This window comes from Aeromonas bestiarum, assembly GCF_000819745.1.
GTDB lineage: Bacteria > Pseudomonadota > Gammaproteobacteria > Enterobacterales > Aeromonadaceae > Aeromonas > Aeromonas bestiarum.
Window position 1 is genome coordinate 299,653 of the sequence record NZ_CDDA01000015.1, and the last position, 55,094, is coordinate 354,746.

General features: G+C 61.1%; 55 protein-coding genes, 5 tRNA genes and 2 pseudogenes (1 of these 62 running past the window's edge). 21 read left to right on the forward strand and 41 right to left on the reverse strand.

The window, feature by feature from the left end:
* The 7 genes from BN1118_RS08550 to BN1118_RS08580 form a co-directional block, all read right to left on the reverse strand.
* The coding region (locus tag BN1118_RS08550) for a beta strand repeat-containing protein (protein ID WP_043555536.1) at positions 1–1,980 on the reverse strand (1,980 nt) is incomplete at its 3' end.
* A 117-nt stretch (positions 1,981–2,097) separates the two neighbouring features.
* Complete coding sequence (locus tag BN1118_RS08555; protein WP_043555539.1) at positions 2,098–2,634, reverse strand: GNAT family N-acetyltransferase; 537 nt, start codon at positions 2,632–2,634, stop codon at positions 2,098–2,100.
* A complete protein-coding gene (locus tag BN1118_RS08560; protein WP_043555540.1) occupies positions 2,631–3,182 on the reverse strand; it encodes a phage tail protein in 552 nt (183 codons plus the stop codon). Before BN1118_RS08560 ends, BN1118_RS08555 begins: the two co-directional genes overlap by 4 nt.
* A 29-nt stretch (positions 3,183–3,211) precedes the next feature.
* Positions 3,212–3,787, reverse strand: a complete 576-nt coding sequence (locus tag BN1118_RS08565; protein WP_043555541.1) for a phage tail protein — start codon at positions 3,785–3,787, stop codon at positions 3,212–3,214.
* A 35-nt stretch (positions 3,788–3,822) separates the two neighbouring features.
* Positions 3,823–4,368, reverse strand: a complete 546-nt coding sequence (locus BN1118_RS08570; RefSeq protein WP_043555853.1) for a phage tail protein — start codon at positions 4,366–4,368, stop codon at positions 3,823–3,825.
* Positions 4,369–5,720: 1,352 nt separating this feature from the next.
* Complete coding sequence (locus tag BN1118_RS08575; protein WP_043555854.1) at positions 5,721–7,358, reverse strand: sensor domain-containing diguanylate cyclase; 1,638 nt, start codon at positions 7,356–7,358, stop codon at positions 5,721–5,723.
* Between the two features lie 251 nt (positions 7,359–7,609).
* Entirely contained in the window at positions 7,610–8,488 is an 879-nt protein-coding gene (locus BN1118_RS08580; RefSeq protein WP_043555542.1) for a LysR family transcriptional regulator, read from the reverse strand.
* Between the two features lie 165 nt (positions 8,489–8,653).
* On the opposite strand from BN1118_RS08580, the gene BN1118_RS08585 reads away from it, so the two are divergent.
* Complete coding sequence (locus tag BN1118_RS08585; protein ID WP_043555544.1) at positions 8,654–10,087, forward strand: glycoside hydrolase family 1 protein; 1,434 nt, start codon at positions 8,654–8,656, stop codon at positions 10,085–10,087.
* 123 nt (positions 10,088–10,210) lie between these two features.
* Here BN1118_RS08585 and BN1118_RS08590 read toward each other — a convergent pair whose 3' ends face one another.
* Positions 10,211–10,969, reverse strand: coding sequence for an SDR family NAD(P)-dependent oxidoreductase (locus BN1118_RS08590; protein ID WP_043555545.1), 759 nt, complete (start codon positions 10,967–10,969; stop codon positions 10,211–10,213).
* A 130-nt stretch (positions 10,970–11,099) separates the two neighbouring features.
* On the opposite strand from BN1118_RS08590, the gene BN1118_RS08595 reads away from it, so the two are divergent.
* The 3 genes from BN1118_RS08595 (at position 11,100) to BN1118_RS08605 (ending at position 14,019) form a co-directional block, all read left to right on the forward strand.
* Positions 11,100–12,020: a LysR substrate-binding domain-containing protein gene (locus tag BN1118_RS08595; RefSeq protein WP_043555546.1), complete on the forward strand. Its 921-nt coding sequence runs from the start codon at positions 11,100–11,102 to the stop codon at positions 12,018–12,020.
* A 142-nt stretch (positions 12,021–12,162) separates the two neighbouring features.
* A complete protein-coding gene (gene nfo / locus BN1118_RS08600) occupies positions 12,163–13,008 on the forward strand; it encodes a deoxyribonuclease IV (protein WP_043555548.1) in 846 nt (281 codons plus the stop codon).
* Positions 13,009–13,029: 21 nt separating this feature from the next.
* The gene (locus tag BN1118_RS08605) at positions 13,030–14,019 is read left to right on the forward strand and encodes a Gfo/Idh/MocA family protein (protein WP_043555549.1); all 990 of its coding nucleotides are present in this window, start codon (positions 13,030–13,032) and stop codon (positions 14,017–14,019) included.
* Positions 14,020–14,120: 101 nt separating this feature from the next.
* Here BN1118_RS08605 and BN1118_RS08610 read toward each other — a convergent pair whose 3' ends face one another.
* Positions 14,121–15,050, reverse strand: coding sequence for a LysR substrate-binding domain-containing protein (locus BN1118_RS08610; protein ID WP_043555550.1), 930 nt, complete (start codon positions 15,048–15,050; stop codon positions 14,121–14,123).
* Positions 15,051–15,149: 99 nt separating this feature from the next.
* Here BN1118_RS08610 and BN1118_RS08615 point away from each other — a divergent pair, with 99 nt between their 5' ends.
* The 4 genes from BN1118_RS08615 to BN1118_RS08630 all read left to right on the forward strand — a co-directional run bounded on the left by BN1118_RS08615 (position 15,150) and on the right by BN1118_RS08630 (position 19,582).
* Positions 15,150–16,142: a TDT family transporter gene (locus BN1118_RS08615; RefSeq protein ID WP_043555552.1), complete on the forward strand. Its 993-nt coding sequence runs from the start codon at positions 15,150–15,152 to the stop codon at positions 16,140–16,142.
* 276 nt (positions 16,143–16,418) lie between these two features.
* Complete coding sequence (lpxM, locus tag BN1118_RS08620; protein WP_043555855.1) at positions 16,419–17,408, forward strand: lauroyl-Kdo(2)-lipid IV(A) myristoyltransferase; 990 nt, start codon at positions 16,419–16,421, stop codon at positions 17,406–17,408.
* A gap of 139 nt (positions 17,409–17,547) precedes the next feature.
* Positions 17,548–18,543, forward strand: coding sequence for an LpxL/LpxP family acyltransferase (locus BN1118_RS08625; RefSeq protein ID WP_043555554.1), 996 nt, complete (start codon positions 17,548–17,550; stop codon positions 18,541–18,543).
* Positions 18,544–18,721: 178 nt separating this feature from the next.
* Positions 18,722–19,582, forward strand: coding sequence for a PA4780 family RIO1-like protein kinase (locus BN1118_RS08630; protein WP_043555556.1), 861 nt, complete (start codon positions 18,722–18,724; stop codon positions 19,580–19,582).
* A 96-nt stretch (positions 19,583–19,678) separates the two neighbouring features.
* Here BN1118_RS08630 and BN1118_RS08635 read toward each other — a convergent pair whose 3' ends face one another.
* From BN1118_RS08635 to BN1118_RS08645, 3 genes are all read right to left on the reverse strand, one after another.
* Positions 19,679–20,188, reverse strand: a complete 510-nt coding sequence (locus BN1118_RS08635) for a GNAT family N-acetyltransferase (RefSeq protein WP_043555558.1) — start codon at positions 20,186–20,188, stop codon at positions 19,679–19,681.
* Positions 20,185–21,423, reverse strand: coding sequence for a GGDEF domain-containing protein (locus tag BN1118_RS08640; protein WP_043555560.1), 1,239 nt, complete (start codon positions 21,421–21,423; stop codon positions 20,185–20,187). The genes BN1118_RS08635 and BN1118_RS08640 overlap by 4 nt, the downstream gene beginning before the upstream one ends.
* 216 nt (positions 21,424–21,639) lie before the next feature.
* Positions 21,640–22,131: a prolyl-tRNA synthetase associated domain-containing protein gene (locus BN1118_RS08645; protein ID WP_043555562.1), complete on the reverse strand. Its 492-nt coding sequence runs from the start codon at positions 22,129–22,131 to the stop codon at positions 21,640–21,642.
* A gap of 184 nt (positions 22,132–22,315) precedes the next feature.
* On the opposite strand from BN1118_RS08645, the gene BN1118_RS08650 reads away from it, so the two are divergent.
* On the forward strand, positions 22,316–24,763 hold the full coding sequence (locus tag BN1118_RS08650; protein WP_043555563.1) for a DNA polymerase II: 2,448 nt from the start codon (positions 22,316–22,318) through the stop codon (positions 24,761–24,763).
* Positions 24,764–24,896: 133 nt separating this feature from the next.
* Here the strand turns inward: BN1118_RS08650 and BN1118_RS08655 are convergent.
* The 7 genes from BN1118_RS08655 to BN1118_RS08685 all read right to left on the reverse strand — a co-directional run bounded on the left by BN1118_RS08655 (position 24,897) and on the right by BN1118_RS08685 (position 27,283).
* Positions 24,897–24,973, reverse strand: a tRNA-Val gene (locus BN1118_RS08655).
* 34 nt (positions 24,974–25,007) lie between these two features.
* Positions 25,008–25,084: transfer RNA gene (locus tag BN1118_RS08660), tRNA-Val, on the reverse strand.
* A gap of 33 nt (positions 25,085–25,117) precedes the next feature.
* Positions 25,118–25,194: transfer RNA gene (locus BN1118_RS08665), tRNA-Val, on the reverse strand.
* A gap of 15 nt (positions 25,195–25,209) precedes the next feature.
* A tRNA-Val gene (locus tag BN1118_RS08670) sits at positions 25,210–25,286 on the reverse strand.
* Positions 25,287–25,297: 11 nt separating this feature from the next.
* Positions 25,298–25,374 (reverse strand) — tRNA-Val (locus tag BN1118_RS08675).
* A gap of 172 nt (positions 25,375–25,546) precedes the next feature.
* Complete coding sequence (locus BN1118_RS08680) at positions 25,547–26,926, reverse strand: MATE family efflux transporter (protein ID WP_043555856.1); 1,380 nt, start codon at positions 26,924–26,926, stop codon at positions 25,547–25,549.
* 150 nt (positions 26,927–27,076) lie between these two features.
* Positions 27,077–27,283, reverse strand: a complete 207-nt coding sequence (locus BN1118_RS08685; RefSeq protein WP_042037351.1) for a YaeP family protein — start codon at positions 27,281–27,283, stop codon at positions 27,077–27,079.
* A 130-nt stretch (positions 27,284–27,413) separates the two neighbouring features.
* Between BN1118_RS08685 and BN1118_RS08690 the strand changes: the two genes are divergently transcribed.
* Positions 27,414–28,025 carry a riboflavin synthase gene (locus BN1118_RS08690; RefSeq protein WP_043555565.1) on the forward strand — a complete coding sequence of 204 codons (612 nt, stop codon included), beginning with the start codon at positions 27,414–27,416 and terminating at the stop codon, positions 28,023–28,025.
* Between the two features lie 141 nt (positions 28,026–28,166).
* Here BN1118_RS08690 and BN1118_RS08695 read toward each other — a convergent pair whose 3' ends face one another.
* From BN1118_RS08695 to BN1118_RS08705, 3 genes are all read right to left on the reverse strand, one after another.
* A complete protein-coding gene (locus BN1118_RS08695; RefSeq protein WP_043555566.1) occupies positions 28,167–31,223 on the reverse strand; it encodes an efflux RND transporter permease subunit in 3,057 nt (1,018 codons plus the stop codon).
* The gene (locus tag BN1118_RS08700; RefSeq protein ID WP_043138835.1) at positions 31,220–32,329 is read right to left on the reverse strand and encodes an efflux RND transporter periplasmic adaptor subunit; all 1,110 of its coding nucleotides are present in this window, start codon (positions 32,327–32,329) and stop codon (positions 31,220–31,222) included. Before BN1118_RS08700 ends, BN1118_RS08695 begins: the two co-directional genes overlap by 4 nt.
* Positions 32,330–32,403: 74 nt before the next feature.
* Positions 32,404–33,021 carry a TetR/AcrR family transcriptional regulator gene (locus BN1118_RS08705; RefSeq protein ID WP_043138833.1) on the reverse strand — a complete coding sequence of 206 codons (618 nt, stop codon included), beginning with the start codon at positions 33,019–33,021 and terminating at the stop codon, positions 32,404–32,406.
* A 77-nt stretch (positions 33,022–33,098) separates the two neighbouring features.
* Between BN1118_RS08705 and BN1118_RS21115 the strand changes: the two genes are divergently transcribed.
* Both BN1118_RS21115 and BN1118_RS22255 read left to right on the forward strand, forming a co-directional pair.
* On the forward strand, positions 33,099–33,371 hold the full coding sequence (locus tag BN1118_RS21115) for a hypothetical protein (protein WP_156994860.1): 273 nt from the start codon (positions 33,099–33,101) through the stop codon (positions 33,369–33,371).
* Between the two features lie 34 nt (positions 33,372–33,405).
* Positions 33,406–33,757, forward strand: a pseudogene (locus tag BN1118_RS22255) (IS4 family transposase); the annotation flags it as partial.
* 50 nt (positions 33,758–33,807) lie between these two features.
* Here the strand turns inward: BN1118_RS22255 and BN1118_RS08715 are convergent.
* From BN1118_RS08715 to BN1118_RS08730, 4 genes are all read right to left on the reverse strand, one after another.
* On the reverse strand, positions 33,808–34,011 hold the full coding sequence (locus BN1118_RS08715; protein WP_005301298.1) for a CPXCG motif-containing cysteine-rich protein: 204 nt from the start codon (positions 34,009–34,011) through the stop codon (positions 33,808–33,810).
* Positions 34,012–34,165: 154 nt separating this feature from the next.
* Positions 34,166–34,825, reverse strand: a complete 660-nt coding sequence (gene hxpB / locus BN1118_RS08720; RefSeq protein WP_043555571.1) for a hexitol phosphatase HxpB — start codon at positions 34,823–34,825, stop codon at positions 34,166–34,168.
* A 127-nt stretch (positions 34,826–34,952) separates the two neighbouring features.
* Positions 34,953–36,131: a formate-dependent phosphoribosylglycinamide formyltransferase gene (purT, locus tag BN1118_RS08725; RefSeq protein ID WP_043138825.1), complete on the reverse strand. Its 1,179-nt coding sequence runs from the start codon at positions 36,129–36,131 to the stop codon at positions 34,953–34,955.
* An 85-nt stretch (positions 36,132–36,216) separates the two neighbouring features.
* The gene (locus BN1118_RS08730; protein WP_052449182.1) at positions 36,217–37,107 is read right to left on the reverse strand and encodes a DMT family transporter; all 891 of its coding nucleotides are present in this window, start codon (positions 37,105–37,107) and stop codon (positions 36,217–36,219) included.
* Positions 37,108–37,331: 224 nt separating this feature from the next.
* Here BN1118_RS08730 and BN1118_RS08735 point away from each other — a divergent pair, with 224 nt between their 5' ends.
* The gene (locus BN1118_RS08735; protein ID WP_043555573.1) at positions 37,332–37,919 is read left to right on the forward strand and encodes an FMN-dependent NADH-azoreductase; all 588 of its coding nucleotides are present in this window, start codon (positions 37,332–37,334) and stop codon (positions 37,917–37,919) included.
* Positions 37,920–38,051: 132 nt separating this feature from the next.
* On the opposite strand, the gene BN1118_RS08740 is transcribed toward BN1118_RS08735, so the two are convergent.
* The 4 genes from BN1118_RS08740 to BN1118_RS08755 all read right to left on the reverse strand — a co-directional run bounded on the left by BN1118_RS08740 (position 38,052) and on the right by BN1118_RS08755 (position 40,435).
* Entirely contained in the window at positions 38,052–38,231 is a 180-nt protein-coding gene (locus tag BN1118_RS08740) for a hypothetical protein (RefSeq protein ID WP_043138817.1), read from the reverse strand.
* A gap of 163 nt (positions 38,232–38,394) precedes the next feature.
* Complete coding sequence (locus BN1118_RS08745) at positions 38,395–38,583, reverse strand: DUF4250 domain-containing protein (RefSeq protein ID WP_043555575.1); 189 nt, start codon at positions 38,581–38,583, stop codon at positions 38,395–38,397.
* Positions 38,580–39,050, reverse strand: coding sequence for a MarR family winged helix-turn-helix transcriptional regulator (locus tag BN1118_RS08750; RefSeq protein WP_043138813.1), 471 nt, complete (start codon positions 39,048–39,050; stop codon positions 38,580–38,582). The genes BN1118_RS08745 and BN1118_RS08750 overlap by 4 nt, the downstream gene beginning before the upstream one ends.
* Before the next feature lie 170 nt (positions 39,051–39,220).
* Positions 39,221–40,435 (reverse strand): UPF0149 family protein, encoded by a 1,215-nt coding sequence (locus BN1118_RS08755; RefSeq protein WP_043555576.1) that lies wholly within the window; start codon positions 40,433–40,435, stop codon positions 39,221–39,223.
* Positions 40,436–40,647: 212 nt separating this feature from the next.
* On the opposite strand from BN1118_RS08755, the gene BN1118_RS08760 reads away from it, so the two are divergent.
* On the forward strand, positions 40,648–41,520 hold the full coding sequence (locus BN1118_RS08760) for a CvfB family protein (protein WP_043555577.1): 873 nt from the start codon (positions 40,648–40,650) through the stop codon (positions 41,518–41,520).
* Positions 41,521–41,832, forward strand: coding sequence for a DUF1289 domain-containing protein (locus BN1118_RS08765; protein ID WP_043555578.1), 312 nt, complete (start codon positions 41,521–41,523; stop codon positions 41,830–41,832). It abuts the gene before it with no gap.
* A gap of 39 nt (positions 41,833–41,871) precedes the next feature.
* Here the strand turns inward: BN1118_RS08765 and BN1118_RS08770 are convergent, their stop codons facing one another.
* Positions 41,872–42,195, reverse strand: coding sequence for an HI1450 family dsDNA-mimic protein (locus BN1118_RS08770; protein ID WP_043138804.1), 324 nt, complete (start codon positions 42,193–42,195; stop codon positions 41,872–41,874).
* Positions 42,196–42,368: 173 nt separating this feature from the next.
* Between BN1118_RS08770 and BN1118_RS22015 the strand changes: the two genes are divergently transcribed.
* Complete coding sequence (locus BN1118_RS22015) at positions 42,369–42,506, forward strand: hypothetical protein (protein WP_167336104.1); 138 nt, start codon at positions 42,369–42,371, stop codon at positions 42,504–42,506.
* 117 nt (positions 42,507–42,623) lie between these two features.
* Here the strand turns inward: BN1118_RS22015 and mtgA are convergent, their stop codons facing one another.
* From mtgA to minC, 5 genes are all read right to left on the reverse strand, one after another.
* The gene (gene mtgA / locus BN1118_RS08775; protein WP_156994885.1) at positions 42,624–43,331 is read right to left on the reverse strand and encodes a monofunctional biosynthetic peptidoglycan transglycosylase; all 708 of its coding nucleotides are present in this window, start codon (positions 43,329–43,331) and stop codon (positions 42,624–42,626) included.
* A gap of 53 nt (positions 43,332–43,384) precedes the next feature.
* Positions 43,385–43,711, reverse strand: a complete 327-nt coding sequence (locus BN1118_RS08780; protein WP_041205707.1) for an HI1450 family dsDNA-mimic protein — start codon at positions 43,709–43,711, stop codon at positions 43,385–43,387.
* A 194-nt stretch (positions 43,712–43,905) separates the two neighbouring features.
* Complete coding sequence (minE, locus tag BN1118_RS08785; RefSeq protein WP_005311265.1) at positions 43,906–44,172, reverse strand: cell division topological specificity factor MinE; 267 nt, start codon at positions 44,170–44,172, stop codon at positions 43,906–43,908.
* Between the two features lie 2 nt (positions 44,173–44,174).
* A complete protein-coding gene (gene minD / locus BN1118_RS08790; RefSeq protein WP_043555585.1) occupies positions 44,175–44,987 on the reverse strand; it encodes a septum site-determining protein MinD in 813 nt (270 codons plus the stop codon).
* 18 nt (positions 44,988–45,005) lie between these two features.
* Positions 45,006–45,722: a septum site-determining protein MinC gene (minC, locus tag BN1118_RS08795; RefSeq protein ID WP_043138799.1), complete on the reverse strand. Its 717-nt coding sequence runs from the start codon at positions 45,720–45,722 to the stop codon at positions 45,006–45,008.
* 107 nt (positions 45,723–45,829) lie between these two features.
* Between minC and BN1118_RS08800 the strand changes: the two genes are divergently transcribed.
* Entirely contained in the window at positions 45,830–46,108 is a 279-nt protein-coding gene (locus BN1118_RS08800; protein ID WP_043138797.1) for a YcgL domain-containing protein, read from the forward strand.
* The gene (locus tag BN1118_RS08805; protein ID WP_043555590.1) at positions 46,108–47,067 is read left to right on the forward strand and encodes a lytic murein transglycosylase; all 960 of its coding nucleotides are present in this window, start codon (positions 46,108–46,110) and stop codon (positions 47,065–47,067) included. The genes BN1118_RS08800 and BN1118_RS08805 overlap by 1 nt, the downstream gene beginning before the upstream one ends.
* Positions 47,068–47,242: 175 nt before the next feature.
* On the opposite strand, the gene BN1118_RS08810 is transcribed toward BN1118_RS08805, so the two are convergent.
* The 3 genes from BN1118_RS08810 to ppnP form a co-directional block, all read right to left on the reverse strand.
* Positions 47,243–48,613: an L-serine ammonia-lyase gene (locus tag BN1118_RS08810; RefSeq protein WP_043138795.1), complete on the reverse strand. Its 1,371-nt coding sequence runs from the start codon at positions 48,611–48,613 to the stop codon at positions 47,243–47,245.
* 276 nt (positions 48,614–48,889) lie between these two features.
* Positions 48,890–50,272, reverse strand: a complete 1,383-nt coding sequence (locus BN1118_RS08815; RefSeq protein ID WP_042871793.1) for an L-serine ammonia-lyase — start codon at positions 50,270–50,272, stop codon at positions 48,890–48,892.
* A 210-nt stretch (positions 50,273–50,482) separates the two neighbouring features.
* On the reverse strand, positions 50,483–50,767 hold the full coding sequence (ppnP, locus tag BN1118_RS08820; RefSeq protein WP_042871795.1) for a pyrimidine/purine nucleoside phosphorylase: 285 nt from the start codon (positions 50,765–50,767) through the stop codon (positions 50,483–50,485).
* Between the two features lie 269 nt (positions 50,768–51,036).
* Here ppnP and BN1118_RS08825 point away from each other — a divergent pair, with 269 nt between their 5' ends.
* Positions 51,037–52,281 (forward strand): dicarboxylate/amino acid:cation symporter, encoded by a 1,245-nt coding sequence (locus BN1118_RS08825; protein WP_043555592.1) that lies wholly within the window; start codon positions 51,037–51,039, stop codon positions 52,279–52,281.
* A gap of 199 nt (positions 52,282–52,480) precedes the next feature.
* Here BN1118_RS08825 and BN1118_RS08830 read toward each other — a convergent pair whose 3' ends face one another.
* Entirely contained in the window at positions 52,481–52,873 is a 393-nt protein-coding gene (locus BN1118_RS08830) for a MerR family transcriptional regulator (RefSeq protein ID WP_043555857.1), read from the reverse strand.
* Positions 52,874–53,006: 133 nt separating this feature from the next.
* Between BN1118_RS08830 and BN1118_RS08835 the strand changes: the two genes are divergently transcribed.
* Both BN1118_RS08835 and BN1118_RS22475 read left to right on the forward strand, forming a co-directional pair.
* On the forward strand, positions 53,007–54,170 hold the full coding sequence (locus BN1118_RS08835; RefSeq protein WP_043555858.1) for a thiolase family protein: 1,164 nt from the start codon (positions 53,007–53,009) through the stop codon (positions 54,168–54,170).
* The gene (locus BN1118_RS22475; protein ID WP_378039905.1) at positions 54,122–54,436 is read left to right on the forward strand and encodes a DUF6484 domain-containing protein; all 315 of its coding nucleotides are present in this window, start codon (positions 54,122–54,124) and stop codon (positions 54,434–54,436) included. The genes BN1118_RS08835 and BN1118_RS22475 overlap by 49 nt, the downstream gene beginning before the upstream one ends.
* A gap of 12 nt (positions 54,437–54,448) precedes the next feature.
* Here the strand turns inward: BN1118_RS22475 and BN1118_RS08840 are convergent.
* A pseudogene (locus BN1118_RS08840) lies at positions 54,449–55,094 on the reverse strand (EAL and HDOD domain-containing protein) (its annotated part continues 296 nt past the right edge of the window); the annotation flags it as partial.

Here is a 55,094-nt window from a genome sequence, read left to right on the forward strand (position 1 = left end):
GATGGTCACCGTAGCCGGGCCGGAGGTGCCGCTGGCATTGGTGGCTGTGTAGGTGAAGCTGTCGGCACCGGAGAACCCGGCGGTCGGGGTGTAGGTGATGCTGGTGCCGCTGGCGGTGGCAGTGCCATTGCTGGCGGCGCTGGCCACGGCGACGCTGGTGGCAGCGCCGCCACTGAGGGCCAGGGTGATCGGGTTGGCACTGCTGTTGGCGGCGACAGTGGCGCTGACGGCACCGGCGACTGGGGCCTGGGCATCGATGGTGAGGGTGTAGGCCTGGGAGCCGCTAGCGCTGTTGGTATCGGTGGCGGTCACGGTCAGGTTGCTTGCGCCGCTGGCGCTTGGCGTGCCACTGATTGCACCTGTGCTGTTATTCAGGCTGAGGCCGGCCGGCAGACTACCGGCGGTGATCGCATAGGTGTAGGGCGCGGTGCCGCCGGAGGCGGTGAGCGTCGCACTGTAGCTGATGCCGACAGTGCCGTTGCTCAACGTGGTGGGGCTCAGGCTGATGCTCGGCGGGCTGACGGTGATGGTCACCGTGGCCGGGCTGGAGGTGCCGCTGGCGTTGGTGGCTGTGTAGGTGAAGCTGTCGGACCCGGAGAATCCGGCGGTCGGGGTGTAGATGATGCTGGTGCCGCTGGCGGTGGCAGTGCCATGGCTGGCAGCGCTGGCCACGGCGACACTGGTGGCAGCGCCGCCACTGAGGGCCAGGGTGATCGGGTTGGCACTGCTGTTGGCGGCGACGGTGGCACTGACGGCACTGGCGACTGGGGCCTGGGCATCGATGGTGAGGGTGTAGGCCCGGGAGCCGGTCGCGCTGTTGGCATCGGTGGCGGTGACGGTCGGGTTGCTTGCGCCGCTGGCGCTCGGCGTGCCACTGATGTCACCTGTACTGGTATTCAGGCTCAGGCCGGCCGGCAGACTACCGGCGGTGATCGCATAGGTGTAGGGCGCGGTGCCGCCGGAGGCGGTGAGCGTCGCGCTGTAGCTGATGCCGACAGTGCCGTTGCTCAACGTGGTGGGGCTCAGGCTGATGCTCGGCGGGCTGACGGTGATGGTCACCGTAGCCGGGCTGGAGGTGCCGCTGGCGTTGGTGGCTGTGTAGGTGAAGCTGTCTGAACCGGAGAATCCGGCGGTTGGGGTGTAGGTGATGCTGGTGCCGCTGGCGGTGGCAGTGCCATGGCTGGCGGCGCCGGCCACGGCGACACTGGTGGCAGTGCCGCCACTGAGGGCCAGGGTGATCGGGTTGGCACTGCTGTTGGCGGCAACCGTAGCGCTGACCGGGCCGGCGATCGGTGCCGGTACTGTGTATGTATAGCCGTTGGTCAGGGTCGCGCTGCCCCCAGGCGTGGTGACCACCACGTTCACCGCGCCGGCGGCGTGGGCCGGGGTGGTCGCGGTGATGGTGGTTGCATTGTTGACGGTGTAGCCGGTGGCCGCTGTTCCGCCAAAGCTCACGGCGGTAGCGCCAGTCAGATTGGTGCCGGTCAGGGTGACTGAGGTGGCGCCAGCGGTGGAACCACTGTTCGGTGCAGCGGAAGTCAGGGTCGGTACTGCGGAGCTGGTGACCAGCAGGTTGTAGGTGGCGACCCCGCCATCGTTGTTGCCGTCATTGAGGGTGATGCTGAAGGTGTAGTTACCGGCGGCGGTCGGGGTGCCGTGCAACACTGTGGTCGCACTGCCGGGGGACGCATCGAGGATCAGGCCCGGTGGCAGGCAGGGGGTCACACCATCGTAGTCCGGATCGTTGGCGTCGCACTCCACCCAGCGGTCCAGGGGCATGGTGCCGCCGACAGAGCTGATGGTGATGCTCATGCTCTGACCCACCGCGATGGTGGGCAAGGTGCTGCCGGAGGCCGGATTGGTGATCACGGGGGCAACCGCCATGGCCTGGCTGCTCATGGTCAGCATGACCAGCAACAGAAACAGTGAAATCAGCGGGCGTGTCAGCCAGTTACCTGGCGCGGTCAGCGGTGTTCTCATGAGGGCTTCCTGCCTTGCGAACGGTTTTGGGTCGTGTCCAGCGTGATTGTTGATAAAGGTCCAGCGCTTACAGCACGGCTACAGCCGGCCCCTTGGGGGGCAGGTATTACTCGATGCTCAGGGACTGTCGATCTCTTCCCGGGCGGCCATCCGCGCGGGACGCTGCATTTGGGTGTATAGGCCACTGTCGGCACCGGCCCGGAAGCCCAGCCGCTCATACAGCCGGCGGGCACGGCTGCCCTGTTCGACGCTCAGGCTGCAGGTCTGACGCTGGGCGTCGGCCTTGGCCAGTACCGTGCGCAACAACTCGGTGCCGATGCCCCGGCCATGCCAGTCCGGTAGCAGGGCAATATCGACAATGCGCACATCGTCGGCCGCGTACTGCACGCACAGGCGCCCGATCGGGCTGCCGGCCTGCTCGACGATCAGAAAGTCCGCGGCGGGAAAGTGCTTTTCATAATGCTGGCGTTGCAGCTCGGCCTGGGAGTGCAGGAAAGCCCGGCGCTGGGCGTCTTTCCAGCCAGGCACTGCACTGACTTCGGCCCAGCGGCGTGAGGCGTACAGCGCCTGGAGAAATCCCAGGTCGTGGCTGTTCTGCTTGCGCAGTACGGCCACGTTGCCTGTCGGCAAATGGAGAGCGGTGATGTGAGTCATGAGCTTCTGATCGGGTACTCGCCATCCAGGCAGATGCAGTAGGACAGTGTCTGGAAGGGTTGCATGGTGTTGCGCAAGGCCGTCGACGTTGCGCCGCTACCGGCGTTGCCCACAGTGGTGGCCGCCAGTGTCTGGTTTGTCGCCGTTGGTGCGGTGTTGTTGTACAGGCGGACGTTGCGGGGTTGTGCCAGGTAGGCGGTGTTGTTGGGAATATCCAGAGCGGCCGCCGATTCGCTGCCGTCCTTGGCCAACACCTGATGGGTATGCGGGGCGAAGTTGCTGGCCACCATGGTTATCCGGTCGGCTCCCATGGCCGTGCCAACTGGCCTGTCGGTCAGCCCGGGGCCGGGCCCGGCCCCCATGGCCACGCGCCCGTTGAGATTGGGCAGATTGAAGTTCTGTCCGGGGGTGCCGCCATACAGGTTGCCAATCACCGAATAGAGGGCTGGATTCTGCTGGACGGTGATGAGCGAGCCATCGCAGTACGCCCAGTTTTGCGGGACGAAGTTGTAGGGGAACAGTCTGATTTCACCGGTAAAAGCGTCCATGATCGGTCATTCCAGATTGAGTGAGGGGGTCACTGCTGTCGGGTCGGATAGAGGCCGACCAGGCAAATGATGTAGTTGATCGCCAACGAACCCATCAGGTTGCTGTGGGGGGTTGCAGCGCCACCGCTCGGGGTCAGTGCCGAGTCGAGAAACTGTGGGTTCATCGCAACGGTGACGGAGGTTCCGGTTCCTGCGCTGTACAGTCCGGTGATGATCCCCGCGCCCGGGAATTTGCCAAAGGTCATGCTATTGGGCGTTGCGGCTGGGGATGGGATCGGCGACGTGGCATCTTGGGCGCTCACCATAAAGCCATGGGTGTGGGAGGCAGTGTTTTCCGGCCTCATGGTCACGGTTTCCACGCCAAACTTCTGCGTTAGCGTCCTTGGGGTCAGTCCGGTGCCGGTGCCCTGGCCCACGGGGAGCCGGCCACGGTAGTCCGGGAGACCGAAGTTGGTGCTGCCGTTGCCGCCGTACAGGGTGCCCAGTAACGAGTAGAGCACCTGGAAGTTGCTGATGGGCATCAGCGAACCGTCACAGAACGCCCAATTCTCTGGCGCATAGTTGCCGGCGAACATGCGGATTTCTCCGACGAAAGCTTCAGACATGTCAGTTTCCTTGCTTGAGGGTCTGTAGACAGCCGTTACTGGCGCGGCGGGTAGATGCCCGTCGTAGCGATGCAGAAATAGCCCACGATGGAGGGCTGCACATTCGGCATGGGCATGCCTGGCGTTGGGGTGACGGTCGCGCTGTTGAGGGCGATCAGAGTGCCGGTTGCCGAGGTATAGGTCGGTTTTGCCGGGACCCCTTTGGTGTTCGAGCTGACAGCAGGAATGTTGCCGCCCGGGTCATCGTTGCCCGGGTCGTTGGAGACATGCGTGGCGTGGTTATGCTGTGCCACCGAGTTTTGCGGCATCGTCACGGTTTCGCTACCGCCTTTGGTGCCCAAAAGGTGTTGATCCATGACCGGATCGACAGTGGAGGCTCTGAAGTTCTGCCCCAGAGCGACCCGGCCACGCAGATCCGGCAGGCCGAAGGTGGTGGTGCCGTCACCGCCAAAGTTTTTGCCCAGCAGGGAGGCCAGCGCGACATTGCTGTTGAATGGTAGAACCTGGCCCTCGCAAGGGAGCCACCCATCAGGTGCCCAACCCCAGGGGAACAGGCGAATTTCACCGAGAAAGGGATCCATGTTTTTCTCCTTGAACAAGATAATGGCGCCGAAATCCATTTACTGCAGGAGAGTAGCAAGCGCTTGTAGACAATAGACAAGTTTGGATTCATTTGGCAAGTGCATTTTTTAATGTTTAATTGCGCTTGCTACGAACCACGAATAGTTGATGTATTTACTCAACATCTATTTTCATAAAAAGCACTGAAGTGACTTAGCATAGAATTGTAGAAAAATACCGTGTTGTAACCAGCATCTATCCCTCAACCTGTATCCCATTCGCACGCTATACCGTCGAATGTAGGCGTTGAATGCAGCGTGCACGCTGCACTATCAAAGTGAACTGGCCAACTGAAAGGATGGGTGCTTGCGTCACTTTGCTTCTATATCTACTGCAATGATTGACATCGATGCTATCTGACTCGATATCGAACAATGGATAGTTATGCCGGCATCACAGGCCAGGAGCGTATTAAGCTGATTTATCATGCCTAATCAAAATATGTGGCTGATCGTAGTAAAATTCCTAGCAGGCTAGCTAAGGTATAAACTCGAATATGAGATACGTGAGATGTCGTTGTCGAGTCCTCCCGGTCATCTTTTTAGGTGATACAGTCGTTACCATGTCCAGAGGTGCTCAATAATAAGATTGCGTTGTTTATTGGCTGCTGAGTTAAAACTGGAAGACATGCTCGCTAAATAGCAAATCACTAATAGTGTGCTACACCTTGACTGTTCCATAACCACTCTTGGGAAAGGGATGTACTGTTGTAACCAACTATGCGGCAGCCTGGTAAAGGCGACCAATCCAATTAATCAGTCTCTAATACTCTTTCCGTCCTCTTGGTCATCCACTTTATGTGTATGACCAAGACCTCTTTCAAGTAAATAAATAACCTTCTTCGCACGTTTTCCGATCCTGCTGCAGGTGGCCCACCGTTTTCTCTATTCTGGTATGACATCCTTGATGCCCCGGCGGTGGGCAAGGTGCGGCTGCCGTAATAGATAACCGGCTGTGCATGCCCTCATGTGTTCGGGTAGCAGGGGAACCAGACGACTGGCCCGGATGTGCGCCGCCGTCTGGTCATTGGTGGAGATGGTGGGGCTGACAATATGCCCCTACAAACTGTTCCCGACTTTGACATGTCAGGGGATCAGGCGACCGAAACCTGCTGCTCTCACCGTGGCCCCGCCATGGTGGAGTGGCTGACCCAGCGCAGGCTCGACGTCTGACGAGGGCAATGAGCCATAGAATTGAGCCATGCTCCGGCTGACGGTGAATGGCGTATCGCATCAAGCCGCTTGCCGCAGCCTGACTCCCATGGTCGGGTCTGTGCACCTTGCTCCAATCTGGCTGCCCAGATGACACCTGCTTAGTCGGGGTGTCCGCGCTTTTGGGGAGCCTCTGGCGGTGGCAGGGCACCGTCATGGACGGGTTGCTGATCGCGACCGGCCAGCACGGTGCGATTGCGGCCTCGTCGCTTGGCTTCATAAAGTGCCTTGTCGGCCTGTTTCAACACGGCGTTGAGATCGTCATCGCTGCCGGGCCAATGGGCAACCCCGAGCGAGATGGTGATGTGGCCGGCGCCGGGCATGGGATGTGCGGCGACCCGCTGGCGCAACCGCTCGGCGATTTCGAAGGCGAGGGGGAGCGGCAGGCCGGGCAGCAAGACCAGAAACTCTTCGCCACCGCTGCGGCACAAGGCATCCGCCTGTCTGGCGCCTTGCTGCATCAAGGCCGCGAGGGCGGCCAGTACCTGGTCCCCGACATCATGACCGAAGCCGTCATTGATCTGCTTGAAGTGATCTATATCCAGCGCTATCACGGCGAGGGGCTGGCCCAGCGCCTGATAGCTGTCGAGCACCTGCTGCATGCCCCGGCGGTTGAACAGGCCCGTCATGGCATCGGTATGGCTGTCATTGTGCAGCTGGGTGATCCTGGTATTGAGCAGCCCCAGCCCTTTGAGCATGGCCTGCTTGAGCTGGGCGGCCTCGAAGTACCAGACCCGGATCCTGGCGATGTTCTTCAGCGACTCTTGCTGATCCATCAGCTTGGCCTTGTGGGCCAACTGCCACAGTGGCCTGGAGATGAAGATGGCGGAAATCCAGATGAACAGCAGGATCAGCAGGTTGATGGGAATGATCTTGAGCAGCACATGCATCATCTGCTGATCCAGTCCGGCCAGGGTGGCGGCGCGGGGACGCTGTGCCACCACCCCCCAGTGGGTCTGCGGGATGGGGGCGAAGCCGGCCAGCATCTCTGTGCCCGTTTCGTCAGTCAGTGCGAGCGCCCCTTCTTCGCCATTCAACACCCGATCGACCACCCCGTTGTCACGGATTTTTTCACCAACCCTGGCACTGTCCGGGTGATAGATGCGGGTTCTGTTGCGATCCACCACATAGAGGGAGGAGCCATCCTGATAGTAGTGCTGGCCCAGTATGCCGGAGAGCATGTTGTGTGACTGGAGGTAGATGGTGCCCGCCACATAGCCGAGATAGCGCTTCTCCTTGTCGAAGATGGGGTAGGAGATGCTGATGAGATAGTTGCCCGAGAGCGAAACGAACGGATCCGTGATCACCGGCTGGCGGGTCGTGATGGAGCGCTTGGCGCTCTGGGAAGTGAGTCTGGCCCCCTTTACTTGCAGCGTATCGGGATAGACGGCCACGACCACGGCATCGGCATTCACGACGGCCACCGAGTTGAAGGTCGCCGTCTGCTGTTGCAGTCGCTGCATTTCACTCAAGAGGGTGCTGTCATCCTTCATGGCGGGGGCTAGCAGGGCGGCGCTGTAGGCCAGCTGGCTCTGACTGGACTGGAGCATGGTGTTGGTCATCTCGGCCAGCTTGGCCGCGTAGACGCGATTGGCATCCAGAGTGTTGCTGATCAGCAGTGCCCGCTGCGCCTCGTAAGTGGCATAAAAACTGTTGCTCAGGGTCGCCATGACGCTGATGACGGCCAGTGCGAGTATGAGGCTGCGCAGGTCAATTTTCAGGAACCGAGGAAGTAGCATGAGCAGGAAGGCGTCCGGTATCAAGGTGCGGTAGTGGAAATGAGCCAGCTGATTCTAATGGAGCCAACTGCCGAAAAGCTACTACTATCCGGCCTGGCCCACCCATCTCAATGCCTTGATCGAAAAGGTGATCTTCTCTGTTCCCCATCCTTGGCCGGCACGGATCACGCAATAAAGGCAGTCGTGGGGCCGTCACCCCTGACAGGGACCTCTCCCTGGGCAGGCGAGGCGGCGAGTGCGCGTGGCAAAGGTCAACCCGGCTCGCCCGCTGGTGCGACCATGGCCGCGACAATCTGCCAGAAGGCATCGATGAGCGGGCCCTTGCTGTGGGGCGGGCGAATGAGGCCTATGGTCCAGCTTGCCTCGGCTTCGCGCAGGGGCAGGGTAAGCACATCCGGGTGCTCTATGGTGGTGGAGGAGGGCACCAGGGTCCAGGCGATATCCGCCGCCGCGGTGGCGACCCCGGCGGCGAAGTCGTTGACGTACTGGATATCGCGAAAGCGCATGCCGCTCTGGGCCAGGTAGTGCATCAGGTTGTCGTAAAACGAGGGTGCCTTGTCCCGGCGCAAAATGGCCAGCGGCTTGTCCACCAGATCCGCGAGTTCATTTATGCCGCTGTAGCTGGCTGGCAGTACGGCGACAAAGTGCGCCTGCACCACGGGCAGCACCTCCCAGCCCTTGGGGGCGGGCAGGCGGCAGAAGCCGAGATCCAGCCTGCCCTCGCTCAGGGCCAGCAATTGATGATGGGTGGAGAGGTCGTTGAGCTCTATGGTCACCTGCGGCCGCTCGGCGCGAAAGCGGGCGATGGCAGCGGGTACCAGTATCTTGGTGGCCACGCCGAAGCCGATGCGCAGGGTGCCGCTGTTGCCTGCCAGCACGTCGCGGGCGGTGCGCCCTAGCTGTTCGCTCTGGGCCACCAGGGCGCTGGCATCCGCATAGAGCGCCCGCCCCAGCACGGTCAGGCGGGTGCTGCTGGCGTTGCGCTCAAACAGTTCGCCGCCAAATTCCTCCTCCAGCCGCCTTATCTGCTTGCTCAGGGCCGACTGGGTGACATGCTGGCGCACCGCCGCCTGACCGAAGTGCAGCACCTCCCCCAGGGTCACGAAGGCTTTCAGATCCCGTAGCTCCACCACAGCTCCTTTCATTCCTGTTGGGAATGTTGAATGGCCACATTTATCATTGGACGGAATTTTAGAACTGTTCGATGCTTATGCCAATTTATTTGGGACCCCTTGAATGGGGCGCCGACTTATCAGAGATGGCTGACACCATACGCGCAGAAGGAGCAACACCAGATGCATCACCATATGTTCAACGATTTCCCGAAAGATTTTCTGTGGGGCGCCGCCTCCGCCGCCTATCAGGTGGAAGGGGCCTGGAATGCCGACGGCAAGGGCCCCTCTGTGTGGGATCTGTTCACCAAGCTGCCGGGCAAGACCTTTGAGGGCAGCAACGGCGATGTGGCGGTCGATCACTATCACCGCATGGAAGAGGACGTGGCGTTGATGGCCGAGATGGGGCTCAAGGCCTACCGTTTCTCGGTGAGCTGGCCGCGTATCTACCCGACCGGCCGGGGCGAGGTGAACGAGGCGGGTCTCGCCTTCTACGAAAAACTCATCGACACCCTGCTGGCGCACAAGATCGAGCCCGTGCTGACCCTCTATCACTGGGACTTGCCCCAGGCGCTGCAGGATGAGTACGGCGGCTGGGAAGACAGACGCATCATCGACGACTTCGAGCGCTACTGCGTGACCCTGTATCAGCGCTTCGCCGGCAAGGTGAAGTACTGGGTATCGCTCAACGAGCAGAACTACAACCTGACCAACGCCTATCAGCTCGGCACCCATCCCCCCGCAGTGCAGGACCGCAAGCGCTTCTTCGCCGCCAACCACATCGCCTTCCTGGCCAACGCCCGGGTGATCAAGGCGTTCCGCCAGCATGTGCCGAACGGCCTGATAGGCCCGAGCTTTGCCTATTCGCCCGCCTATCCGGCGTCATGTGACCCCAAAGACATGCTGGCGTTCGAAAATGCCGAGGAGTTCACCAACTACTGGTGGCTGGACGCTTACTGCTTCGGCCGCTACCCCCAGGCGGCGCTCGCCTACCTGAAAGAAAATGGCGAGGCTCCGGAAATACTGCCGGGAGATCTTGAGCTGCTGCGCGAAGGCACGCCGGATTACATAGGCGTCAACTACTACTACACCCTGACCTTCACCGACAACCCTCTCGGCGGCCAGACACTGCAGCGCATCAACACCACGGGACAAAAGGGCACCACCCCCTCGAGCGGCATTCCGGGCCTCTACAAGACGGCGCCCAACCCCCATCTGGAAACCAGCAACTGGGACTGGGCCATAGACCCGACCGGGATGCGCATCGCCCTGCGCCGCCTCTCCTCCCGCTACGGCTTGCCGCTGATGATCACCGAGAATGGCCTCGGCGAGTTTGACCAGCTGGGGGCAGATGACAAGGTGCACGATGATTACCGCATCGCCTACCTGCGCAGCCACTTGGTCGCCTGTCAGCAGGCGCTGCAGGACGGGGTGGCGCTGATTGGTTATTGCGCCTGGTCCTTCACCGATATCCTGAGCTGGCTCAACGGCTACCAGAAGCGTTACGGCTTCGTCTATGTGGATCGCGATGAGCAGGGCGGCTCCTTGCGTCGGATCAAGAAAGAGAGCTTCCACTGGTATCAATCGGTGATCGCAAGCGGCGGCAAGACGCTGTAAATCACTCGGTTCGGATTGCGTTGGTACAACAGGCTCTGCTACGGAAAAGGCCCCCTCGTGTGAGGGGGCCTTTCGTTTTGCCGCCGACCTCTTGTGCGATGCAGGGGCATGCTGCGATGGGCGCTAGATAAACATGCCGCCCGAGGCCTCGATGCGCTGGGCATTGACCCAGCGACTGTCATCCGAGAGCAGGGCCGCTATCACGCCGCCTATGTCGTCCGGCTGGCCGACTCGCCCGAGCGCGGTCTGGCTGGCGATGAAGTCGTTGACGGCCTGGTTGTCCCGCACCACACCCCCGCCAAAATCAGTCTCGATGGCACCGGGCGCCACCACGTTGACGGCGATCCCGCGCGGGCCCAGCTCCTTGGCCAGATAGCGGGTCAACACCTCTATTCCCCCCTTCATGGCGGCGTAGGCAGCGTAACCGGGCAGCGCGAAACGGGTGAGGCCGGTCGAGAGATTGATGATGCGCCCGCCATCGCGGATCAGGGGCAGCAACTGCTGGGTCAGAAAGAAGGTCCCCTTGAGGTGAATGTTCATGAGGGTATCGAACTGCTGCTCAGTGGTCTGCTCGAAGCTGGCGTGGATACCGATGCCGGCATTGTTGACCAGAAAGTCGAACCGCTCGCGTTGCCACTCCCGCTGCAGCAACTGGCGCACCTCAGCCGCGAAGGTGGCGAAGGAGGCGCTGTCGGCCACATCGAGTGGCAAGGCGTGGGCCTTGATGCCGAGCGCATTGGCCTGCGCCACCACGGTGGCCGCCTCTTCGGCCTGGCTGCGATAGGTGATGATGAGATCGACGCCTTTGGCGGCAAGGGCCAGGGCCGAGTGTTTGCCGAGGCCGCGGCTGGCGCCTGTGATGAGGGCGATGGAACGGGTCATGGTACGACTCCTGTCAATGGGGTGGATGCGGGCTCGGGACGAGCCGCTAGTGCCACTCTATTGGTGCGTGCACCATGGATAAAGATGGTAATAATAGATGCACTGTTCCGTTCAAAGTGACAATGATGCCATGGATCAACTGGATGCGATGAGAATGTTCATGCGGGTGGCCGAACTTGAGAGCTTCACCCGCAGCGCCGAGCAGCTGGGCATGCCCAAGGCAACGCTCTCCGCGGCCATCCGCCGGCTGGAAGAACAGCTGGGCACCCGCTTGCTCCATCGCACCACCAGGCGGGTGCAGCTGACCACGGATGGTCAGCTCTGCTATGCCCGCAGCCAGGAGCTGCTGGCCGACATGGAGGAGTTCAACGGGCTGTTCCGGCAGGGGGGACAACTCAGCGGCCAGCTGCGGGTGGACATGCCAAGCCGGATGGCGCGCCATCTGGTCATCCCGGCGCTGCCCGCCTTTCTGGCGGCCCATCCAGATCTGCAGCTGATGCTGAGCAGCACGGATCGACGGGTCGATCTGGTGCGTGAGGGCTTCGACTGCGTGGTGCGGGTGGGGGCGCTGGAGTCCTCCAGCCTGGTGGCGCGCCCCCTGGGTCACTACCGCCAGATCAACTGCGCCAGCGCCACCTATCTGGCTCGCCACGGCACACCGCAGACGCTGGCGGATCTGGCGCAGCACAGGCTGGTGCACTATGGGGCCGGGCCCGGGAGTCGCGAGGCCGGTTTCGAGTATGTGCAGGCCGATGGCACTCGCACCGTGCTGGCGATGGCGGGGACCCTCACGGTGAGCGACAGCGAAGCCTATCTGGCGGCGGCGCAGGCGGGGCTGGGGATCATCCAGCTGCCAGGAGTCGGGGTCGAGCCGCTGCTCGCCAGTGGGGAGCTGGTGGCCATACTGCCCCAGTGGCAGGCGCCGCCCTTGCCGATCCATGCCCTCTATGCCCATCGTCGCCAGCTCTCGCCCCGGGTGCGGGCCTTCATCCACTGGCTGAGCGAGGTGCTGGATGAGGCGCTGGCTGCTGACTCGGCGGTCGTCACCTGATGCGGGGTCGGTAACGGATGACCTCCATTCGTCATGCGGGGCACCTGTGATCAGAACCTCTATGACGGCCATCGAGGATCCCGGTTTGGCGTAGGCGGGGGAGATCGGCATAATGGCGCTCTTACAGAGCAGAGGAGATCTCATGAAATATATCGGAGCCCACGTCAGTGCCGCCGGCGGGGTGGAGAACACCATAGCCCGCGCAGAAGCCATCGGCGCCAACGCCTTCGCCCTGTTTACCAAGAATCAGCGCCAGTGGCAGGCGGCGCCGCTCTCCGAGGCCAGCATCCGCGCCTTCAAGCAGGCCTGCGAGAAAGCCGGTTTTCGCCCCGAACAGATCCTGCCTCACGACAGCTACCTCATCAATCTGGGGCATCCGGATCCCGACGGCCTCGCCAAATCCCGCGATGCCTTCCTCGATGAGCTCAAGCGCTGCGAGCAGCTGGGGCTTTGCTACCTCAATTTCCACCCCGGCAGCCACCTGAAACAGATCCCGGAAGCGGCCAGCCTGAAACTGGTGAGTGAATCCATCAACTGGGCGCTGGAGCGCAGCCAGGGGGTGACGGCGGTGATCGAGAACACAGCCGGGCAGGGCAGCAACCTCGGCTGGTCGTTCGAACATCTGGCCACCCTCATCGACGGCGTGGAAGACAAGAGCCGGGTCGGCGTCTGTTTCGATACCTGCCACGCCTTCGCCGCCGGTTACGATCTGCGCACGCCCGAGTCCTGTGCCCAGGTGTTCGCCGACTTCGACCGCATCGTCGGTTTCCAGTATCTCAAGGGGATGCACATCAACGGTGCCAAGTGCACCTTCGGCAGCCGGGTCGATCGCCACCACAGCCTGCAGCAGGGCAATCTGGGGGAGGCGGTATTCCACCACATCATGAATGACGAGCGTTTCGACGGCATTCCGCTGATCCTGGAGACCATAGATGAGTCCATCTGGGGCGACGAGATCCGCTGGCTGCGCAGTCTGGCCAAGGCATAACCCGTGCAGGAGAAAGAACGGATGCAAACAGAGGAACTGAGCGCGGCGCCACTGCGCTGGGGCATTGCCGGGGCGGGGGCCATCGCCCGTCGTTTCTGCCGGGACGTGAATGATCACGCCAGTGGCAGCCGGGTGGTGGCGATCGCCGCCCGTGATCAGACGCGGGCCCGGGCCTTTGCCGATGAACAGGGACTGCCCCTTGCCTATGACAGCTATCAGGCGCTGGCGGCCAGCGCCGAGGTGGAGGCCGTCTACGTGGCGGTGATCCACCCTGAGCACGCCGGCCTGATCAGGCAGATGTTGCTGGCGGGCAAGCACGTGCTGGTGGAAAAGCCGGCGGTGACTCAGGTAGCAGACTGGGATGCGCTGGTGCAGCTCGCCCGGACGCGCGGCCTGCTGCTGATGGAGGCGATGAAGGTGATGTGCTTCCCCGCCATGCGCGAATTGATGCGGCGGCTCGACGCCCTGCCTGCCCCCAACCGGTTGCGGGCGGCCTTCGGCTCGGTGCAGGAGCGAGACGGCAAGCTGTTTGATCCCGCATTGGCCGGCGGCGCCGCCTGGGATGTGGGTGTCTATCCGCTCTGGCTCTACGCCGCCATCTGTCACCAGCTGGGGCTGGCTGCGGGTGAGCCGCAGGTCGCTCTTTCCCGCCAGACTGGCGAGGTGGACGAGGCCGCCAGCTTCCGCTTTGCCGGCCCCCTCGTGGCCGAGCTGGATGCCTCCATCGTCCAGGATCTCGACAAGGCGGCGTATCTTGGCGGCGAGGGCTGGGCCCTGCAACTGGTCGGCAAGTGGTGGAACCCCCAGCAGGTATGCTGGCTCACGGGCGATCCCTTGCCTGCCTGGCCGGGAGACATTGCAGAGCCGGTGGCGGGCGGCGGCATGCAGTACGAGGCGGATCATTTCGCCGCCAGTGTCAGGCAGGGGTTGAGCGATTCACCCTGGGTGCCGCAGGCCCTGACCAGACAAGTGCTGGGCTGGGTCGAGCGTGGCTTGCAAGCCGGCTTGTGATCATGATGTGCAGGGAGGGCGCCGGGGCGCCCTCTCTTTTTGTCTGATCTCTTGCTGGTTTGAGCGGCAAGCGGCGAGCCATCATGCCTCAGACGCTCACCCTATCTGCTCGTTGGCGACCCGGCTGTGGTCACCTGAGGCTGAGGCAGGGCTCCCTCCTGTGCGCGGCAAAACTGCAGGAAGCGGCGCAGGGTGGCCGAGTGGTATTTCTGCCGATGCCAGATGAGGGAGAGCTGGCGGGGGAAGCGCCGGGCAAGGGAGAAGGCCACCAGCCGACCGGCCTGCAACCGATCCGACACCGCCAGGCGGGAGATGAAGGAGATCCCCAGCCCTTTTTCAACCGCCAGCATCACGGCCTCCAGGGTGTTGAGCTCGAGCCCCGCCTGCCAGCGGGGCAACTCGGGCTGGATCTGCAGCTCGAACTGCTCGCGACTGCCCGACTGGGGTTCGCGCAGCACCCAGGTCTCATCGCTCAGCTGGCTGAGCGACAGGCGATTGCGCCGGGCGAGGGGGTGGTCGGGGTGCGCCACGATCAGCATCTCGTCATTGAGCCAGGGCTCGCTGACGAGATCCGGGTGGTGGTTCTGCCCCTCTATCAATGCCAGATCCAGCTCGAAGTTGGCCAGAAGATGGCAGAGCTTGTGGGTGTTGGTGATGGTGACCCTGGGGGGCAGACCCAGCTCCTGCTTGCTGCTGGCCAGCAGGGTAGGGAGCAGGTAGTTGCCTATGGTCTGGCTGGCACCGAGGCGCAGCTGGCCGCTCGGCTCCGCATCCGGGCTGAACAGGGTCTCGATATCCTGCATCCGGGTCAGCAACTCTTCGGCGGCCGGTTGCAGCAGGCGCCCCTCGTTGTTGAGCTGCAATCTGGGGTGGATGCGGTCGAACAAGGGGGTGGCGAGCTGGCGCTCCAGCTCCTGCAATGACTGGGAGACGGCGCCCTTGCTGAGGCAGAGCTCGTTGGCGGCCAGTCCCAGATTGCCATAGCGGGCTATGGTGGCGAACACCTTGAGTTGTTGCAGGGTCAGTTTCATGTTTGGTTAACCTGAACGATTGATTCAATTCATTTAGATATCGTAAACGATAGCCGCTCTTTATCCTATGCACATCGTCTCTCACAAGAGGTTTCAGACATGATCGCAAGAACCCGTCAATCCTTGGGCAAAGCCCCGACCCCCATGGCGGGCCTGGCACTCGGGATCGCCAGTCTGGGTTGGTGCTGGGAAAATGCCGGTCAGTTCGATGGCCGCCTGCAACTGCTGGGCGCCGCCGTCGCCGCCGTGCTGCTGGTGATCCTCACCTTCAAGTTTCTGCTCCATCCGCGCCTGCTGTGGCAGGATCTGGCTCACCCCGTGGTGGGCAGCGTGGTCCCCACCTATGCCATGGGCACCATGGTGGTCTCCAAGGCGATCGGCATGCTGAGCCCGGGCCTTGGCGAGGGGCTCTGGTTGTTTGCCGTGGTGCTGCACCTTCTCTTCCTGGCGACCTTCCTCTGGCACAGGGCCAGACAGTTCGAGATCCATCACATGGTACCGAGCTGGTTCGTACCGCCTGTGGGCATTATCGTGGCTGACGTCGCCTTTCCCGGCGGCCAGTTTGCCGCGCTGGCCGACGGTCTGCTCTGGTTCGGCATGCTCTGCTACGCTCTGATGCTGCCGCTGATGCTCTACCGTCTCATCTTCAGCCATGAGGTGCCGGATGCTGCCAAGCCGACCATCGCCATTCTGGCGGCCCCTGCCAGCCTGTCACTGGCCGGCTACCTGACGGTGACCGAGGATCCTTCCCTGCTGCTGGTGGCCGTGCTGCTGGGGATCGCCATCCTGATGACCGGCATCATCTACCTGGCCTTCATCAAGCTGCTGCGTCTGCCGTTCTCACCGGGCTATGCCGCTTTTACCTTCCCGTTGGTGATAGGCGCCACCGCCCTGTTCAAGGTGGGGCACCTGCTGGAGCAGTGGCCGCAAGCGACTCACTATGTGGAACAGATCAACCTGCTTGCCCACTTCGAGCTGGGCGCCGCCACCCTGATTGTCGGCTACGTGGCCCTGCGTTATCTGATGTTCTTCCTGCCGCTGGGTGACAGCGGCATGGCGTCCGGCATGGCCCGGCACGGTGCCCGCCGCTAGGCAAAGACTCTGCTGGAGAGCAAGGGGATAAGGGGTCGGTCAACGAGAAGGGCATGCGTGATGACATGCTCCGCTGACCAGACAGCAGCGACAGCGCTCCACCATGGGTGGAGCGCTTTTTTGTCTCTTCTTGCGGGTCGAAAGCGGGGATGTCAGTCCCTGGCGGATCCATTTTTTGAACCAGCGCTCACCGTGGGGGGCTCACGATGAATTTCACTGGTATTACCTGTCAGGACGAATACAATGCAACCCCATTTTCTTCGTTTGACCTCATTCATGTCTGCCCAAGATCCTGTGTTTGACTCCTCTTTTCAGACCCGTTTTCTGCGCCCGCGTTACTGGCCGAGCTGGCTGGCGCTCGGTGCGCTTTGTCTGCTCGCCTTCGTGCCGCCCCGCTGGCGTGACAAGCTGGCAGAATGGCTGGCGCCGCTGATCGTCAAGCTGTCCAAGAAGCAGATTTATATCGCCAGGACCAACCTGGATATCTGCTTTGCCGACAAGAGCGACGCCGAGCGCGATGCCATCCTGATGACCTCCATTCGCATCGGTCTCAAGACCCTGCTCGGCTTCGGTGAGTTCACGGTGCGCAGCCCCGCCTACCTGATGAGCCGCATCCAGGTGAGCGGCTGGGAACATATCGAGGCCGAACAGGCCGCCGGCCGCCCCGTGATCCTGGTGGTGCCCCACAGCTGGCCGGTCGATGCCGCCGGCTACTACTTCACCCAGCGTGGTGTGCCCATGTGCACCATGATGAAGAGCTCCCGCAATCCGGTCTTTGACTGGCACCTCAACCGGGCCCGGGCCAAGAACGGTTGCCGCGTCTACGAGCGCAGCGCCGGCATCAAGGCGGTGATCCGGACCATCAAGGGGGGACACAGCTTCTTTTATCTGCCGGATCAGGATCATGGCCGCGAGAAGAGCATCTTTGCCCCCTTCTTCGGCTACCCCAAGGCGACCCTGCCGGCCCTGCCACGTCTGGTGCAGGTCAGCGGCGCACGGGCCGTGCCCTTGCTGGCCTGCTATGACGAGGCGCACTACTGCTACCGTCTGGAGATAGAGGCGCCGTTTACGGATTATCCCAGCGCCGATCTGATGGCGGACACCTGCCGCATGAATGACATGGTGCAGCAGCAGCTGACCCGTCATCCCGGCCAGTACATGTGGTTCCTCAAGATCTTCGATACCCGCGAGGATCAGGAGGGGCCGGATGGCCTCTACGAAGAGGGCATTAAACGGATCCGGGGAGATCTTCCCCCTCGCCCCTGAGGGGGGGTCACTGCTGTTTGTCATGGCCCTTCGGGGCCATTTTTGTGGGCGCTGCACCCGGGATGGTGCACTCCCTTGCACCCCAAAGTGGAAAAAAATATCAGGATAATTAAAATAACCGTTTCTTTTCTATGACTTGATGGCGGCCATGTCCTCACACGATCCGGTTTTTGACACCTCATTTCATGCCCACCTGCTTCACCCGCGCTGGTGGGGCAGCTGGCTGGCGCTCGGCCTGTTGTGCCTGCTGGCGCTGGTTCCCCACGGGCTGCGCGATCGTTTTGCCAATGTCATAGCACCTGCCTTGCTGCGTTTTTCCAGGAAACAGGCCTATATCGCCGAGACCAACCTCAAGATCTGCTTTCCCGAGCTGGATGCGGCCGGGCGCCGCACCCTGCTGCTCAAGGCGATCCGCACCGGCCTCAAGACCTTCATGGGCTTTGGCGAGCTGACCCTGCGCAGTGCCGCCCACCTCAAGCGCCGCATCAAGGTGCGGGGCTGGGAACATATAGCGGCGGAGCAGGCCGCCGGGCGTCCCATGATACTGGTGGTGCCCCACACCTGGGCGGTGGACATGATAGGCCGCTACCTGACCGACGAGGGGCTTGTGCTCTGCACCATGATGAAGAGCCCGAAAGACCAGGTATTTGACTGGTACATCAACCGCGAGCGGGCCAAGGGGGGCAAGGTGTACGAGCGCAGCGTCGGCATCAAGCCGGCCATCAAGGCCATTCGCAGCGGCGCCAGCTTCTTCTACCTGCCGGATCAGGATCATGGCCGCGAGGCCAGCCTGTTCATCCCCTTCTTCGGCCACCCCAAGGCGACCCTGCCGGCGCTGCCCAAGCTGGTGAAGCTGACCGGTGCCAGGGCCGTGCCCATCCTCGCCTGCTACGACGAGGAGGAGGGCTGCTACCGGCTGGAGATTGAACCGCCGTTCGATCCTTATCCCAGCGGGGACCTGAATGCCGATGTCAACGCCATGAACCGCATGGTGGAGCGGCAGCTGCGCCGTCATCCCGAGCAGTACATGTGGTTTCTCAAGATCTTCGAAACCCAGGAGCATCAGACGGGGCCGGATGGTCTCTACGAAGAGGGCATTAAGCGGATCCGCAGCGGTCTGCCCCCCGAACCCTGAAGGGAAATACACCGGCTGGCGTGTTGAGCAGAGGAGGGTGACAACTGCTTGTCCTTCAGGCAGTTTGGTGGGCAAAAAGTCGGCAATCAGGGCGCCGCGGGGCGCCAGATAACAGGGATATGCAAGCTGGCCCCGCAGGGGCTATCTTCTGATGCGCAAATAGGGTAAAAGGGCGGCCATGAAAATTCCAAATCGAATCCAACCTCTGGTTGATGACGGCCTGGTCGATGACGTCATCAGCCGGCTGATGAGCGGCAAAGAGGCCGACGTCTATGTGGTGCGCTGCGGTGACGAGATCCGCTGCGCCAAGGTCTATAAAGAGGCGTCCAAGCGCAGCTTCAAGCAGGCCGTGGTCTATCAGGAAGGGCGCAAGGTACGCAACAGCCGCAGCGCCCGCGCCATGGAGAAGGGCTCCAAGTACGGTCGCAAGCAGCACGAAGAGGTGTGGCAGAACACAGAAGTCGACGCCCTGTTCAAGCTGGCGGCGGCCGGGGTGCGGGTGCCGCAGCCCTATGTCTGCCTCGACGGCGTCCTGCTGATGGAGCTCATCACCGACGAGGAGGGCAACGTGGCCCCCCGTCTCAACGACGTGGCGCTCTCGCCCGAGCAGGCCATCGACGATCACGCCAAGGTGATCCGCTACGTGGTGCGTATGCTCTGTGCAGGCCTCATCCACGGCGACCTTTCCGAATTCAACGTGCTGGTGGATGCCGAGGGGCCCGTCATCATAGACCTGCCCCAGGTGGTGGATGCCGCCGCCAACAACCAGGCCAAGGCCATGCTGGAGCGGGACGTCAACAACATGCGCAACTACTACGGCATGTATGCCCCCGAGCTGCTCAAGACCCGCTACGCCAAGGAGATGTGGGCGCTGTTCGAAGATGGCAAGCTCACCCCCGAGAGCGAGCTGACCGGCCTGTTCGAGGAGAGCACCGAGGCCATCGACATCGATGCCGTGCTGCACGAGATCGAGAGCGCCGAAGAGGAGGCGCTGGCCCGTCAGGCGCGGATGAAGGCCGAGCAGGAAGACAGCTACTGATCCCCGCCATCATCACCTCATCAGTCACACCATGAGCGCCCTGGAGGCGCTCTTTTTATGGCTGCGACCTGCATCTGTGCCGAGTCAGGCAGGTGGTCATAGTGCGGGAGAGAGCCGGTAAAACCGCACCCAGCAGTCATCCCCTGCATGGTAGCGGCGATCCAGACATTGTCCGTTGGCGGCCGCTATGACCCTGAGGGAGGCGCCGTTGGCTTCGTCGCAGCTGATGAGCAGGGGCTCGGTCAGCACAGCTTGCTGCAACCAGCGCAGCAGGGTGCGGGCCACCCCTTCACCCCGGCGGGAGGGGCGGGTCTCGTAGCCTATGTGGCCAAGCCAGGCCCGGATGGCCGGATTGTCGCCGTGGCGCAGGCGCAAGGTGGCAAGGATCTCCCCCCTCTCAAGGGCAAAGTAGGTGGTGGTGGGCGGGTAGTCCGGCGGCAGATGCCGTCCATCGGCATGGGCGAGCAGATCCTGCAGCCACTGATCCGGGTCAAATTGCGCCACCTGATAGAGCGGCAACCCGGCGGCGCCACATTCGGCCACATAACGGCGATAGGCGGGCGCATCACAAAGCTGTGCGGCCCGGCACTCTATGGCGGCCGTCATGAGCGCTGCTCTGCCGTCTGCAGTGGCTGGGGCGCGCTGTGGTGGGGCTCCTGCACGCAGGCCCGCTGCCGTCCCGTCTGCTTGGCTGCGTAGAGCGCCTGATCCGCCCGCAGATAGGCCTGCTCGAAGCTCTCTCCCGGCTGCAGCGAGGTGAGGCCCATGCTGAGGCTGATGGGGCCGCCCGCCAGCCAGCGGGTCGCCTCCGTGACCTCTTGCTGCAGGGCGTGGCAGTAACCGGGCAACGTCTGCGGCGTCTCCATCACCAGCAAGGCCAGTTCGTCGCCACCGAGGCGCCCGGCCAGCCCCGCCGGCGGCAGGTTCTCCCGGATCACCCGGCCCACCACCCGCAGCATGGCATCACCTGCGGGATGACCGTGCCGGTCGTTGATCAGCTTGAAGTTGTCCAGATCGATCAGCAGCAGCTGGCATGGACGGGCGTGTCGACATGCACGCGCCGCCAGCTGCAGCTCGAAATGGTGGCGGCTGTCCAGTCCGGTCAGGGCGTCCAGATTGGCGCGCCGCTCCAGCTCGCGCTGAGTTGCCAGCAGCGCCTGCTGCTGGCGGGTGTGCACCAGGCTGAGCAACAGATAGCTGCGGGCTATGGTGAAGAGCAGGCTGAGCAGGATCACGGGCCCGAGCAGGGGATCGGTAAAGGTGGTGGCCGCGAACTCGGGCAGCCAGAGGTGCTTGGCGATCCGCAGCAGTTGCAACAGCAGCTGCAGGCCGAGCAGCAGTATGGCAAAGCGCAGCACCCGATAGCCGGGGGCCAGCCGTTGATAACGCCAGAGCTGCCAGATCAGCACGGCCATCTGCAGCGAGAGCACGGCGGAGAGCACTATGATCCGGCTGTGCACATCGGACAGCGGCCGCAGGCTGGCAGTCAGGGCAAACAGCGCGAAGCCGGTGAGGGCGATGGCGGGACAGAGCCAGCCCAGCCGGTCCGCCTCGCGCCGAAAGAAATGACGCAGGCCCCGCTCATAGAGCAAGGGGGTGGCGATCAGCAGCAGGTTGGTCAGCAGAATATTGGCGAGGGAGGTCTCCCCCGCGAGCGGGCGGATCAGCAGGCAGCCGAAGGCGGCGGCGATGGCCAGCTCGCTGGCCGACCAGTAGAGCAGGGCCCGGATGCGGCGCTGGGTATGCCACACATAGGCGAAAATGACCGCGACCCCGACGTGCGACAGCGTGACGAACAGCACCAGGCTCAACAATTGCGCTGAGGAAAACAGATTTTGCATCTAGGGGTCTCTCTGGGCTCGTCCTGCCGGTCACTGTGTCTCGACCCTAAGGGTCTCCATGACAATGCCGGATCACAACATGAATCCGACCCATTATCAATGGCTTGAGCGGCTGGATCCCGATCCTGGCCACAACCGGATCGATGGCGGCAGCTGACGCGATTCATCAAGGACACGAGACGGGGTTTGTCGATCGCGCCACCCGTCTGGGGAGTGTCAGGTTGGCTGCACCGGCAGCGCCATGACGGTGGCCTCCCGGCCGAGATGGGCCAGCAGGCGGCGCACATCGTCCAGCGTGATGATGAGGGTGGCTGTGTTGACCAGCGGGTGGCACTGCACCCGCTCGGCTTGCCAGATGGTGTGGTCCACCACCAGGGTCACCGCCCGCTCTGTGTCGCGCACCATGGCGAGCAGGGTCACGGCGCCCGGGGTGAGGCCGAGCACGGCAGCCAGCCGTTCGGGGGAGCCAAAGCTCAGCCGCTTGACCCCGAGCACCCTGGCCAGCGCCTTGAGATCGACCCGGCTTTCTTCAGGTGTCACTACCAGAAACAGCCGCTCGCTTTTGGGGTCGCGCAAAAACAGGTTCTTGGTCCTGGCGGCGGGCAGGTCGGGCAGCAGCCTGCTCGCCTCCTCACAGGTGAAGACGGGGGCATGGTCGATGCGCTGATAGGAAATGGCCAGCCGGTCCAGCAGGGAATAGAGTGTCACCAGGGCTCCTCGTGTCGGGTGAACAGGCGCAGGGAATGGGCGGCGATGACTGGGCTCCCGGCGCATGGGCAGAGGGTCGAGCTTAGCAGCTTGGTCCCGGCCGCGCAGCCTGGCGTGGCAATTGCGGCCAGGCACTGTATGAACGTACAATAGTCTCATCCCAAGGCCGACCCCTTTATCCTGAATGACTGCGACCCAGCCCACAGTGACGACCACTTCTCCTGCCACGCCGCCTCGCGACGGTTTCATCCTGACCCGTCATGGCCGGGATGTGCGTGGCCGGGCGGGGGAAGGGGGACGCACCGAGATAGTGATGTGGCTCTGGAGCGAGCAGGGGCCGGTGCGGCTGGTGGTGCCGGGGCAGGAGCCGGTGTTCTTCCTGCCGCAAAGCCACATGCAGGAGGCGGCCGAGCTGTTCAAGGGGGCCGGCGTGAGCGGGCGATTTCGCCGTCTGCCCATGCACACCTTCGACGGGCGTGCCGTGGTGGGCTGCTATTTCTCCACCCTGAGCGCCTTTCACCGCGCCATCGAGCTGCTGCTGATCCGCGGACTGGAGCACTTCGAGGCGGATATCCGGCTGCCGGAGCGTTTCCTGATGGAGCGCTTCATCACGGCCGGGGTCCGTTTCGGCGGCCATGCACGGCAGAAGGGGGGCAAGCGTGGCTACTGGGAGGTGAACGAGGCGCGCTGCGCCCCGCAGGCGGTGATGCCGAGCCTCTCCTGGGTGTCGCTGGACGTGGAGTGTGCCATGGACGGGGCCCTCTTCTCGGTGGGGCTCTACAGCCGTGAGGATGCGCGCGTCATCATGATAGGTGCCCCCGAAGCCGGTGCCGAGGCGTGGGAGACCCGCATCGAGTGGGTGGCGGATGAAAATGCCCTGCTGAGCGCACTGGAAACCTGGTTCAGCCAGCACGATCCCGATCTGGTGATCGGCTGGAACGTGGTCAATTTCGATTTTCGCCTGCTGCTGCGCCGCGCCGAACTCAACAAGCGGCGGCTGCGCCTCGGGCGGGGGCGCGAACTCTGCTTCTGGCGCTCGTCACGCAACGATCCCCAGACCGGCAACGTCATCATCCCGGGCCGCATGGTGCTCGACGGCATCGACACCCTGAAAAGCGCCACCTGGCAGTTTGCCAGCTACAGCCTGGATGCGGTGGCAAGCGAGCTGCTCGGTCGCGGCAAGGATATCGAGGATGTGGCGAACCGGGGGGAGAAGATCACCGAGCTGTTCCACTCCGACAAGGAGGCGCTCGCCCGCTACAACCTGGAAGATTGCAGGCTGGTGTGGGAGATCTTCGACTATTGCCACCTCATTCCCTTTGCCATCGAGCGCGCCTCCCTCACCGGCCTCGAACTCGATCGGGTGGGGGGCTCGGTGGCGGCCTTCACCAACCTCTACCTGCCGCGGCTCCATCGCGGTGGCTATGTGGCGCCCAATCTGCCTGCCGATGGCGGTCTGGCGAGCCCGGGCGGCTATGTGATGGACTCCAAACCCGGCCTCTATCGCCACGTGCTGGTGCTCGATTTCAAGAGCCTCTATCCCAGCATCATCCGCACCTTCTGCATCGATCCCATGGGGCTGGTGGAGGGGTTGCAGCACCCAGAACAGGCCATTCCCGGCTTTCGCGGCGCCCTGTTCTCCCGTACTCGCCACTTTTTGCCGGATCTCATCGCCACCCTGTGGGCGGCGCGAGACAGGGCCAAGGCGGCCAGCAACAAGGCGCTCTCCCAGGCCATCAAGATCATCATGAACTCCTTCTACGGCGTGCTGGGCTCGGGGGGCTGTCGCTTCTACGATCCCAGGCTTGCCTCTTCCATCACCTTGCGTGGCCACAGCATCATGCAGCAGACCCGGGAGTGGATAGAGGCGCAGGGGTTCGAGGTGATCTACGGCGACACCGACTCCACCTTCGTCCACCTTAATCGGGACACCAGCCCCGAGGCGGCGGACGAGATTGGCCATGAGCTGGCCCGAATGATCAACGACAACTGGAGCGCGCTGATCAAGCGCGAGTTCGACCTGCCGAGCCATCTGGAGATCCAGTACGAGATCCATTACCGCCGTTTCTTGATGCCCACCATCCGCGGGCTGGAGAAGGGCAGCAAGAAGCGTTACGCCGGCCTGGTTGGAAAACAGGAAGAGGGGCGAGGGGAGGAAGGGCATCTGGTGTTCAAGGGGCTGGAATCGGTGCGCACCGACTGGACCATGCTGGCCAAGCAGTTCCAGACCCGTCTCTACGAGCTGGTGTTTCACGACCAGGACCCCAGCGGCTACGTGCGCACCATAGTGGATGAGACCCGGGCCGGCCTGCACGATGACTTGCTCATCTACCGCAAGCGGCTGCGCCAGAAACTGGAGGAGTACCAGAAGAACGTGCCACCCCACGTGCGGGCGGCGCGTCTGGCCGATGAGGAGAATCTGCGCCGCGGTCAACCCCAGCGCTATCAGCACAGGGGCACCATCGCCTATCTGATGACGCTGGGCGGCCCGGAACCGCTGGAATACAGGCGCAGCGCCATCGATTACGAGCACTACATCGACAAGCAGCTGAGGCCCATCGCCGACGCCATACTGCCCTTCATCGGCGAGTCATTCGACCGGATCTGCGGTCAGCAGCTGGATCTCTTCTAATCCGAAGGCGTGCAAGACGTGGAGGGAAAGGACGCGGGGAGGTGAGCTCAGGCGGGGGCAAGCTGACCTCTGTTCCCGATTGGCAAGAAGCCAAAATGCAAAAAGCCCGCTCAATGAGCGGGCTTCTTTAATCTGGTGCGTCCTAGTGGATTCGAACCACCGACCCCCACCATGTCAAGGTGATGCTCTAACCAGCTGAGCTAAGGACGCAGGGTGCGCAAGGCGACTTTGTGTTGCAGGGGAGTGGTGGGTTTAATTGGATTCGAACCAACGACCCCTACCATGTCAAGGTAGTGCTCTAACCAACTGAGCTATAAACCCACATCTGCAATTTCATCAAACTATTAACTGTTATGGTGCGTCCTAGTGGATTCGAACCACCGACCCCCACCATGTCAAGGTGATGCTCTAACCAGCTGAGCTAAGGACGCATAACAGTGTCGTGATGGTGCGTCCTAGTGGATTCGAACCACCGACCCCCACCATGTCAAGGTGGTGCTCTAACCAGCTGAGCTAAGGACGCATCACGAAAAGTGGTGGGTTTAATTGGATTCGAACCAACGACCCCTACCATGTCAAGGTAGTGCTCTAACCAACTGAGCTATAAACCCGCTTTTCAGCACGCAAGCGAACACGACGTCGCTGGCGTGGTCGGCATACTACCCATGCCCCCCAAGGCTGTCAACAGGCCGCACACACAAAGGAGACTGTTTGCCCAGTTCTTGCGCAGCCTGTTGATTTTGCAGGCGAGCCACTCTCGTGAGCGGCTCGCCGAGCACACATTTACTGGGCCCGGGAGAGGGCGGTACAGGCCTCTGGACTGGCGAAGCGGCCATAGATGAGGCGCAGACGGGCGCCCAGCATCAGGGCGGCGCCGGTCAGGCCGACGATGAAGCCGACCCAGAAGCCCTGCGGCCCCATCCGTGGCACCAGCCAGTCGGTCAGCCCCAGGATCATGCCGGTGGGCAGCCCGAGACCCCAGTAGGCGACTATGGTGACGTAGAAGATAGCCTTGGTGTCCTTGTAACCACGCAGCGCGGCGGCCGCCACCACCTGTACCGAATCGGAGATCTGGTAGATGGCGGCAAAGAACAGCAGGGTGGCGGCCAGCGTGATCACCTGCATGTCGTCGGTGTAGATCCCCGCGATATGCTCGCGCAGCAGCACAGTCAGGGCGGCGGTGCCGGCGGCGACCGCCATGCCCAGCATCAGGCCGGTACGGGCGGCGACCCTGGCGTGAGCAGGCTGGCCTTCGCCTATGCTGTGGCCGACCCGGATGGTCACGCCCACCCCGATGGAGAGCGGCAGCATGAACACCAGGCTGGAGAAATTCAGGGCTATCTGGTGGCTCGCCACCGTTTCGGCGCCGAAGGGGGCCAGCATCAGGGCCACCACGGTAAACAGGGTCACCTCGCAGAAGATGGCCATGGCGATGGGGAAGCCCAGCCGGAACAGGCGCCAGATCCGGCTGCCATTGGGACGGGCGAGTTGAGCGAACAGGTCAATCTTCTTGAAGTGGGAGGATAACTTCACGTAGAGGATCATCGCCAGCAGCATGGCCCAGAGCACTATCGCGGTGGCGACGCCGCAGCCGACACCGCCGAGCTTGGGCATGCCGAAGTGACCGTGGATGAAGACGTAGTTCGCGGGAATATTGACCGCCAGCCCCACGAAACCTATCACCATGGTCGGCATGGTATGGGAGAGTCCCTCACTGAAGTTGCGCAGCACCTGGAACAGCACGAAGGCGGGCAGGCCCCACATGATGGCGTGCAGGAAGCCGGTGGTCTTGTCCGCCATGACAGGATCCACGTCCATCAGATGCAGTGCCAGCGGGCTGAAATAGAGCGCCAGCATGGCGAAGGGGATCACCATGAGCGCCAGCCAGAAGCCCTGGTGCACGGCCGGGCGTACTTCATCCCGTTTGCGGGCGCCATTGAGCTGGGAGACGATGGGGGTGAGCGCCATTATGATGCCCTGGGTCAGCAAGATGATCGGCAGCCAGAAGCTGGAGGCGACCGACACTGCCGCGAGATCCACGGCGCTGACCTGGCCCGCCATCACGGTATCGACGAAGCTCATGGCGACCTGGGCGACCTGGGCCACCAGAATGGGGCTGGCTAAACGAACGAGCTGCCTCGCCTCGGACCAATAACGTTGCACTGACACCTCCGAGTGGATCAGATAAATGAGAAAGAACAGATAACGGATGGGCTTTTGTCTCCCCACTGTGGGGAGACAACATGCGGGGGTGTCATTCTAGCCTGAAAATCAACCATCATGAAACGGTTGAGGGGCGGCTTTGTGGCGGGATCAGGCGTCTTCGTGATCGCTGATCAGCAGATTGGCGGCGGCATAGGCGGCCTGCTCGCGCAGATCGGCCGGCACCCGCTCGTCAGAGGCCACGGCGTTGAGCGCCCGTATGGTCGCGGCTATGGCCTGCGGCACATAGCCCTGATCACCTGAGCCTATCTGGTTATAGGCGATGCGAATGGCCTCACAACATTGATATACCTGCATTTCTTTTTCCTCGTTAACCCGAATGTGAACGCCGTCACTATAGCGATCGAGGGCTGGCTTGTCAGCTGGCGCGCTTGTCAGTGCCGCGGCGCGGGGTTAACCTGCCTTTTTTCGTAGCAGGAGACGAGACATGTTCACCGGCATAGTGCAGGGGACCGCCGAACTGGTGGCCATCGAAGAGCAGCCCAACTTTCGCACCCACCTGATCCGCATGCCCAGCCAGGCCTGGGGTCAGCGTCTGGCGCTCGGCGCCTCCGTGGCCCACAACGGCTGCTGCCTGACCGTCACCCGGGTGGAAGGAGATCTGGTCAGCTTCGATCTGATGCAGGAGACACTGCGTCTGACCAACCTGGGCCAGCTGCAGCCGGGGGACAAGGTCAACGTGGAGCGGGCGGCCCGCTTTGGCGACGAGATCGGCGGTCATGCCATGTCCGGTCACATCATGGGCACGGCTGAGGTGATCTCCGTCATCGACACCCCCAACAATCGCCAGGTGTGGTATCGCCTCGCCCCCGAGTTGATGAAATATGTGCTGACCAAGGGCTACATCGGCATCGACGGCATCAGCCTGACCGTGGGTGAGGTGCGTGAGAACACCTTTTGCGTCAACCTGATCCCGGAGACCCTGGCCCGCACCAACCTGGGCTGGGTCAAAGCCGGCTGGCACACCAATATCGAGATAGATCCCCAGACCCAGGCCATCGTCGACACAGTGGAGCGGGTGCTGGCGGCGCGCCAATAGTGGTATCACCGCCCTGGCACTGTGCCGTGTCAGGGCGGTGATCGCGCATCTCATTTGTTCTCTGCCTGCTCGAAGAGGCATCGATAACCTTCAGCACCAGGACGGGGTTTATCTCATTCCAACGTTTTTCTGATCCCTGTTTCAACCAGGCTGGATCCTGGACCAGATGGAATACATGGCGGGCAGGAACACGAGCGTCAGGATCGTACCCGCCAACGTGCCGCCGATCAGGGTGTAAGCCAGTGTTCCCCAAAACACCGAATGGGTTAGCGGAATAAAGGCGAGGATCGCGGCTAACGCAGTCAGAATGACCGGACGAGCACGCTGCACTGTCGCTTCAACAAGCGCATGGAAAGGAGCCAGTCCAGCCTGCTCGTTTTCACGGATCTGCCCGATCAATATCAGCGTGTTGCGCATCAGAATGCCCGATAGCGCAATCAAGCCAACCAGCGCATTGATGCCGAAGGGCTGCTGGAACAGCAACAGTATCGGCACTACGCCAATCAGACCCAGCGGACTGGTCAGGAAAACCATGACCATGCCCGCTATCGAGCGCACCTGCAGGATGATGATCAGCAATGTGATGGCCAGCATGATGGGGAAGACAGGCAACATGGCGGCCATTGCCTTGCCTGACTCCTCAATGGAGCCGGCCTCTACGATGCTGTAGCCGCTTGGCAGGACTGTGATGAGGGGCTGCAACTGCTGGGTGATCGCGGTCGATACGTCTGGCGGCTGCAAATTGTCGGCGATGTCGCCCCGCACCGTGATCGTCGGTACCCGGTCGCGTCGGCGCATGACCGGCTCTTCCATGCGAACATCGACCTTGCCCACTTGCGACAACGGGATACGCTGTCCATTGGCTCCGGCCAGTGTGAAATCGCCAATCTTGGCCGGATCGAGCCGGTTGTTGCCCGCAGAGCGCGCAACAACCTGTACCGTGCGAATGTCTTCCCGCACGGCAGTGATCGGAATGCCGCTGAGCAGGAATTGCAGTTGCTGCGCCACCGAGCTTGAGTTCAGTCCCAGGGCTTGCAGTCGGTCCTGCTGCAAGGTGAAGTGCAGCGTTGGCACGCGTGCTCCCCAGTCGGTGTTGACCGTGCGCATCAGTGGACTTGAGCGCATGACCTGCTGTACGTCAGCCGCGATGTTGTGCAGCACCGCCGGATCAGGTCCGGTCACCCTGTAGGCCACAGGAAAGGGCGAGTAGGGGCCGAACACCAGTTGGGTGACGCGCACACGTGCCTCGGGGGCCAGCCCTTCGGCAATGGCTTGCCGCAGACGGTGTTTCAGGGCTTCGCGTTCGTTCTGGTTGTCCGTACGCACCACTATCTTGGCAAACGAGGGGTCGGGCAGCTCTGGTCCCATCGAGAAAAAGAAGCGGGGAGCACCCTGGCCGACGTAGGCAGTGACTATCCTGGCCTCCTCCTGCTTGGCCAGCCAGGCTTCCACCTTATCCGCCGCCGCGCTGGTCTGGATAATCGAGGTGCCATAGGGCATCTGCACTTCAACCAGGACTTCAGGGCGGTCCGAGATCGGGAAGAACTGCTTCTTCACCATGCCCATGCCCAGCACCGATGCCACGAACAGCGCGATCACCGAGCCTGCCACGAGCCACTTGCGGGCAATGACATTACCCAGCAATGTGCGAAAGCGGTGATAGCGCGGCGTGTTGTAGATCCCATGGTGACCACCTTCGACTTTCTTGATATCGGGTAACAGCTTGACCCCGAGGTATGGCGTGAAAACCACGGCCACTACCCAGGAGGCGATGAGCGCTATGCCCACGATCCAGAACATGTTGCTGGTGTACTCACCCGCCGTGGAGCGCGCAAAACCATTGGGCATGAATCCGACGGCTGTGACCAATGTGCCCGATAGCATGGGCGCTGCGGTGTGACTCCAGGCGTAAGCCGACGCAGCGATACGGTCATAGCCCTCCTCCATCTTCACCACCATCATTTCGATGGCGATGATGGCGTCGTCTACCAGCAACCCCAGGGCCAGGATCAACGACCCCAAGGTGATGCGGTCGAAATTCTTGCCGGTCGCGAGCATCACGGCAAAGACGACGGCCAGTGTTAATGGCACGGCTGCGGCGACCACGACACCGACACGCCAGCCCATGCTGACAAAACTCACCAGCATGACTACAAGCACCGCAGCGAAAAACTTGATCATGAACTCATCGACAGCCGAGCTGATGTTGACGGCTTGGTCGGTGACCTTGCTCAGGCTCATGCCCAGCGGTTGCTCGGCGTTTATCGCGGTGATCTCGTTATCCAGGGCCTTGCCCAGGTCGAGCCCGTTCCAGCCGTCACGCATCACGACCCCCAGCAACAGCGCAGGTTCGCCGCCGTTACGGATGATCAATGTCGCCGGATCTTCATAACCCCGTTTCACCGTCGCGATATCAGATAACATCAGGGTGCGTCCATGCGCCACAACGGGGGTGTCGCGTATTTTTTGCAGCTCGTTAAAGGCGCCGTCCAGGCGAATGAACACCTCTGGCCCCCTGGTCTCGATGGAGCCGGCAGGCGTCAACGCATTCTGGTCATTGAGAGCAGAAAATACCTCTTGTGGGCTGACGCCTAACGTCGCCAGGCGCTCATGAGAAAACTCGACATAGATACGCTCCGGCCGTTCACCAACGATATTTACTTTCTTTACACCGGGCACGTGCAGCAAGCGTTGGCGTAGCATTTCCGCATCCCGGACCAGCTCACGCTGTGGCACGCCCCTCGCCTTGAGTGCGAACAGGGCAAAGGTCACATCGGAATATTCATCGTTGAGAAATGGCCCCATCACGCCGGGTGGCAGATTGCGCACTTCGTCGCCGACCTTTTTACGGGCTTGATAGAACTCATCCTGCACTGCCGATGGCGGGGTGCTATCCAGCAAGGTCAGCGTGGTGAAGGCCAGGCCCGGACGGGTGTAGGTTTCGCTGCGGTCATACCAGCGCAGCTCCTGCAGCCGCTTTTCGATCTTCTCGGCGACCTGATCTTGCATCTCCTGTGCGGTGGCACCGGGCCAGGCTGTGATGATGGTCATGACTTTGATCGTGAATGAGGGATCTTCGGCCCGCCCCAGCTTGAAGAAGGCAGTGACCCCGCCCAGCGAGATCAGGATGATCAGAAACAGCGTGATGGCTCGCTCGCGTACCGCAAGCGCCGACAGGTTGAAGCGACTTTCGCTCATGGGTGTGTTTCCTCCGTTGCCACATGGATAGAAGGCACGGAGGTGCGTACCAATTCCCCTTCATGGAGCAAGTGAGCGCCAATAGAAACCACCAGATCACCTTGCTGGAGCTGGCCTCCAACGCGGGCAGCGTCACTGTCAAGGTTCAACACTGTGACAGGGCTCCAGGAGACTTTTGTCGGTGTGCCGTGAACACGCCACACACCAGGGCCTTGACCCGCATCGAACACTGCGCTGATCGGGATCTGAAAGCCAGGTTTTGCCGCAACCTGGTCTCTTTTCAGATGGATGGTCACCGTAGCACCCAAAGGCGCCTCCTGAAGCTCCCCTGTCAGCACATATCGTGCTTCAAAGGTGCGAGTGCTCGGGTCTGCGGCATCTGAGAGTTGTCGTAACGTTGCTGGAGAGACTTGATCAAGTCTTCCGAAGAGTGTTGCTTGCCCCTGAGAGCCTAGTGAGGGGCGCAAGGTTTCTGGCAATTGAATGATCGCTTCACGGGCTCCTGCGTGGGCAACGCGCACGACGGTTTGTCCAGCGTTAACCACTTGCCCTGGCTCCACCAGGGTTGCCACAACGGTACCATCAACATCGGCGATCAGATCCGTATAACGCGTGGCATTACGGGCCACTTCCGCTTGAGCTTCAGCGGCTCGAAGTTCGGCTTGGGCAGTATCCGCCGCCGCCTTGGCCTGCTCGTAAGTTGAAACGGAGATCGCACCCGTGCCACGTAAATTTCGGTAACGGGCTTCATCTGCTGTGGTTTGTTTCGCTTTTGCCCTGGCCGCCACAACGGACTCCTGTTGCGTGTGCGCTGCGAGTCTCAGATCTACAGGGTCAATACGCATCAGCAGTTGACCCCGTTTAACTGTGTGCCCCGTATCCACGAGGCGCTGCAGCACCTTGCCAGAGACACGAAAACCTAAGTCACTCTCCACTCGAGCCGCCACCACACCCGTAAAAGAGCGCGACTCAACCCCGATATCATTGACAGTGACAGTGCGCACCAGGGGGGCCTGCGTACGTGGGTCAGATGGTTGTTGCTCACCACAAGCCGTCAGGGCCAGCGGTAAAGCAGTGATAATTGCCAGTATGCTGTGATGAGACATACACAAGCCTCCATGAGGAACGGTTCAGGAGGCAATCTAATTCAAGTGACTAAATCAGTCAATGGTCACTCTCTTTATGGCGCTAGGCTGCGTAGCACCAAGTTAGACAATTGGGTTGGCGCCTTGTCAATGCAGTCGAAGTTGTGTTGCAACATGAGGGGGTTTAAATAGGGCCTCATGACAAGATAAATTGCCGTAGTTATTTCATCCAACGGGGTTTTACGCTCAAAGTCACCAGTTTTACGCCCTTCTTGAAGGATATCTTGAAGTAACGTCTTGATGTTTTGCTCATAGACGATTGTGGCCTGCCAGCGTTCGGCTGCGGCTGACGCCGCTATTTCGTATAGATTTCGGTCAGCGGAGAACAACCGGCAACTTGCCTGAATGATTTCTTGAAACATGCGGCGCAGCTTCTCGGGGGGCTGATCAACTTCTTCAATCGCTCTTCGAACATCCTCCTGGATATCACCCAGGCAGTTTGCACAAATACTCTCGCCAATCGCCTGCTTGGACGAGAAGAACTTGTAGATGTAGGCCTTTGAAAAACCTATTGATTTTGCCAGGTCAGATACTGTGGTTTTCCCATAGCCGTAGCGGCTGAAATGCTCGGTGGCGGCAATTACAATCTGATCCCGCACATCGTGATCAACGGGGCCTCGATTCAGCGCAGGAGTGCTGCTTTCTTCACTCATCATCTTCCTCTCTGACTTCCACACAGGAAATCTGGAATGTTAACGCGCCATAGTCAGATTGACAACGAGTAACCAATTTGAGATTTGGTTTTGTGCTGTCATCTGCAGTTGGAATATATTTCCAACATATTCTCTTCATCATGTTTGGCATGTTTGGCATGTTTGGCATGTTTGGCATGTTTGGCATGTTTGGCATGTTTGGCATGTTTGGCATGTTTGGCATGTTTGGCATGTTTGGCATGTTTGGCATGTTTCGCTTGCTGGCCGGCTGCGTTGTCGGGCCTGACGATACTCCTTCGGCACTCTCTGTTCTGGGGCACTTTGTATGGACATTTCTCCTGAGCAACTAGGCAACGCGTGACTATGACAAACTCTGCTTGCAACAGACATCGGCTGAACTTGTGCCCCAGGAAGGCAGAAGGAATACGGCAAGATCTGTGGTGTGTGTGGCTGGCATACAACCTGCTGCGCTGGCAGATGATATGGATGGCGGTGAGCCTGAATAGCGATACGGCGAGCTCACTCTTCATATGACATCGGTGTACCTCATTCCCGAAGTCAGCCCAATGTCATCTGTTTCAACGGGGGATAAACCAGAGCGGGTAGCAGACCTTGAGCAGTACGAGGGAAAGTGCATCTTGTCGATACGACGAGGGCGCAGTGACCCCCTTGTGTGAAGGCGCTGCCGCAGCAGCACAGTGTTAAAAAAGCTAATAAAAACAATGCCAGTCAGGCTTGGCTGACTGGCATTTTACCCACGGGGCAATCTTTGTTCAGAACATGGGTTCAAAACATCTGCTCGTCGTCTGCATCCACAAACAGCTGCAGGCAGTCGCGGGCTTCATCCCGGTGCAGCCGCAGGTGGATGGGGTTGCAGCAGGCCATGCAATCCTCGTAGAACTCCTGATCCCCCTGGCTGGCATCCAGCTCGACCCGGGTGTGATGGCCACAGTGGGGGCAGACGATACGCTTGCTGGTGTACTCGATCATGGTGACCTCCTCGGGCCCGTGGGCCGCCTATCTTCCCTGATTCTAGTCGGCCGGGAGGGGGTTGACCGCGAGCAAGCGCACGTTTATGACAGAGATCAAGGGCGCCGCCATTTCAGGTTTTCTGGCCCTATGCACCCCTGGCTCCTGCGCGCGTTCACGCCACCCAGCTGGCCAGCATGTCGGCATCCAGTTCGGCCAGCGAGCCGAGCTGGTGATCGGCGATGGCCAGACGCGGATCGCCCACCAGGGCGGGATCCGGCACTATGAGTGCCTTCATGGAGGCCGCCTTGGCCGCCAGCAGCCCGGTGAAACTGTCCTCTATGGCCAGACAATGCACCGGCAGGATGCCGAGCTTCTCGGCGGCGTGGATATAGACATCCGGGTGCGGCTTGCCGAAGCGCTCCACCTCGGCGGAGTGCACCGCCAGGAAGCGATCGCGGATACCGAGCTTGCCGAGCACCGCCTCCACCATGGCGAAGGGGGAGGAGGTTGCCAGACCCACTTTAAGCCCCTGTGCTTCCATCAGGGTCAGCGCGTCCAGTACACCGGCCTTGGCCTCGCCTTCGCTCAGGATGAGGGCGTTGACCCGATCCAGAATACGCTGCACCACCTCTTCCTGACTGGGGCCCACCCAGGGGCGCAGCCGATACCAGTGTGCCACCAGCTGATCGATGCGCACGCCTATGGTGGAGTTGCAATCCTCCTCGCTGTGGGGGTGACCCAGCTCGGAGAAGATAGCCATCTGGGCCCGCTGCCAAAAGGGTTCCGAGTCGATCAGAACACCATCCATATCGAAGATCACGGCAGCTAACATCTTGTACTCCTGACAAATTTGAAGGGGGATTATAAGCCCGACGGGCAAATGCAAAAGGGGCATTGCCATGCCCCTTGCGCCCGATCACATCGGCAAACGTTTGTTTTGCTGTGGCAAAAAATGAGGGTTAGAAAATCACATCTACCTTGGCGGCGACCGCCTTGGCCTTTTCCACCGCATCCGGGCAATTCTGGGCGCGGGCGAGCGCCACGCCGAGACGGCGACGTCCGGCTATCTCCGGTTTGCCAAACAGCCGCAGCTGGGCACCCGGCACCAGGGCCAGCGCCTCGCCAATCCCCTGATAGCGGATGTCCTGACTGTGCCCCTCGCGCAGCACCACGGCGGAGGCGCTCGGCCCGTACTGGGTGATGGTGCCGACCGGCAGCCCCAGGATGGCGCGCACGTGCAGCGCGAACTCGGAGAGATCCTGAGAGATCAGGGTCACCATGCCGGTGTCGTGCGGGCGGGGCGAGACTTCGCTGAACCACACCTCGTCGCCCTTGATGAAGAGCTCGACCCCGAACAGGCCGTAACCGCCCAGCGCCTCGACCACCTTGGCCGCCACGGCTTTGGAGCGGGCCAGTGCCAGCTCGCTCATGGCTTGCGGCTGCCAGGATTCGCGGTAGTCACCTTCTTCCTGACGGTGGCCTATGGGCTCGCAGAAGTGGATGCCATCCACGGCGCGTACCGTGAGCAGGGTGATCTCGTATTCAAAGGGGACCAAGCCTTCGACGATCACCTTGCCGCGACCGGCGCGGCCACCTTCCTGGGCATAGGTCCAGCTGTCGTCCAGTTTGGCGAGATCGCGCAGCACGCTCTGCCCCTTGCCTGACGAGCTCATCACGGGTTTCACCACGCAGGGCAGGCCGATCGCCTCGACGGCAGCGATGAACTCCTCCTTGCTCTGGGCAAAGCGGTAGGGGGAGGTGGGCAGACCCAACTCTTCGGCGGCGAGGCGGCGGATCCCCTCCCGGTTCATGGTGAGCTGGGTGGCGCGGGCGTTCGGCACCACCTTGACCCCCTCCTGCTCAAGCAAGGCCAGGGTATCGGTGGCGATGGCCTCGATCTCGGGGATGATGAGGTCCGGCTTGACCTCGGCTACCAGGGCACGCAGGGCGTTACCGTCGAGCATGTCCAGCACGTGGGCTTTGTGCGCCACCTGCATGGCGGGAGCATTGGGGTAGCGGTCGGCGGCGATCACCTCGATCCCGAGCCGTTGCAACTCGATGGCGACTTCCTTGCCGAGTTCCCCCGAGCCAAGCAGCAGGGCGCGGGTGGCGCCGGGGCGGGTGGCGGTTCCAAACATGTGATCTCTCCTGATGTCGTTGGTCACAGTTGATGGCCGCTATTGCGGGAATAGCGGGCAAAAAAAGAGGCACGCATGGCGTACCTCAGGAAACGGATTTGTGGGCGCGCTGCTCCAGATGGGTGAGCAGCGTGATGGCGCCAATGATGATGGCAGCGCCGAGCCACAATCGGCCGGGCGGTGCCCAGCCAAACACCAGCCAGCCTGCCAGCACGTTCATGGGCAGCTTGGCAAAATCAAAGGGTTGCACGAACGAAGCCTCGGCCACGCTATAGGCGCGGGCGATGGACATCTGGGCCAGCGCAGACAGCACCCCTGACATGGCTACCAGCAGCCACTGGGTTTCGCTCGGCCACTGCCACTCAGGCAGGGCCAGCATGGCGTTGAACGGGGTGCTGAAGATGAGCAGGTAGACCACTATGGTGTGGGACGACTCGCTCGCCGCCTGATAGCGCACCAGCAGGGAGTAACCGGCCCAGAACAGGGCGGCCGCCACTGGCAGCAGGGAGGCCCAGCTGAAATCATCGGTCCAGGGGGCCAGGATCACCATGGCGCCGACAAAGCCCGCCAGGGTTGCCAGGATGCGCGCCCGGCTCACCTGCTCCTTGAGCAGCAGGGCCGATCCCAGAGTAGCAAACAGCGGGGAGGTCATCAGCAGGGCTATCCCCTGCCAGATGGGCACAGGCACCGCCAGCGCCCACAGCCAGAACTGGATGCCGATCACGGCCAGCAGCACCCGCAGCAGGTGCAGCCTCAGTTGGTTGGTCATCAGTGACTGGCGCAAGCCGTGGCGGACCAGCCAGGGCAGCAGACAGATCAGGGCAATCAGGTATTGATGAAAGGCGACCTGGGTCGAGGGGAGGCCAAGTTTGAAGCTGACGTACTGGCTCAGGCTGTTGACGGCGGCGAAGCAGAGGCCTGCCACCATCATCCAGACTGCACCGGCAAAAGGAGAGTGCCTGCGCGAGTGTGCCATGGGATCCGGGTCACTGAAAAAAGTGCGGCGGATCATAACGGCAATCGTTTGTTCTGCCAAGCCTTGGGCGGCTGGCTGCGGTCCGTTGGCGAGAGAATGAACTAAGGTCAAAATTTTTGAACAAGTTGAGCATCTATTTTCGCTATCCGCATATAAGCTCAGCGTTTAGAGTGACCTCCATCGACAGCACTGCTGTTCAACCGACCACCTAATGGAGTTTCACCATGGCTAACATCCTAGTTCTCAAGTCCAGCATCCTGGGCCAGTATTCCCAATCCAACGCCCTGATCGACGGTTTCCTGGCCGATCACCTGGATGACAACATCCAGGTGCGTGATCTGGCGGCCCTCAACCTGCCGGTGCTGGACGGTGAACTGGCCTCGGGTCTGCGCGGTGGTGACAACCTGAACGAACGTCAGCTGGCCGTCATGGCCCAATCCGATGAGCTGATTGCCGAACTCAAGGCGAGCGATCTGGTGGTGATTGCCGCCCCCATGTACAACTTCAGTATTCCGACCCAGCTGAAAAACTGGATTGACCTGATTGCCCGTGCCGGCGTGACTTTCCGTTACACCGAAACCGGTCCGGTCGGTCTGGTGGAAAACACCCGCGCCCTGGTGATCAGCCCCCGTGGCGGCATGCACGTCGGCAGCGCCACCGATCTGGTGACCCCCTACATGCGTACCGTGCTGGGTTTCATCGGCATCAAGGACGTGGACTTCATCTACGCCGAAGGCATGGGTATGGGTCCGGATGCGCAAGCCAAAGGCATTGAGCAGGCCAAAGGCCAGCTGGAAACCCTGGCACTCTGATCAAGAGACTGACCATGGCGGGTGCGGCATAACGCAGAGCCGTGTCGTACCAAACAAAACAACGCAGCCCAAGGGCTGCGTTGTTGTTTCTGTGCGGGCGAAGACGGGATCAACAGGGGCAGAGGGCGCGAGTCAATCCCGAATGAAGCGGCGACAGCCGCTGCCCACCATCAGGCACACGGCGACCAGAGAGCCCAGCAACAGGGTGCTGAGCCACTGTTCGGCACTGTCGGGCAGGCGGGGGGAAAACAGGCTGATCATGAGAAGGGCACAGAGGGTGATCAGGCTGGTCTGTCGGGTCAGGAACATCATGGGTCATCCTTGGCTGCGGCTGGTGAGTGGAAGGCTAACCGCGGTCTGTGACAGCAAGATGTATCCATACTTCTTGCCGAAGGTCAGTCGACCGGGGTAGCCATCACCATAGCAGCTTTTACGGCCGGAGCCAGCGACATGGGTCGGGTTGTGATCCGGATCCCTATCTGAACTGTTTCTGATCCGGTCGGTAGTGGAAGTCGCCGCTGGCAAGCTTGGCGATCAGGGCCGCCTGGTCGAGATCCTGCGCCTTGCAGAGATCATCCAGATCATCGTAACGATCACGCAGTTGCATGTTGATCAGGCTCAGCAGCATGTTGACGTCCATGGTGGCGAAGTTGTTCAGGTTCATGAGGTGTGCTCGTTATCCAGCAGATGCAACTGTTCGATGGCGTCGCTGACGCTTTGCAGGTGCAGGCGAATGGTCTGGCGCGCCTCGCTGGGCAGATAGTCGGTGAGGGTATGCTGCCAGCTGCCCGCTTCGCTCTTGAGTTGCTGGAACAGGGTGAGCCCGGCCTGGGTGAGTGACACTAGACTGACCCGCTTGTCCTGTTCGCTGCTCTCGGTAAACAGGATCCCTTTCTCCACCAGGCGGTGGATTTCGCGGGAGATCCGCACCTTGTCCATCCCGCTCGCCTCTACCAGCTCTTTCTGGCTGATGGGGTAGTTGGGGCCGAGCACCATCATCAGGCGCCACTGGGGCACCGTCAGCTGATAGCGCTGCTGGTAAAACTGCTCAAAGGTGTCGCGCACCATCTCGGCGGCGTGAACCAGCTGATAGGGGGGGTAGTGCGCAAGCAGCTCTATGATCTTTGACATATGACATCCTGCTGTGACGGCTGCATCGGGTGCAGTTTCTCTTGATACTTTGACCTTGATGATACGTAACACAAGGACATTTGTCTGAACATGCACCAGAGAAATGTGCGGTTGCGCACGTCATCCGCCGCAACCGGGTCTGTTCGAAGCTGATTTTTGCCTCGGGTTGCTCAGCCTTTACGCAACCAGATCAAGGCGTTGTGCTTGAGCCAGGCTTCGCGGCTCTGCAATGTGTAGAGCGCCGCCTCATCGCGACTGCCCGCCTGCCAGCTCTGTGGCTCCTGTTTGGGCAGCTTGCGCTGACCCAGCAGACAGGCCGGCACATGGGCATTGGCCTTGATGGCCGCATCCAGCCGTGGCTGCGCCACCTCGGGGCCGTCACAGACAAACGCCATCAGCGCTCTGTTGTAGAGCAGCCAGCTGGAGGCCTCGTCGAAGCGGACCAGCAAGGCGCGCAGGGCGGCCCAATCCCCTTGCAGGGCATAGAGGCTGGAGAGGGGATAACGGCAACCCAGCTCGTCGGCGATGCACAGCTCGAGCAGCGCCAGATATTCACTGCGCGCCTGTTCCAGCTGGCCGAGACGCAGCAGGCAATCGGCCCGGCCAGCCCTGGCGGCGAGCAGGGGGCGGGCCTCGTGGGCACTCCAGCCGTGGCCGGCCATCTGCTGCCAGAAGGCGGCATCGAACAGGGGCTCGGCATCGTCAATCACCTTGTCAAACCAGCCGAGGCGAGCCTGGGGATCGCGGCAGGCATTGGCCAGTTCGAACCACTGCTGCCACTGCTCGGCCTGCTCGCTATCGAGGGCTGCCTGAGCGCCGGGCACCGCCTGATACTCATCCAGCTGCAGCAGCTGGTTGAGCGCCGTCTTCATGTTCTGACGCTGGCGCTTGCAAAATTCCATGAAGGGCAGCTCGCTGCCGGCGGCCGCGTGCAGCATCTGGGCCATGGGCTTGTCGCGAAACAGGCTGAGCTCGGCGGCCAGACTGAAGCGGTACTGGGTAGTGGGATCGTTCAGATCCTTCGGCTTGGGCCAGCTGGCAAACCCCTGGCTGAAGCCGTAACACCACTGGCCTAGGGGGTGGCTCTGCGCGAACACCTGCTCCGGGGTCTCGGTGGAGAGACGGCACTGACTCGGCAAGGCGAGCTGGGCCTCGTCCGCCTGGGTTTCCAGTTCGGCGATCAGATGGTGCAGCGCCTCTGCGCTCTTCTCATCCAGCTCGGCGTCATGTGGCAACAGATCGGCCAGCGGGGCCTGCCAGTCAGGGGCATCCGGTCCCACCAGACGGGCGCACAGAAAACCGTGCAGCGCCGGGTAGGTCATGTCCTGCCCACTGTGGGTCTGGATCCATTGATTGAGATGACGGGTACGAGTGGATGGATTCATCGACAGTTCCTCTGGATTTGAACAGCGGCGCAGTCTACCCAAAAGTGGGGTTATTTGCAGCAAAGCCCTGGCTGATTGACGATTATATCGCCACCAACCGGGCTGGCCGCCCCGAAAATCGTGTGAGAGAAGGGCAAGGGACTAGGCCCGGTTACCGCTCTTGAGGTAACATGCGCGCCCATACGGGCAATGAAAAATTGACCATCCGGATAATGAAAGAAGAGATCACCATGTTACAGATTGGCAAGATGAACACCCTCACCGTAATCGAGCTCGAAGAGAGGGGCGCCTGGCTTGCGGCCGACGAATATGGCGAGCTGTTGCTGCCCAAGCGTCAGCTGCCGGAAGGCGTGGCCGAGGATGACGGTGTGGAAGTCTTTCTCTATCTGGATGCCGACTGCGAGCCGGTGATCACCACCGACAAGCCGTTCGCTATGGTGGGCGACATAGTCGGCCTCAAGGTGGTCAATGCCAACAAGATCGGGGCCTTCCTCGACTGGGGCATGAAAAAGGATCTGTTCGTGCCGACCCGCGAGCAGAACAAACCCATGCAGGTGGGCCACGTCTATCTGGTGCACCTGATGCTCGACAACGAGGGTCGCATGGTGGGCACCAGCCGGCTGGAACGTTTCCTGCGCACCGACAAGCCTCCCTTCAAGGCCGGTGACGAGGTGACGGCGCTGCCAGGCGAACACACGCCGCTTGGCATCAAGGCGATCGTCAACGGTGAATACTCCGGCATGCTGTTCAAGAACGAGGTATTTGGCCGGGTGATGACGGGTCGACCGCTGACCGCCTGGGTCAAGCAGGTGCGCGACGACGGCAAGCTGGACTTGACCCTGCAAAAGCCGGGTATGGATCGGATGGACGATGCCGGTGGCCGGATCCTGACCCGGCTGATGAAGCAGGGTGGCAGTCTGGCGGTGGGCGACAAGAGCGAACCCGAGCTCATCTACAAGATGTTCAACATGAGCAAGGGTACCTTCAAGAAGGCCATCGGCGGCCTCTACAAGCAGGGCAAGATTGTCATCGAAGACAACTGCATCACGCTCGTTGCTGCCGATAGCGCGCCGGACGGCGAATAGGTGCCGAGTCCCTGTATCGGCCTGTGTCAGGCCCGGGATGGACTCTGCCTCGGCTGTGGCCGTACCCTGACCGAGATCGGGCACTGGTCGGCCATGGAGAGCGATGCCCAGCTGGCGGTGATGGCCGAGCTGGATGGGTCAACAAGCACCCATGCGTGCCCTGGCTGTGGCGAGCCGGCGTTTTGCGCCGTCTCCGCCGGTCAGACCATAGATCAGTGCTGGTGCAGCCAGCTGCCCGTCTTGCCCATGAGCGAGGCGAGCGCCTGCTGGTGTCGTCGCTGTCTGGCCAAGGCCATAGCGGCGCAGGCTTAGCAGAGAACAAAAACAAGAAAGGCGCCAATGGCGCCTTTTTTATGCCTGTTGCTGGCGGTGCCAGCGCACATGGACATGGTGCTCGTTCAGATAACGGGGCAGCAGGAAGGTGGCATAGATCACCTCAAACTCATCCTGATGGTCCAGCAAGCCGACCCACACTTCGACCCAGCGCTCCATGTCGACCGGCACACCGAGTTCGGTTGACCAGTCTCCGTTGGGCAGGGTCGCCTCGACGGCGCCACGCTGTTCAAACTCCAGGGTGATGTCGACGATTTGTTCGGGGGCCAGCATGTCTGCGGCCTGCTCAAGAAACTGATCATAGGCCCATTCGACCAGCTGATCCGGGGTACGCTGTTCCATGAAATCACTCCAGATACATCGAGGTTCGCTACTGTAGCAAGTATTGACGGTGGCGGCCAGACCAGTGCGGATGGCCATTTGCTGCCTGTCCAACGAAGCGGGCAGGAGGTATGGTTGAAGAGGCGGTTAACCCGGGCTGGCTGAGCCCGGGCCCTGTTCACAGGAGTGAGGCCATGAAGCGACGGGTGCGGCGACAGCAGATCAAACGACGGCGGGAGACCTGGTGGTGGCACTATCTGCCGCTGCACCAGGGCACGGTAGGTGGTCATCTGGGCCCGCCGGCCGAGACCTCTCCATCGGGCTCTGATTGATCTTCCGGGCCCGCCAGCCGAAGCTTCCCCCCTGGACTCTGATTGATCTGCTGTGATCTGGGAGAGGGAGGACTTCGAGCCCGCAGGCTTGAGCATCGCCCACCGAGCCCGAATGCCTTAGTCGGCCTGATGCACCCTGTTGAGGGTGACCTGGCCCAACTGCCCCATCTGGCGGCGGATCCAGGCCGAGCGCTGCTGTACATAAGGGGAGGGCGGCTTGACCCGATAGCGCCAGGGGTTGGGCAGGGCAGCGGCCAGCAGAGAGGCTTCGTAGCGGGTCAGGCGGGTGGCCGGTTTACCAAAGTAGTGCCTGGCGGCGGCTTCGGCGCCATAGATGCCGGGACCGAACTCCACGATATTCAGGTACACCTCGAGGATGCGGGACTTGTCCCAGCCCAGCTCCATCAGCAGGGTGAACCAGGCCTCGATCCCCTTGCGCAAGAAGCTGCGATCGCTCCACATGAAGAGGTTCTTGGCCGTTTGCTGGCTCAGGGTGCTGGCGCCACGCACCCGCTCGCTGCGCTGGTTGTGCTTGAGCGCCGAGCTGATGGCATTCATGTCGAAGCCGTTATGATCGGGGAAGCGCTGATCCTCGGCGGCGATCACCGCCAACTGCAGCTCCCGCGAAATGCGCTCGAGCGGCACCCAGTCGTGCTTGACCTCGGCCACCTTGGCGGGCGGAAACAGGGCCCGCTCGATGCGCCAGGTCCACATGGGGGGATCGATGAAGCGCAGCAGCGCCACCGAGACGATGGAGCTGACCAGCGCTGCCAGCAGCAGCCTGCCGAGCCAGCCCAGCAGGCGGCGTTTCAGGGCCGGTCGCACGGGCTCGGGCTCGGTATCCCAGACGTAGTGGCCAGGATCATCGGGATCCGGAATTATTGGGGCAGCCATTCGATGTGGCAGAACTTCTCGTCAACACGGCGGGAGAGCAGCATGCGGGCAAACAGATGCTCATACTCTTGCTCGGCATTGCCAAGCCCGACCCAGATCTCGGCGTACTCGGCATCGCTCACGGCAAAGCCCACGTCCGCTTCCCAGTCATCGGCCGGATCGGTTTCCGCCAGCAGACCCCGATCGTTGAACGCCTGGTTGAACAGGGCTATCTCCTGTTCCGGCAGGTTGTCGGAGGCCAGCTCCATGAAGAGTTCGAGGGCGGTGTCGAGCAGTTCCTCGACGCTGTGCATTTCATCGTTCAAAGACATTGGTCTGTTCCAGATAATAAAAAGAGAAGCCCCGCCGGCGATGCCGGACGGTGGCGCGCGGTATTCTAGCTGGCCCCCGCGCCCTTGGCGAGATCCGGCTCCGCGAGCCGGCCCCGTTTGTGACAATAAAAAACCGGATCCTGCTACAGGATCCGGTCTTCATTGAGGGAAAGGGTCACGCATGGGGCGTCAGCTCATCCCTTCTTGTCATCGGCGAAGGTGATATTGAGCTCCAGCACCGACAGCTCATCACTCTTCTTGTCCAGCTGGACCGTGATCTTGTCAGGGTCTATCTGTACATATTTGCGGATCACGTCGAGCAGGTCCTGTTTGAGCTGGGGCAGGTAATCCGGCCCCCCTCTGGATGAACGCTCGTGTGCGACTATGATCTGCAACCGCTCTTTGGCCAGTTGTGCGGTGTTTTGTTTCTTGTTGGAACGAAAATAATCCAATAATGACATGTTTAACTCCCGAACAGTCGGCTAAAGAAGCCCTTCTTTTCTTCTTCCAGAAAACGAAAATCCTTGGTGTCGCCCAGCAGACGGGCAACGGCATCCTCATAGGCCTGACCGGCATCGGACTCCTTGTCCAGAATGACCGGCTCCCCCGAGTTGGAGGCGCGCAGCACAGCCTGGGACTCCGGGATCACCCCGAGCAGCTTGATGGCCAGGATCTCCTGCACATCCTGCACGCTCAGCATGTCGCCACGGCTGACGCGGGTCGGGCAGTAGCGAGTGAGCAGCAGGTGCTCCTTGATCGGGTCTTCGCCGCGCTCGGCACGACGGGACTTGGAGGCCAGGATGCCGAGGATGCGATCCGAGTCACGCACGGAAGAGACTTCCGGGTTGGTGGTGACGATGGCTTCATCGGCAAAGTAGAGCGCCATCAGGGCACCCGCTTCGATCCCGGCCGGCGAGTCGCAGACGATGTAATCGAACTTCATCTCCGCCAGCTGATCCAGGATCTTCTCGACCCCTTCACGGGTCAGGGCGTCCTTGTCCCGTGTCTGGGAGGCGGGCAGGATGAACAGATTATCGCTGCGCTTGTCCTTGATGAGGGCCTGATTGAGGTTGGCCTCACCGTTGATCACATTGACGAAGTCGTACACCACGCGCCGCTCGCAGCCCATGATGAGATCCAGATTCCTCAGGCCAATGTCAAAATCGATGACCACAGTCTTGTGGCCACGCTGAGCCAAACCTGTGCTCAGGGCCGCGCTGGTTGTGGTCTTGCCAACGCCACCTTTACCTGATGTAACGACTATGATTCGCGCCATTCTCGCTTCCTTGTAACTCTATTTGATATGGTCTATTCGGAGTTGTTCGTTATCCAGCCGGACATGTACCGGCTGTTGTATCAGGCCGGCCGGCAGCGCATCGCTCAGTTGGAACGTGCCTGCGATGGATAGCAGCTCGGCCTGTAATTGCTGGCAATAGATCCGTGCCTGGGTGTTGCCCTTGGCACCGGCTATGGCCCTGCCGCGCAGGGTGCCATAGATATGAATGCTGTCGTCGGCGATGACTTCGGCGCCCGGGCTCACCGAGCCCAGTATCACCAGCGAGGTGCCGGCGGCATAGAGCTGCTGACCGGAGCGCACCGGGCCCACGTGTACCTTGCTCGGCACCAGAGGCGCCGGGGCGGCTTTGACCTCGACCACGGGCGCCGGGATTGGCGCTTTTTCCGGCGGAAGCTCAGCCTTGCGGCTCTTGCCGGACGCCATCACCGCCAGGCCCGCCGCCTTGGCGGCCGTCTTCATCGCCTCGTTTTGTGTCCCAGTGATCCCGACCAGCACGAAATCCTCCGACTCCACCAGCTCCTTGAGCTGTTCGAAGTCAGGAATATCCGTCAGTCGTTCCACATTGATGACGAGGGGAGCACAATTAAAAAACTGGGGTGCCTGGGCGACCTTTGCCGCCAGCAACTGGCGGATCCGCTCAGGCTTGCCATCGCTGATATGCAACACAGAAATAGTGAAGGTGGTCCCTTTCAATTCGTTATCGCGCTCAACCATGAATCTTCCCCGAGACAGAGACGGTAATCCGTTATTGTTATTCAATTCCTGATGTTATAGTTTGCCACCATCAGAGGCAATAAACCCGTCGGATTATATCAATTTCCATGTTATGTGCAGTCTATAAAAGTCGCAAAAAAGCCGAGACCTATCTTTTTGTTGAAAGAAGAGAGGATTTTTCCCGCGTACCCGAGGTGCTGATGAGTACATTTGGGCGCCCCGAGCTGGTATTGATGACCAAGCTGGACCCAGCCAGGCCCTTGGGGATCGCCTCGACCAGCCGGGTGATGGAGGCGCTGAAAAGCCAGGGCTTCTATCTGCAGGTGCCACCACCGCCGGAAAATCTGCTGGAGCAGCACAAGGCACAATTAAAGGCCTCGGGCTGATGAAGGGTCGGCTGGCACTGTTATTATTGAGCGGGCTGTTAAGTGCCCCCTTGCAGGCCAGCCCCGATTTTGACACCTATGTCACTGGACTCAAACAGCAGGCTCTGGCCGCCGGGATCAAGCCCGAAACCGTGGCGGCCGCCTTTGCCGATATTAGGGTCATAGAGCCCGCCATCAAGCACGATAAAAACCAGCCGGAATTTAAACTGACGCTGGACAGCTATATTCCCCGCGCGGTTCCGCAATGGAAAGTCAATCAGGCCAAGGCCTTATATCGTCAGCATTTGCCGCTGCTCACAAAAATAGGGGCGGAATATGACGTGCAACCCCGATTTATTGTCGCCTTGTGGGGCATAGAAACCAATTTCGGTAAATTGACCGGCACATATCCGCTGATCTCCTCGCTGGCGACCCTGGCCTGGGATGGTCGGCGGGAGGACTTTTTCAAGGGTCAGCTGCTGGATGCACTGCGCATCATAGAGCAGGGGCATGTAACCCCCGCCGCCTTCAAGGGCTCCTGGGCCGGCGCCATGGGGCAGGTGCAGTTCATGCCCTCTTCCTTCCTCAAATACGCGGTCGATCAGGATGGGGACGGCAAGAAGGACTTGTGGGGCAATCTGGCGGATGTGTTTGGTTCGGCAGCCAATTATCTGCAGCAGAATGGCTGGCACGGGGATGAAACCTGGGGGCGCCAGGTCAAGGTGCCCGAGGAGCTGGATCCCGCCCTGCTCGGGCTGGAGCAGACCCGACTGCTATCGGCGTGGCAGGCTCTCGGCGTACGTCAGCTCGACGGTTCCCCCTTGCCCAGGGTCGAGATGCAGGCCTCCCTGGTGCGCCCCGATGATGCCAAGGGCCGCGCCTATCTGGCCTATCCCAACTATCTGGTATTGCGCCACTGGAATCGCTCCCACTATTTCGTGGTGGCGGTGGGCACCCTGGCCGATCGCATCGTGGAATAACCGGCGCAGCGCCGGGCGGCTCGGGAGACGTGTTGAACGCTGTGTTTATCTGGAGAGGTGCATGGGTCGCGGGAATATGGGATGAGCAGGGGTGATGAGTCAGGCGGGACAATCGAAATAACGGGCAACAAAAAGGCGGGAATTCCCGCCTTTTTGTATTTCTGGCAAATGCGGCTTATTCGCAGGCAACCTGCATCACCTTGATGGCCAGGCCACCACGGGAGGTTTCACGGTACTTGGAGTCCATGTCCTTGCCGGTGATGTACATGGTCTCGATGACCTTGTCCAGGGAGACGCGCGGCTTGGAGGTGCGACGCAGGGCCATGCGGGAAGCGTTGACCGCCTTCATGGCCGCGATGGCATTGCGCTCGATGCAGGGCACCTGCACCTGACCGGCAACCGGGTCACAGGTCAGACCCAGGTTGTGCTCCATGCCGATTTCGGCGGCTTCACACACGTGCTCCGGGCTGCCGCCCATCAGTTCGGTCAGACCCGCGGCGGCCATGGAGCAGGAGACACCCACTTCACCCTGGCAACCCACTTCGGCACCCGAGATGGAGGCGTTCATCTTGTAGAGCATGCCCACGGCACCGGCGGCCAGATAGAAACGGGTGTACTCGTCGCGGCCCACCGGCTGGATGAACTTGTCGTAGTAGGCCAGCACGGCCGGGATGATGCCGGCGGCGCCGTTGGTCGGGGCGGTGACCACGCGGCCACCGGCGGCGTTCTCTTCACTCACCGCCAGGGCAAACATGTTCACCCAGTCGATAATGTTCATCGGATCGTTGGAGAGGTTCTCGTTGGTGGTCAGCTGACGGTAGAGGGGCGCCGCACGACGGGGCACACGCAGCGGGCCGGCCAGCACACCTTCGGTGCGGCAGCCACGCTCGATCCCTTCGCGCATAGTGTTCCAGATCTTGCCGAGCTTCTTGTAGATCTCTTCCGGGGTGTTGAAGCACTTCTCGTTCTCCAGCATCAGGGTGGAGATGGAGAGGCCGGTCTGGCTGCAGTGGGCGATCAGCTCAGCCGCGCTCTTGAACGGGTAGCTGACGGACATGTCGCCGCTGTCGGCCTTGCCGAAGTTCTCTTCGTCGACGATGAAACCACCACCGATGGAGTAATAGGTCTTGCTGTAGACGGCCTGATCTTCGACCAGCGCGGTCAGTTTCATGCCGTTCTCGTGCAGCGGCAGGGCTTCGTCATGGAATACCATGGCATCGCGCGGGAAGCTGACGGTGTGGCAGTGCAGGCCGATCGGCAGGCGGCCGGTCTGCTCTACGCGGGAGATGAATTCAGGGATGGCGTCGATGTCGACGTTTTCCGGCAGGTTACCCGCCAGACCCATGATGATAGCGGTATCGGTGTGATGACCTTTACCGGTCCAGGAGAGTGAGCCGTAGACATCGACCTGGATCCGGGTGATGTCACGGATCTTGCCGCCTGCACGCAGTTCATCCACGAACTGTTTGGCAGCCTTCATCGGGCCGACAGTGTGGGAAGAGGAGGGGCCAACACCGATTTTGAAGATATCAAAAACGCTGATCATGTAACAATTACCTCAGGATAGAAGGGGGCGCCATGCCCACTCGCAGAAACGGGGTGATCCATGGGACGAGGGCGTCGTCGCCGAGGTCAATGAACCAGATAACCGCAGTGTAACGGTTCAAAGCCTAAAAAAAGTTGAAATAGATCTATTTTTGTTGAATCAGAGGCGCGAGTATAAAATTTATTTTGATGCTTATCCATTTTGTTAAGCGTTTGCCCATAAAAATACCCGGCCAGGCCGGGTATAGGGGGAAAAAGTGGAGTCAATTGGCTGTTTTTAACATTCTGTAATGTTAACCGCCAGGCCGCCGCGGGCGGTTTCCTTGTACTTAGTCTTCATGTCGTTGCCGGTTTCCCACATGGTCTTGATCACCTTGTCCAGGGATACCTTGTGCTCGCCCGTGCCGCGCAAGGCCAGGCGGGCGGCATTGATTGCCTTGACCGCGCCCATGGCGTTGCGCTCTATGCAGGGCACCTGCACCAGCCCGCCCACAGGATCGCAGGTGAGGCCCAGGTTGTGCTCCATGCCTATCTCGGCGGCATTCTCGACGATGGCGGGGCTGCCCCCCAGGATCTCGGTCAGGGCACCGGCGGCCATGGAGCAGGCGACGCCTACTTCTCCCTGACAGCCCACTTCGGCTCCCGACAGCGAGGCGTTTTTCTTATATAGGATGCCAATGGCGGCGGCGGTGAGGAAGTAGCTCAGCAGCAGCTCATCATCCACCTTGCGCACGAAGCGATCGTAGTAGTGCAGCACGGCGGGAATGATGCCGGCAGCGCCGTTGGTAGGGGCTGTCACCACCCGGCCTCCGGCGGCATTCTCTTCGTTGACGGCCAGCGCAAACAGGTCCACCCACTCGATCACCATCAGGGGATCCTTGTTGAAGTTGGTCTCGCAACTGAGCTGACGGTGGAGGGCCGGGGCCCGGCGTTTCACTTTGAGGCCGCCTGGCAGCACGCCTTCACTGCGACAACCGCGCTCGACACAGGCCTGCATCGCCTGCCAGATCTTGCGCAGCCCCGCTTTTATCTCCTGTTCGCTGCGAAACACCTTCTCGTTGGCCAGCATTAGCCCCGAGATGGAGAGACCGCTCTCCTGGCAGTGAGCCAGCAACTGGGCGCCGCTCTCGAACGGGTAGGGGATGGGGTGGGCGGCATCGAAGCGGGCCGCCTCTTCCTTGGCGTTGGCAAAATGGCTCTCTTCTATGATGAAGCCGCCGCCGACCGAGTAGTAGGTCTGCTCGAACAGCAGGGCGCCGCTGGCGAAGGCCCGCAGCGTCATGCCGTTGGAGTGGGCGGGCAGTGTCTTGCGGCGATTGAAGATGATGGCGCCGATCCGGGCGAACTGGCATGGCTGCTCGCCAGCCAGCAGCAGCGACTGGTTGCGATCCACCTCGCCGAGGAAGGCGGGAATGGCCTCTATGTCTACCGATTCCGGTTCAAAACCGGCCAGCCCCAGAATGATGGCCTTGCCGGTGCCGTGGCCCTTGCCGGTCTGACCGAGGGAGCCGTAGCACTCCACTTCTACCCGTTCGATCCTGGGTAGCAGATCCTGCCGCTTGAGCTCTTTGACAAAGGCGCAGGAGGCCCGCATCGGCCCCACCGTATGCGAAGAAGAAGGGCCGATCCCGATGGAAAACAGGTCGAAGACACTGATCATGACACCACTCCGATTATGGGTTTTGTCTAAACATTGTAATTTTTTTGTAGTCGATGGAAAGCGGGGAAGCTGAGACGTGTGATGGCGGCATACAAATGAGTGGCTGGCAGCGGGCATAAAGGTTGGAATTGGCGCGCGGCATCAAAGAGAAGGAGCGAGACTTAGGCTCGCTCCCTGGCACTGTTCAGCCACTCATCTGCGTTCAGTCACTCAGTCGAGGAATTCGCACAGATAGGCAGTGGGGGTTTTCACCTCCAGCTTGAAGGAGGAGTCGCCCGCCACGTCGAAGGATTGGCCCTGGCTATAGGTGTGCCATTCATCTTCATCGGCCAGCTGTATGGTGAGGGCTCCCTTGACCACTGTCATCCGCTCTGGGGCGGCGGTATTGAACTGGTAGTCGCCCGCATCCATCACTCCGACTGTGGCTTTGTCGCCTTTTTGCTCGAAAGCGATAGATTTTACATTTCCGTCAAAATACTCGTTAACTTTCAGCATGTTTTCATCCCTGTATGCATGTTTGCACAGCAAAAGTAGCACAATGTTTTGTCAGTTGTCATGAACAAAGCGGCAAAAATCGCCATGTCCCTTTTGAATCTTCACTTTGTTGCAAACTTATCAATAACACCCGTTAACGATCAGGCGATTTAAAACAGCAGATAAATATGAGATAAAGCGCGCGCTCAGGGGAATGAACAGAGGTTCTTCCCCTGTTTGGTTAATTGCACTGGGAAAGTGTGAATATCTGCTAATTAAAGGAACATGCTGTGTTAACAAAAGGACTCATCAAGAACGTTGGCTTCCAAGTGGTGGTCGCCATGGTGCTGGGAGCACTGGTGGGGGCGTTCATGGGTGAACAAGCCACCGTCTTTGCGCCGCTCGGCACCCTCTTTATCCAGCTGATCAAGATGCTGGTGATCCCGCTGGTGGCCGTCGCCATACTGTCGGGTGCGGCCAACCTGGGCGCCAGCCCTGCGGCGGGCAAGATAGGGGTCACCACCCTGATCTTCTTCCTCGGTACCTCTGCGCTGGCCGTGCTGCTGGCGCTGGTCATGGGGCAAATCTTCAAACCGGGCGTCGGGGTCGAGTTTGGCTCCATGGCCTCCATGTTCTCCGGCGACTACGCTGACAAGGGCGCTTTGCCGGATGCGGTGTCGACCCTGCTCGGCATGATCCCGACCAACGTGTTCCAGGCACTGAACGAGGCCAACATTTTGCAGATCCTGGTGTTCTGCATGTTCCTCGGCATCGCGCTGGCCAAGCAGCCTCGCGAGCGTGCCAAGCCGCTGGTGGACGGCCTCAACACCCTGGTGGATGCCTTCGTCTGGATGATCAACAAGGTGATGCTGATAGCGCCGCTCGGGGTATTTGGTCTGATGGCCGAGGCCATAGGTACCTACGGCTTCGACGTGCTGACCCTGGTGCTCAAGCTGTTCCTGGTCTATCTGGCCGCCATCCTGATCTTCGCCTTCGTGGTCTACCCGCTGCTGATCGTACTTTTCTCCAACACTCCGGTGCGCAAGTACCTGTCGGCAATGAAGAAGCCGCAGATCGTCGCCTTCTCCACCGCCTCTTCCATGGCGACCCTGCCGGTCAACATGGAAACCTGCGAGCAGGATCTGAAGGTGACCAACGCCACGGCGTCCTTCGTGCTGCCACTCGGCGCCACCATCAACATGAGCGGCAACGCCATCTATTACGGTCTGGTCGCCATCTTCTTCGCCCAGGTCTACAACATAGATCTCTCCATGGGTGCCTGGGCCGCCATCATAGTGACCGCGACCCTGGGAGCCATTGGTCAGGCCGGTGTGCCAGGCCCGAGCTTCCTGGTGGTGGCCGTGCTGCTGGCTGCCGGGATCCCCATCGAGGGCTTGCCGCTGCTGTTTGCACTGGATCGCCTGTTCGACATGATCCGCACCGCCCTGAACATCACGGGGGATGCGGCCTGCGCCATTATCGTCGACCGCTACAGCCCGGATTACGATCCGGATCGCTGGAGCAAGGAAGCCTGAGAGCAGGCTCACTGCCATGAATGACAAGAGGGAGGCGCAAGCCTCCCTCTTTTTATTTTCCTCGGGCCGGGATTGTCGCCCCTTTCTTACCGACTCAGGGCGTCAGCTGGCCCAGCGCCAGCTGGCAGCGCTGCTCGGCGGCATCGAGTTTCAGCGGGGCCTGCGGGCCCCTCTCTTTATGACGGCTGAGAGGGACTCATCACAGTTGGGTCAGTGCCTGCTGGCAACGCTGCTCGGCGGCATCGAGTTCCAGCAGCACCATCTTGATGTCTTCCAGCTGCTGCTCCAGCATCTCCCGCTTGTCGGCCACCAGTCCCAGCATGGTCTGCAGCTGGGTTCGACTGCTTTTGTCCGCATCGTAGAGATCGAACAGATCGCGGATATCCGCCAGGCTGAAGCCCAGACGCTTGCCGCGCAGGGTCAGTTTGAGACGCACTCTGTCCTGCCGGCTGTAGATCCGGGTCTGTCCCTGACGGGCCGGATTCAAAAGTCCCTGATCTTCATAAAAACGAATACTTCGGGTCGTAACATCAAATTCACGGGCCAGTTCGCTGATGCTGTAGGTCCGCGTGTCATCCTTGGATTTGGTCATACGGCTGTCTTGGCTGCCATCTTGGTTGTCAATGCAGGCTGGCACCTTACCCAAACGTCAACTGCCCCGCAAGTCTTGTTCCTGCTGCGGTGGCAGCATATGTTATGTCTATGTAACAAGGAGAGTGCAATTGATGGATATAGTGATTGTTGCGGCCAAACGTACCCCCATGGGGGCCTTTCAGGGGGCCCTGGCCAACCAGACGGCCCCCGAGCTGGGTGCTTGTGCCATCGCCGCCGCCATGGCGCAGGCCGGGCTCAGAGGCGATCAAATCGACGAGGCCTATCTGGGCAATGTGCTCAGCGCCGGGGTGGGGCAGGCGCCCGCCCGTCAGGCCGTGCTGAAGGCCGGCTTGCCGGACAGCGTGCCCTGCACCACGGTCAACAAGGTGTGTGGCTCCGGCATGAAGGCGGTGATGCTGGCGGCAGACGGCTTGCGCCTCGGTGACACTAACATAGTGATCGCCGGAGGAATGGAGAGCATGAGTCGCGCCCCCTATCTGCTCGACAAGGCGCGCAGCGGTTTTCGGATGGGGCACCAGAGCGTGCTCGATCATATGTTCCTCGATGGCTTGCAGGATGCCTATGAGGGCCAGCTGATGGGCCACTATGCCCAGCTGAGTGCCGATCGCGCCGGACTGACCCGCGCCGACATGGACGCTTTTGCCATCGCCTCGCTGGAGCGGGCCCTGGCGGCGCAACAGAGCGGTGCCTTCAAGGCCGAGCTGGCAGCTGTGATGGCCGGGGATACCCTGCTGCTCGCCGAGGATGAACAGCCTGCCAAGGCCAGGCCCGAGAAGATCCCCCATCTGAAACCGGCATTCAGCAAGACCGGCACCATCACGGCGGCCAACGCCAGCTCCATCTCGGATGGGGCGGCGGCATTGATCCTGATGCGGGCCGAGACGGCGGCGCAACTGGGCCTGCCGGTGCTGGCCCGGTTGGTGGGTTATCAGAGCCATGCCGCCGCGCCTGCCGAGTTTACCAGTGCACCGATCGGTGCCATCAAGGGCCTGCTGGCCAAGGTGGGCTGGCGAGTGGAAGAGGTGGACCTGTTCGAGATCAATGAGGCGTTTGCCATGGTCAGCCTGCTGACGATGGCGGGCTGCAAGCTGCCCCATGACAAGGTGAACGTGAACGGCGGGGCCTGTGCGCTGGGCCATCCTCTGGGGGCGAGCGGTGCCCGGATCCTGGTCACCCTCATTCATGCGTTGCGCGCGAGCGGCCTGAAGCGGGGAGTGGCTAGCCTGTGTATCGGTGGGGGAGAGGCGACGGCGGTTGCCCTCGAGCTGGGCTAATCCGTGTCCGCCATGGCCTGGAGTTGCTGGTTGACCCAGGCCGTGGCGGCCAGATAGAGCTGGCTGACTTTCTCTTCATTGAGCCCGAGCCGGGCTGTTCTGGCGGTGATGCGCTGCCAGTTCGCACTCTCATAATCCTCACAGAACGAGAGATAAAATCCCAGGTTGCCCTTGCGTTCCAGCAGGGCGACCCGGATCTCCTCGATCAGGGGAATGGTGCCGAGCAGCTTGTCCATCGGCTGTTCCATCAGCACATCCAGCAGTGAGAACAAGCCTGTGATGAAGGCTTGCTGTGCCTGCTGGGTAGGGGCATGGGCGTGGGCCAGCAGCTCGCAGAAACGGGCCCGGATCATGGACATCTGATAAAGCTCGGCGCTCTTGCCGTGGCCGGCACTGGTGGCGGCGACCAGGGTCACGAAGCGTTTGAGCTGGGCGTGGCCAAGATAGACGGCGGCCTGGCGAAAGGAGGAGATGGGATTGGCGTGGCTCTTCAGGTGGTTGACGTAACGCAGCAGCTTGAGCGACAGGGAGATGTCCTGACTCAGCAGTTGCTCAATGCGATTGAGGTCAGGTTCCTCCTGATTGACCACGTTGAGCAGTTGCATCACCACCACCTGGGCGGGCTCCATGGTGGCCTGTTTCACCATCTCGGGCCGGCTGAAGAAGAAGCCCTGGAACAGATCGATACCGAGCCGTTTTGCCCGCTCGAACTCCGCCTTGTCTTCCACCTTCTCAGCCAGGTAGGTGAGTTTCAGATGCTTATGCTGCTGGATGAACACCTTGATCCGCAACAGCGAGGTGGCGCGCAGATCGAACTTGATGATGTGGATATAGGGCAGGAAGCGCTCCCACTCGTCTGACATGGTGAAGTCGTCCAGCGCCAGCTGATAACCCAGCTCATGCAGCTGCTGCACCTTGGCCAGC

Bases quoted from the DNA above. Each gene is read 5' to 3' on its own strand.
- BN1118_RS08555 (WP_043555539.1), bottom strand. From the start codon at position 2,634: ATGACTCACATCACCGCTCTCCATTTGCCGACAGGCAACGTGGCCGTA.
- BN1118_RS08560 (WP_043555540.1), bottom strand. From the start codon at position 3,182: ATGGACGCTTTTACCGGTGAAATCAGACTGTTCCCCTACAACTTCGTC.
- BN1118_RS08565 (WP_043555541.1), bottom strand. From the start codon at position 3,787: ATGTCTGAAGCTTTCGTCGGAGAAATCCGCATGTTCGCCGGCAACTAT.
- BN1118_RS08570 (WP_043555853.1), bottom strand. From the start codon at position 4,368: ATGGATCCCTTTCTCGGTGAAATTCGCCTGTTCCCCTGGGGTTGGGCA.
- BN1118_RS08575 (WP_043555854.1), bottom strand. From the start codon at position 7,358: ATGCTACTTCCTCGGTTCCTGAAAATTGACCTGCGCAGCCTCATACTC.
- BN1118_RS08585 (WP_043555544.1), top strand. From the start codon at position 8,654: ATGCATCACCATATGTTCAACGATTTCCCGAAAGATTTTCTGTGGGGC.
- BN1118_RS08590 (WP_043555545.1), bottom strand. From the start codon at position 10,969: ATGACCCGTTCCATCGCCCTCATCACAGGCGCCAGCCGCGGCCTCGGC.
- BN1118_RS08595 (WP_043555546.1), top strand. From the start codon at position 11,100: ATGGATCAACTGGATGCGATGAGAATGTTCATGCGGGTGGCCGAACTT.
- nfo (WP_043555548.1), top strand. From the start codon at position 12,163: ATGAAATATATCGGAGCCCACGTCAGTGCCGCCGGCGGGGTGGAGAAC.
- BN1118_RS08605 (WP_043555549.1), top strand. From the start codon at position 13,030: ATGCAAACAGAGGAACTGAGCGCGGCGCCACTGCGCTGGGGCATTGCC.
- BN1118_RS08610 (WP_043555550.1), bottom strand. From the start codon at position 15,050: ATGAAACTGACCCTGCAACAACTCAAGGTGTTCGCCACCATAGCCCGC.
- BN1118_RS08615 (WP_043555552.1), top strand. From the start codon at position 15,150: ATGATCGCAAGAACCCGTCAATCCTTGGGCAAAGCCCCGACCCCCATG.
- lpxM (WP_043555855.1), top strand. From the start codon at position 16,419: ATGTCTGCCCAAGATCCTGTGTTTGACTCCTCTTTTCAGACCCGTTTT.
- BN1118_RS08625 (WP_043555554.1), top strand. From the start codon at position 17,548: ATGGCGGCCATGTCCTCACACGATCCGGTTTTTGACACCTCATTTCAT.
- BN1118_RS08630 (WP_043555556.1), top strand. From the start codon at position 18,722: ATGAAAATTCCAAATCGAATCCAACCTCTGGTTGATGACGGCCTGGTC.
- BN1118_RS08635 (WP_043555558.1), bottom strand. From the start codon at position 20,188: ATGACGGCCGCCATAGAGTGCCGGGCCGCACAGCTTTGTGATGCGCCC.
- BN1118_RS08640 (WP_043555560.1), bottom strand. From the start codon at position 21,423: ATGCAAAATCTGTTTTCCTCAGCGCAATTGTTGAGCCTGGTGCTGTTC.
- BN1118_RS08650 (WP_043555563.1), top strand. From the start codon at position 22,316: ATGACTGCGACCCAGCCCACAGTGACGACCACTTCTCCTGCCACGCCG.
- BN1118_RS08685 (WP_042037351.1), bottom strand. From the start codon at position 27,283: ATGCAGGTATATCAATGTTGTGAGGCCATTCGCATCGCCTATAACCAG.
- BN1118_RS08690 (WP_043555565.1), top strand. From the start codon at position 27,414: ATGTTCACCGGCATAGTGCAGGGGACCGCCGAACTGGTGGCCATCGAA.
- BN1118_RS08695 (WP_043555566.1), bottom strand. From the start codon at position 31,223: ATGAGCGAAAGTCGCTTCAACCTGTCGGCGCTTGCGGTACGCGAGCGA.
- BN1118_RS08700 (WP_043138835.1), bottom strand. From the start codon at position 32,329: ATGTCTCATCACAGCATACTGGCAATTATCACTGCTTTACCGCTGGCC.
- BN1118_RS08705 (WP_043138833.1), bottom strand. From the start codon at position 33,021: ATGAGTGAAGAAAGCAGCACTCCTGCGCTGAATCGAGGCCCCGTTGAT.
- BN1118_RS08715 (WP_005301298.1), bottom strand. From the start codon at position 34,011: ATGATCGAGTACACCAGCAAGCGTATCGTCTGCCCCCACTGTGGCCAT.
- hxpB (WP_043555571.1), bottom strand. From the start codon at position 34,825: ATGTTAGCTGCCGTGATCTTCGATATGGATGGTGTTCTGATCGACTCG.
- purT (WP_043138825.1), bottom strand. From the start codon at position 36,131: ATGTTTGGAACCGCCACCCGCCCCGGCGCCACCCGCGCCCTGCTGCTT.
- BN1118_RS08730 (WP_052449182.1), bottom strand. From the start codon at position 37,107: ATGGCACACTCGCGCAGGCACTCTCCTTTTGCCGGTGCAGTCTGGATG.
- BN1118_RS08735 (WP_043555573.1), top strand. From the start codon at position 37,332: ATGGCTAACATCCTAGTTCTCAAGTCCAGCATCCTGGGCCAGTATTCC.
- BN1118_RS08740 (WP_043138817.1), bottom strand. From the start codon at position 38,231: ATGATGTTCCTGACCCGACAGACCAGCCTGATCACCCTCTGTGCCCTT.
- BN1118_RS08745 (WP_043555575.1), bottom strand. From the start codon at position 38,583: ATGAACCTGAACAACTTCGCCACCATGGACGTCAACATGCTGCTGAGC.
- BN1118_RS08750 (WP_043138813.1), bottom strand. From the start codon at position 39,050: ATGTCAAAGATCATAGAGCTGCTTGCGCACTACCCCCCCTATCAGCTG.
- BN1118_RS08755 (WP_043555576.1), bottom strand. From the start codon at position 40,435: ATGAATCCATCCACTCGTACCCGTCATCTCAATCAATGGATCCAGACC.
- BN1118_RS08760 (WP_043555577.1), top strand. From the start codon at position 40,648: ATGAAAGAAGAGATCACCATGTTACAGATTGGCAAGATGAACACCCTC.
- BN1118_RS08770 (WP_043138804.1), bottom strand. From the start codon at position 42,195: ATGGAACAGCGTACCCCGGATCAGCTGGTCGAATGGGCCTATGATCAG.
- BN1118_RS22015 (WP_167336104.1), top strand. From the start codon at position 42,369: ATGAAGCGACGGGTGCGGCGACAGCAGATCAAACGACGGCGGGAGACC.
- BN1118_RS08780 (WP_041205707.1), bottom strand. From the start codon at position 43,711: ATGTCTTTGAACGATGAAATGCACAGCGTCGAGGAACTGCTCGACACC.
- minE (WP_005311265.1), bottom strand. From the start codon at position 44,172: ATGTCATTATTGGATTATTTTCGTTCCAACAAGAAACAAAACACCGCA.
- minD (WP_043555585.1), bottom strand. From the start codon at position 44,987: ATGGCGCGAATCATAGTCGTTACATCAGGTAAAGGTGGCGTTGGCAAG.
- minC (WP_043138799.1), bottom strand. From the start codon at position 45,722: ATGGTTGAGCGCGATAACGAATTGAAAGGGACCACCTTCACTATTTCT.
- BN1118_RS08800 (WP_043138797.1), top strand. From the start codon at position 45,830: ATGTTATGTGCAGTCTATAAAAGTCGCAAAAAAGCCGAGACCTATCTT.
- BN1118_RS08805 (WP_043555590.1), top strand. From the start codon at position 46,108: ATGAAGGGTCGGCTGGCACTGTTATTATTGAGCGGGCTGTTAAGTGCC.
- BN1118_RS08810 (WP_043138795.1), bottom strand. From the start codon at position 48,613: ATGATCAGCGTTTTTGATATCTTCAAAATCGGTGTTGGCCCCTCCTCT.
- BN1118_RS08815 (WP_042871793.1), bottom strand. From the start codon at position 50,272: ATGATCAGTGTCTTCGACCTGTTTTCCATCGGGATCGGCCCTTCTTCT.
- ppnP (WP_042871795.1), bottom strand. From the start codon at position 50,767: ATGCTGAAAGTTAACGAGTATTTTGACGGAAATGTAAAATCTATCGCT.
- BN1118_RS08830 (WP_043555857.1), bottom strand. From the start codon at position 52,873: ATGACCAAATCCAAGGATGACACGCGGACCTACAGCATCAGCGAACTG.
- BN1118_RS08835 (WP_043555858.1), top strand. From the start codon at position 53,007: ATGGATATAGTGATTGTTGCGGCCAAACGTACCCCCATGGGGGCCTTT.